This window comes from Aeromonas sp. R1-2, from assembly GCF_040908505.1.
GTDB classification, from domain to species: Bacteria; Pseudomonadota; Gammaproteobacteria; order Enterobacterales; family Aeromonadaceae; genus Aeromonas; species Aeromonas veronii.
Genome location: NZ_JBFODU010000032.1, coordinates 1 through 55,253 on the forward strand (window position 1 = coordinate 1; position 55,253 = coordinate 55,253).

The window sequence follows — 55,253 nt, forward strand, 5'->3', positions numbered from 1 at the left end:
CCCAAGCGCCGTCCTATGCCCCACACCTCGTCCACCGGGGTGATAGCCATCAGCCGGGCACGGCGCAGCTCGTCACGCAAGTCCACGACGCCGCCCGTGGCAGGCCACTTCTTGGCTGCATAGTTGGCCAGCTTGGCGAGGGTCTTGGTGGGGCCGATCCCGACCCCGACCGTGAGGCCGGTCCACTGCCACACTCGCTGCCGGATCTGTTGCCCATAGGCGGTGAGGTCCCCGGCAAACGACTCCGACAACGCCATGAACGCTTCATCGATGGAGTAGACCTCAAGCTCAGGGGCCATGGTCTCCAACGTGCTCATCACCCGGCCAGACATATCGCCATAGAGCGCGTAGTTGGAGCTGAATGCCACACCGCCATGCGCCTCGAACTGCTCGCGGATCTTGAAGTAGGGCCCGGCCATCTTGATGCCCATCGCCTTGGCTTCGGGGCTGCGCGACACCACGCACCCATCGTTGTTGGAGAGCACCACGATCGGGCGGCCACGCAGCTCAGGGCGAAACAGCCGCTCACAGCTGGCGTAGAAGTTGTTTACATCAACGAGCGCTATAGCCATCACGCTGCCTCAGATTGCCAATCACATGGGTGACCACTCCGAACAACTCCAGGGAGAGGCTCATGCAAGGGTCGATAGGCGCGAACGCCGGATTGGCTGGCAGCAGCCGCAGCCTCGGCTTGAGCTGCAAGGTCTTTACCGTGAAGCCGCCATCGAGTAGTGCAATCACCACATCACCATGGCGCGGGGTGAGGCTCTTATCGACCACCAGCAAGTCACCGGGAAAGATGCCGACCCCGGTCATGCTCTCCCCCTCGGCACGCAGATAGAAGGTTGCTGCAGGGTGGGCCACGCAGTGGGTGTTGAGGTCCAACTTCCCTTCCAGATAGTCGCTGGCTGGGCTGGGAAAGCCACAAGAGGCGCGGTGCAAGAACAGCGGGATGGTCACCTCGGCGGGTGATGGGTCTGGGGTTAACAGCTTCATGGCAACAACACCTGTATTTATATACAGGCATTATAGCGCGCCACCTTTGAACCAGCGCAAGTCTTGCAAACCAAGAGTGGCGTACCTTGGTCTCACTAGACTCAAAAATGCTTTTCAATAGTACAAAATACGTACGTTTTATCTAAATAAATCAGGCTGCAATCAATACATGGCAAGTAGTTTGTTGGCTGACAACATCTTCAGCATGTCGATGCACTGCTTTGCAATGCGCATCCCTATTGCTCATGGGAACGATAGCAGTAATGGCTTGACGGACAGTATGCAGGAGGATCAGCGTTTTGAGCTTAGTGCTGCTGGATATCCTGTGGCTGCAAGCGGTAGTTGAGTGGTTGGTCTGGGATATGTTTGGGATTTCGGCAGCCTTAGGTGGTGTTGGATGAGCTACCAAAGGCTGCCTGACTTTTGAACGGTACGGTATTTCAGAGGTGATCTTGCCTATTATTTTAAACAAGAAGAAAATTCTATAACGTCTCCTAACGAGCCAGAGAATAAAATTTTCTCTACACGCTGTTCATCTTCATAATAAAATTCTACGAGTTCGTATGTAGAAATATCTTCATTTTCAAAAACAACAACCCCTCTATTTAGAGTTCCTTTGATTAACCACGCTTGATAAATCCAATCTGCTGATAATCCGATCATGCGAAACCGAGCATTTAATGCGTCAAGTATTTTTGAATTTTCCATGATTTACTCCATTATCATAGGCAACTGTATATAAATAGAAGGCTGATGTCATTTTTAACTATTTATTCAAAGAAATGCCCATCATTAAATTGATGGACGCTACGATAGATATAAATAGTGAACTGTATTAAGTCTTGTTTTTAGACTTTAATAAAATCGGTTTCATCATCTTGGCTACAGCTGCAAACACAGGGACAACAACCGAATTACCGAATTGCCGATATGCTTGCGTATCGGAGACTGGTATTCTGAAGTTGTATTCTCTCGGCTGTTCAAACCCCATCAATCTGGCACATTCCCTAGGCGTAAGACGGCGTGGGCGCTTTTGCTGGTTTTGTTCATTATTGAAGTCTACCTCTGCCAGCTGCATGTCCCAGCCACGATCAATCAGGATTTCTGAGCCATCCTTGTGATAGCGGGCAGATAGCGTTCTAGCAACGGTTGCAGGATTCTCAGGATTGACGAGCCCGTAGCCAAAGCCATTACCTTTTGCTTGGTGCTTCTTGGCGTATTGATAAAGATACGACCACAGCTTGGGTGTCAGGATGTATTTAGGATCAAGCTGCTCAACTGGTTCAAGCAAGTCAGCAAAAGTAACTCTCTTTGCAGGAAATAACCTGGATATCTCCTTTAGTGAAAAACCTTCGTGCAGATTCAAATCCTTCCTGAAACCCACGAGAACAATACGTTCTCGGTGTTGTGGAATAAAATGTTTTCCATCGATAATTTTGGGATCATTTGAACCATTTACATCAAGGTCCGCGATCCAATAACCCAGTTCTGTCAGAGCCTCTTTGATTACTCTGAAGGTATTTCCCTTATCATGACTTTTAAGGTTCTTGACGTTTTCCAAGACAAACGCAGTTGGCCGCTTGGCATCGATGATCCTAGCGACATCAAAGAACAGGGTCCCTTGGGCCTCGCATTCGAAACCGTGGGCGCGACCAAGCGAGTTCTTTTTGGATACTCCGGCTAAGGAAAATGGCTGGCATGGGAAACCAGCCAGCAGAACATCATGATCTGGGATCTCCTTGTCAATATGAGCATAAACAAAGTCACGGTTTTCATTGTCCGGCATAGTGATTTCACGGATATCCGAGTTGAACTTGTGATGTTTCTTGTCGCAATACCAGTTGGCCTTGTAGGTCCTGACTGCTTGTTCGTTCCACTCGCTGGTAAATACACACTGGCCGCCAATATCCTCGAATCCTTTGCGGATGCCACCAATGCCGGCAAATAGATCGATAAACTTGAAATCGTATCTTCCGTGATGCTCGGGTGGTGAAGGCAACAGTCCTTTAAGCATTTCGGTTTCGTGATGAGTCAGTGGCTTTTGTTCAACTTTTCCATTAAGCCAGCGATTGAGTGCCTCGCGGGTCCACTCGCTGTCGCCCATTTCACGCAGCTTCTCCGCGATTTGTTTCTGATCATAGATTTCAAGGACCATCTCCATCAGATGACGGTCTTCTTTGAGGCTAGGATTTTGATAGTTCTGGATTTCATCCAGAGAGCTGAGTTGCAATGCACCGTTCATGGTTGAATCCAGTCTTTAAAAATTGTGCGGAGTCTATCACTCATTTGACCCAGAGGCACAATGTCCCTGTAAGGAAAAACAGTGCTTTTGTCGTAGAAGTCCCCATTCCATAGTCAGAGTCGATATACCACTGGGGGGTCTGAGACCTTTTGCTTCCTTGGCTCTCAAGAGGTTTTTGCTTGTGAGTAGATTCCGCAATTGACAGCTATAGCCACTGTACTCCTGAATTTCCCCACCCTTCGATTTAAACAACAAGGCAAGACGAAGCAGGTTTAAGGGGTTGTTTTAACTAAAAAATAGGCCACATCACGGTTTCTGATGAGACATATCAATTCTAAATCTTTAGAATGTGTCGCATGGATTTGTGTCGATAAGCAGAGATGGACGTTTGTGTAGAGTGATTTCAATAGGAACTATCCCTGCAATAGGATAAAGAATGGTTTACACGGTTCACGACGGTTTGATTCTCGCTGACAGGCTCCCTGTGGAGCCCCTTCAGCTGTTCAAACTTGGTAAATTCACCGTTCTGATGGATGGCAACGAAATCGATTTGGTCGTCTCGCGCCGTCCTGCTGAGTTGAGTTTTAGATTCAACCCCGATGTCTCCCCATGCTTTACTCTGCATTTCAGGGATGCCTTGCTTGATGCTTGCCAAGTGAAAACCGTAGCGCAACACGGTTATTTCATAGCTGACAACAAACGGGTCCATTTTGTCAGCGACCGTCTGCGGCAACATGTGATTGCCGCGGTCAACGAGCTGCATTTGCCTCGCTTGCTCAGGCTGCTGCGAGAATTGCGCAGGGAAGGCCTGATCAGCGAAATTCCGGTTGCCCTCGTTGACCGCTTCAGGGCCAAGAAGCAAAAGGCCTGCACTCACGGCAAGCTATTCGTACGCGAGCTCTACCCTTACCAGCAATATGGTGTTGAGTGGTTGGTGTTTTGTGCTAGCAACGGCATAGGGACTCTGCTCGCTGACGACATGGGCCTAGGTAAGACCGCGCAGGTTATTGCCTTGTGCTGCGATCTTCTGCAGAACAATCCGGATGGCCGCATTCTGATCGTCGTCCCCAACCCCCTGCTGGACAACTGGGTCAGAGAATTCCGTTTTTTTGCCCCAGAGCTACACCCATATTTGCACTACGGACCATACAGGGAGGGTTTGAGCACGGCGCTGGAAAAGTACAACATCATTGTGACTCCCTTCACCACCCTGACTTCCGACATTGCGATGCTGGAGGAGCTGTCTTTTGAGCTCGTTCTCTACGATGAAGCCAGCATGCTGAAGAATCCCCGCTCCGGAAGATCGCTGGCCGCAAGACGGCTTAATACCTTTGCATCCGTGGCTATGACCGGCACGCCAGTTGAAAACAGTCTGATGGATGCATGGGCACTTTGTGATCTTGTTTTCCCCAACTATCTGGGCGACGAGCAGGACTTCCGGTCACGGTATGTTCATCGGGACATTGCCGACACAATCGAAACTAATCTTGATGAGCTTGAGCAGAGTCTGCGGCAGATCACCCTAAGACGCATGAAGAAGGATGTCTTGGCGCAACTGCCAGAAAAGATCGATATCCACACAGCGATTACTGCAGGTGAGCGGGAACGCAAGAATTACGATGCCCTCATCAATGAAATACAACAGGATGCGGCCAAAGGTGGTAGCGGCATCCTGCAGTTGATCAACAAGCTCCAGCAGTACACGGCGCACCCAGCGCTGCTCGATGCAGCAATACCCCGCGATGTAAAATCACTGGCAGCCTATAGTGCCAAGTTTGAACTGCTGCTAATGACACTGGATGACATCGCTGCATCGGGTGAAAAAGTGATCATATTTGCCACGTTCCAGAAGGCAATTGACTTGATCCACTCGGCCATCCGCGAAAAATACGGTGTGACAGCCGGTGTCATCGACGGGCGCACGCCCAATGAAGAACGGCAGCCCCTTATTGACGTTTTCTCAGCTTCTGCCGGCTTTTCAGTATTGTTGCTACACCCGAAGACTGCTGGCATGGGGCTGAACATCACTGCAGCCACGCATGTCATTCACTATTGCCGGCAATGGAACCCTGCTCTTGAAGCGCAGGCAACAGCCCGCGCTTGGCGGAACGGACAGCAATCTGTGGTCAGTGTGCACTATCTGTATTACGCGGACACCATCGAAGAAATGATCGATGAACGGCTACGACTGAAGCAAACCTTAAGCGAGCAGGTCGTGACCGTCACCGGACACAAGGAAACCGATAAACAGCTGATGCTGGACTACCTGGAATCACTCACGAAATGACAAGCATGGACCTCCAAGAAGACGACTTCCGCCCCTCCGCAGCTAGGCTGGTAGAAAGCCTGCGGGACACCGGTTACAGCGAAAAGGCGGCCTTTGCCGACATAGTCGACAACTCGATCGCCGCAAATGCCACCAAGATTTCCATCGAACTGCAATACCTGATGGGAGAATTCAGGGTCATCATTACCGATAACGGCGAAGGCATGACGGATGCCGAGCTGAAAAATGCTATGCGCTATGGCTCCGACAAGCGTCCTAACCCGAAATCGCTTGGCAAGTTCGGCATGGGCCTGAAAACTGCCTCGACGGCCTTCTGCCGTCGCCTCGTAGTCCTCTCGCGCAAGGAGGGCGACAACGTTGGTCGCAGTTGGGATCTGGACACCATTTGCAAGAAAGACAAGTGGGAGCTGGAAACGCCGGACCACGATGACTATTACGAGGACTTCGAGTCACTTGAAGCGTTTGCCGGCGATGCCGGTACCATGATCATTTGGGAAAAGATCGACCGGCTGGTCAAGCAAGGCAGCGATAAGCAAGTCGTCAAGCAGATCAAAGCACTGGGCAAGGAGCTGGAGGATGAGCTGAGTGCCGTTTTCTTCAAGTTTCTTGCAGCCGGTGAGGTAGCGATCTCTATCAAGATTATCGACGAGCCTGACATCCAACTGAAAGGGTGGGACCCATTGTGCTCTGGCCTAGTCACTGCCAGCGATGCTCGCCCGCAATTGCTGAAAGAAAAAGCGGTCCATGTGTTGCTCGACGACAAACAGCATGGATTTACCATCAAGGGCAGTTTGATTCCCTCGCAGAATGATCTTACTGCCGAAGAGCAGGCCGCTGTTCGATACGGTTTGGACAACCAAGGTTTTTATATCTACCGAGAAGGCCGGCTGATTTGGCACGACGGCTGGCCCCATCGCATGTACCAGAAAGAAAGCAAGATTACTCGGCTACGGGTGGTACTTGATTTTACCCACGAACTAGACGACGTCTTCAGCATCGATTTCCGCAAGAGCCGCGTCATCATCCCAATCGATGTGCGCAGAGAGCTGCAAAGCCTGATCGCACCATGGCGGCAGGCGCTTCTCAGTGCACAATCAAAACGCACGGACAGCAACGGTTCGGATACAGGTACCCCGCGACATGGTCCAGCGAACAATGCAATCGGCAAGCAGGATAGCCATACCAAGAATGCCGATATCAAGGTGGACGGAGAGTCGGTGACCATCCGTAACCGGAATCAGACCAAGCCCGTGCTGCTCCCTGGTATCCGCGTCTATGGAGACAAAACAGTCCGCGTTCATGAAGAGGACTCACTTACGGGGGACAGCCTGTGGGAACCTTCGTGTGATACGGCAGGCAATACCTGCGTCACGCTGGGCAGGTCTCACCCCTACTTCGCAAAGATGTATAACGTCTGCAAGGACAACGACGAGGCCGTCAAGGCGCTGGATATGCTGCTGTGGAGCTTGGCAAACGCAGAGCACGGTGAATACTCTGAAGCCAACCAGCACACCCTGAAAGGATTCCGGCACAAAGTCAGCGATACCCTGCGCTATCTGAGTCTTGAACTACCAGATCCGGAGGAGGACGTCGAATGAGTTACCAATACGACCTTGCCGACTTCAAACGCTACCTGCACGATAGGAACAGGGCTTACCGCGTTGATGGCCTGATTTTCTGGCAGAACAGGATCCCGCTCCCGATAGACCTGTTCAACCGGATTTTCGATGAGTCAGACCAGATTGTGACCGACTATATCTACCAGCTTGCTGCCAGCACCTTGGCATTCAACAAGGCGGGGGCATTCGAGGAAAAACTGGGGCATCCGGTGAGCGACCTGCCGACGGACAAGCTCGAACAACATTACGCTGTGTTGTCAAGCTGGGTGGTGGCTGAGCTGCCCGATAGCTGCAGAATTGTCCGCATGACTTACGAAGCTGCGGAAATACTTGGAGTTCCGGAGTTCGAGTTTTCCCGTGACCGAGTAACCGCTGCGTTGCTCCATCAGGGGAAAAAGTATGCCCGCCTGTTTATACCAAGTCCTGTCAGGGAGTTGATAGAGCGGTTTGCGGGGTGTAATGCCATCGGACAGGACAATACCGACATGTTCGGCAACATCATCGCCGACCGGTACAACATCTACCGTTCAGGCTTTAGCGATGCGCTGGCCATAATCTTTAACGCCCTTCTGGATTTCCGCCTGTTGTTTTCCGGCAGCGGTAACCGGCTGCAGAAGATCAGCGTGATTACGTCGATCCCGACAGACCTTGACGTCCGCTTTGCCACTACCACCGATGGCTCGTTGTGGGAGCCCGGCTATGAAGATGACCATTACGTCACCATCAATAACAAGCATCCCCTGATTAGGAAGTTGTCGCAGGAGGTGTCTCCTGCTCTGGCTGAGTTGCTATTCTTCCTTGCCGAGTTCGAGAACTCACAGTTTTCCGACCAGAACAAGAAGTTCATCGAGAACATGCGGCAGGCCCTTTCTAGGGAACTCTGGATAAAACACGACTAGAAAAACAGATTCGGGATAATGTCACATGCTTACCAATTTTGCTTTGCTGAGAGCTTGGTTTCCAACAGAAGATGATGCCGAATGGGATTTCGATGAAATCACATTTGATGAGGAAACAAAGAATAGTTTTTCATCATTGAAGCAGTATGATCGGAAGATCAATTTTTTCGGGCACTCAGTCAAAGTCATGAACAATGAAAATAACCATTGCTACATGCCGAGTCAGAGTTTTCTCTATGCGCTAAAGCTAAGGCCCGCCTTGATTCTTCTCAATAAATACAAGAAGGTTTATGACGAGTTACGCAGCGTTAAAATTTCTGGAAAGAAAATTACCCAGAAACAAATTGTAGACATTATCCAGAATAGAAAAAGCAACGTTGCACCGCTAGACAAGCTTGATCCACATAGCCAGCAGACTTTCTTTGACTTGCTTGATCCCAAAGATGAGGACGCAGGTAGGAAATTCATAAACGGAGAATCTTTCAGGATTGATGGGTTCGACTCCGCCATCCTCAAAATGATACCGGTTCCAGACACTAATGCTTCCGAATTGGCAAAATTGCTTTTGGGTATCAGCGCAGAAGAGAACATTGCAGCGTTCAATCTGCTTTATCAGAAATACAGCCATGCGATCCCTTGGATGTTCCGGACTTCTGACTCGGACGAATTCATGTTCCGCGTGATGTCCATACTTGGCTGGGAAGGCCAGCTGGATGAGTTGCCGGACACCGAACCGGTAAGCTGGGGTGGCATTGCCGATGCATTACTGACTCGTCCGATGCCTGAACCAAGCAATGACCGCTACTTTGGCGCACCTGTCCACTACCTTGCCAGCAGCAAGAAATACATTTTCGTTAGGAAAGGCCTGCTGGATGCGAAAACGCTGAATACCATATCAGCAAGTGTTACTGCATTATGGCCCGGTATGTGTGTCCGACTGCGGGGCGGTATGTACTACGTGGAGTCGGAAAAACGCCGTCGCATGACTGGGCCTGCCATCCTCGGTGGCATAAACTGCATCTTCTACGGTGCCCCCGGTACTGGCAAGAGCCACAGGGTGCACAACGAATGCAATGACAGCTCCGACAAGTTCGTTACCGTTTTCCATCCGGACACCCAGCATGCCGACTTTGTCGGTTCCCTGAAGCCCGTTACCGAAAGTGGCAATGTTGTCTACCGCTTCAGAGCAGGGCCTTTCACCGATGCACTTGTCCATGCCCTGCTAAACCCTGATCGGAAAGTTACTCTGGTCATCGAGGAAATCAACCGCGCCTCTGCAGCGGCAGTTTTCGGTGAGCTGTTCCAATTGCTGGATCGCAACCCTGACGGCGGGAGCACTTACAGCATCCGTGCTGCCGACCCTGACATGCTTGGCTACGTCAACCACGAGCTCAAAGATAACGGCCTTCCCCCGCTGGATGTGCTCCGGATTCCAGCCAACCTGTCGCTGCTTGCCACCATGAACAGCAGTGACCAGGCAGTTATGCCGCTTGATACGGCATTTAAGCGGCGCTGGCGCTTCGAGTACCTGCCAATCGATTTCAGCGTCGCAGGTATTCCGCAGATCACGATCACGCTTGCAACAACCAGCGGTCCCATTACTCTCACTTGGCCGGCACTTGCCAAGTGCATTAATGCTGCACTAGTAGAATGCGATGTGGCTGAAGACCGTCTGCTCGGTCCGTTCTTCCTGAGCGCCAAAGAACTCGAGGATGAAGAAAAGGCCAGATCTGCGCTGGGAGGCAAACTGTTCATTTACCTGTGGGATGACGTACTGAGACACCACGGGCACGACCGCATCTTTTCTTCTGCCTACAAGACCTATGGCAAGTTGTCTGCAGACTTCAGGGCGGGTCAGCCAGTTTTCTCGTTGCCTATTGAAGAGGCACTGGCGAAAGCTGGGTTGAAAGTTGGTACGGCAGCGGAAAGCTTGACCCCAGATAGCGGAACGGCACACGATGCAGCCGGCTGATATCCTATATCTTTCGGACCGCATGCTCGTGAGCAATTCAGATATTCCGGATGGTGTGACGGAAGAGCTGAGGGAGCTTGGGTTGGTTGATCTAGATAGCAAGAAAATAAATTTCTGCGGCCTGCTCAGGGTTGGCTGCAGGCTTATCGTCTTCTTGCCACGCAATAATGCCGGCTCGCTAGAGCCGGCAGATCGTTCGGCGTATTACCTGCTCCGCGCCCTTGTGAGGTTCTACAGAACACGGGATAGTGGCATGCGGGCCAATGATCATGGGACGATGGTCACCGGCGGCGAGTCGCTTTCCCTTGCCGTGGCTCTCATCGAGGACTACTTGGCAAGCGGTCTGTATGTTCGTCGTGCCCGCGTGCGAACGACCAACAATGGCAAAACCAACTGGCCGAGAACCATCGCCCGCAATACAGCGTATCCCAGTGCAGGCGGACCAGTGTATCTGGACCTTTCCACCACGCGGACACATTACAGTACCGACTGCATGACTGCGCGGATACATGCATCAGTAATGCGGGAGGTGCTGTCTGCCTATGGCATGTTGTGGCTGGGCAGAACCAGCGTAGTGGACCGGAAACTGGCAGGCATGCCCGCACCAGTCGGCACACCAGATGCGTGGATAAGGTTCCTCGGCAAAGAGTTGCAGCTGAGCTACTCGGAGAGAGACATTTTCCTGATCCGCAGTCTGATTGCATATCTCAAAAAGGAAAAAGGTACTATTCAGGGACCGTTGCTGGTAGGCGTTAAAAAGTTTCATGGCCTATGGGAAGCTATGCTGGATGAATGCTTAATCGGCAAGCTGACAGTGAATGATCGCTTGCCGGTACCGGCCTATCTCACAGGCGATGGCAAGATGGAGCTGGTTGCTGGCAAGGGGCAACGGACCGACACGGTTCTGCAGGAACCAGGCATGCAACATATCGCTGTCATCGATGCCAAGTATTACGACGCACGTTCACCACAAAGTGCACCGGGCTGGCCGGACTTGGTAAAGCAGTTTTTTTACCTGCAGGCCATCAAGCATCTGTACCCGAGGACGCACATTTCCAACCACTTCATTTTTCCGGGAAATGGGGAGGGAAACCTGAAGACGGCTTTTGTTGCAGAACGGGACAGCAAACCAGCCGACCCTTCTAAGGGTCCGTTGGGGTACGGCCCGATACATTGCCATTACCAAGATCCGCTGGCGTTACTACGTCTGTACGCAACTGGGGAAAAGCTGGCAAACCTAACCAGAGAGATTTTCGACACCGGCGCAGCCGTGCCCAGTGCCACCAGTCCTAGGGTTTCTGACCCCTAATTGCTGCCGAGGTTGCTGCGACACTCGCCATGTCCCTGCAATTGCAGCGGAAAGGCTGGCTCGTGCAGATTGACTGCTGGCGTGCACAGTGCTACCTTCGCCCGGTTAAAAACCGGATAAGGTTATCCCTAGATGAGCAGTCAGAATAAACCCCAGTACATCAAGTCGCTGAGAGACAGACTCGGTATTGGCCGTACAGAACTTGCCAACCTGCTGGGTCTTGGCGCCGCAGGCGAGAGAACGATACGGGGTTGGGAAGAAGAAGAGCATGAGCCTTCGGCAGCCAAGTGGCAAAACATACTCGCTCTGGAAAAAAAGATGGATGAGTATCTTGCCAATGCCCCGTTCAGCCAACGTCAAGAAGATGGGCACGACTTTACCTTTATCGACCTGTTTGCTGGCATTGGCGGCATTCGTCTTCCATTCCAGCAACAAGGTGGTTGTTGCGTGTTTACATCGGAATGGGACAAGTTTTCCCAAAAAACCTACCTAACCAACTTCGGGGCCATGCCGCATGGCGACATTACCAAAATCGCTGCCGCTGACATACCAGATCACGATGTCCTGCTGGCCGGTTTTCCTTGCCAAGCTTTCTCGCAGGCCGGTCTGAAGAAGGGTTTCAGCGATACCCGCGGTACGATGTTTTTTGAGATCCAGCGCATCATGGCAGCAAAGCGTCCCAAGGCGTTCCTGCTTGAAAACGTGAAACAGCTGCAGGGCCATGACAAAGGACGGACGCTTAAAACCATCCTAGATATCCTGCGTGGTACGGACACGCATTCAATCCCTGACGATGTACCCATGAGTGAAGATGCTCGCCAAGCGTTGTCCGAGAAGCTGAATTACTGGGTCGATTATCGTGTACTGAGGGCTGGAGATTTCGGTGCACCGCAAAATCGCGAACGGATTTTTATTGTCGGCTTCGATAAAAATTATTTTTCTGGTGTCGATTTTGACCAAGTTTTTCAGTGGCCGGTGCCTCCAATGACACCTACACGTGTCGGCGATATCTTGGAAAATCTGGACAATTTGGCGCCTGCCGATGATAAGTACACCATTTCCGATACGTTATGGGCCGGACATCAGAAGCGTAAGGCCGAGCACGAAAAAAAAGGAAATGGCTTCGGTTACTCTCTCTTCAATAAAGACAGCCCCTATACCAGTACGATCAGTGCCCGCTACTACAAGGACGGCTCTGAGATTCTTATTGATCAGTCCCATTTGGGAAAAAATCCGCGAAAATTGACGCCTCGTGAATGTGCGCGGCTACAGGGTTTTCCTGATTCATTTATCGTTGATGCCGTATCGCAAGGGCAGATCTATAAGCAGTTCGGTAACTCCGTGTGTATGAATGTGATCCGTGCCATAGCAGAACAGCTTGTCAGAGCCATGAAAGCTGCTGAAAAATGATCAATCCGCATAGCATATCTGTGCTCAGCTGCCGAGTTCCTTGAGTTTGTGGTAGCACATAGAATCTCTAGAAAATGAAAGACCCCAGCAGGCATCAAGCATGTTGGGGTCAAAGGGCGATCGGTTTACGCTGAGTGACGTTAAGTTGGTCGTCGGTATGGCTCTAGCCATGGCGGCGACTTCTCGCATCACCGGTATTCTCGTCTTATGTATCTTCTTAGGGTAATGGGTCGGTTACCACTGTAAAGCCTCGATGAGTACAGATACACTGCAGGTTGGTGAGAAAGTTGCCTAGTACGAGGGGTTGCTCGGTGAGCGGAACTGGCCCCGCTTGGCAACGCCAAAAACAGCGACGCTTGGGGTCGATGCAGATTTCATCTCTTGGTTGACTCATGGTGCGCCAGTCCTCAGCATTGGTGAGGGAGAGCAGTTGCCACTGCACGCCAGACCAACGAACTTGTAAAGTAATGATGCTGGTTTGTGGGCTATGCGGTGTCAGGTGCAGCAGCCAGCGCTGACCACTGCGGGTGGGGCTTATCTTGGCGTTGGCGGCGACTTGTCCCAGCCACTGACGTGAATAGTGGGAAAGCGCTAATTCTTGTCTCATCGTGTCCTCCTAATCTCCAGCGACCGTGACGCTGAAGCATTCCAACCGGCAGTAGGCAATGAAGTTGCACTGCCAGATATCGAACAACTCCCGCGCTTCGGCCAGTCGCAGGGGTCCCCAGCCCAACATGGTGTGTTCCCCATCGAGGAAGTTGAAATCGAGCGCCTTGCAGAGCTCGGCATCCTGGCCGAGCCCTTGGTAGCTAAAGTCGGTGACGTAATCGAACAGCCAGCCATCGAGCCCACGGATCAGGCGGATCTCGACCGGGTGTACGCCGCCTTGCTCGGCGCTGTAGCCGGGATTGCGAAAGTTGAAGGTCAGTTGGGTTAAGCGCTCAAGGTTGAGCTCGGTGTTAGCGACCTCTTGGTTGAGCAGAACCAACAATGCTTGGGTTACGGGCAGGGCAAAGCCGTCCCGGAAAAAGGGAATGGTCATGGTGTTTCCTCATTGAGTTCAAGCAGGGGGGGAGCCCCCTGCTTGTGCTTTGAAGTGATGGGTCAGTCGTTTAACCAATCCCACAGCTTGCTGACGCCATAGGCTGCGACGGCACCCACGGCAAGGGGGGCTAACAATGGGGCTGTGGCAATACCGGTCACCGATACTACAGTTGCAGCTGCGCCACTACCGCCAGCCGTTGTGGCTAGGGTGCTGGCAGCAAGTCCTGCCGTTGCACTGGTGGCCGCCTTGCCTAACGTGTGACGAGCGACTTCGGCAGCCACCACCGTTGCTACAGCGGTTTGCAGCAACCTAGGGGGGCGCACAAGCCCTTCGATGCACCAGGTAACAAACTGCTCGCCACTGGCAAATGGTTGGCCTTGCTCACCTTCATTGAGTCGGGCGTAAGCCCGCGTCAGGCTTTCCTCTCGACTGAACAGGCGTTGGGCATGGGGCTTGACCTCAATAGCGCAGTGCTGACTGAATTGCGCCAACGAGGTCAACGTCAGTTGGCCTGAGTGCTCTCCAAAAGTTAATGGTAGACAGTGAATGACCTGGTCATGGCCAACAAAGAGGCCATGATGATGGCCTTCAGGCTGCGGTGTTACCAAGTGATCGCCGATAATGAAATGTCGTGTCATGGGGTGATGCTCCTCATCAAGGGTTGGAAATGAAAAAGGGCGTCACCATTACGGTGACGCCCTTTGGCTTTGTTTTTCCTGAGCGGGCTACTTGCCGCTCACGGTGATCTTCAGTGGTTGGTAAAACTTGGGTGTGAAGGTGGAGATGGGGAGCCGGGTAACTTGGTTATGTGCAAAGACCTCGGTCGCCTGAATAATGGCGATGGACTTGGCTTGCTCAACCTGTCCGCAATCAACTTCCGTAAAACCACCACCATAGCGTGTGGCGGAGCTCCCGCCGAAGGGTTCAACCTCCAGCGTTGACTCGGCCAGCGCTTTGCCCTTTTTGTCATTAAACTGCAGCGTGATATACAACCGCCCAAACTCATCGGCTCCCCCACTATCTAAAGAGAAGTGATACGCGCAGACGCCCTGGTTGGCGTAGACGGTGTCGGTGTGCTGGATAGAGAGATAACGTTGTTCTTGGGCACTGCAGGCGATGGCCGAGAATATCAGCGTGGAGGCCAATAAATACCGATGTATGTCTTTCATAGAAATCCTCGTGACAATTACTTTCTCTTAAACCACTTAGTTATTTACGCCCAAGGTATCTGAATATTTCTTTGCCATTGTAAAAGCCAACCAGGTCTTCCTCATTCTTATACTTCTTATTTGGTTGAAATTTGACAACAGTGCCAGGTCGACACATATCTTTCAGTGAAATATTGAATTTTTCATCAGGCGTAATTGTGTAACCAATGGCAATTTTCTGTGGGGAGCCCGCAGTGGCGATCCAGCCCCACATGCCTGCTTCACACTCACCGAATGGCTGACTGCGAACAATGACCATTGAAAGATTACTGATTTCAGTTGCGATACATTTTCTATTTAACTTCAAATGGGCGTTACACCAAAATGGTTTCCCTGTTTTGTCCTGCACTAGTGCAGGCAGAAAGCCTGTGAACGGCTCTGCTGCCCGTAGTGATAGACTTCCAGACATAAGCGTTAGTAGTAAGCAGAATGTCAGCTTTTTCATTTTTTATCTCACCGAATAACTATTATTAAATAGAGGCGTATGGCTATCACGAGGAATGGTAAACCACACTACTTTTCAGTTGCTCTGAGATCTGAGTATGCGTTGTACGCTGGAGATACTGATCCCCGTGCGCTTGGCAATTTCAGATCTGGGTAATCCTTTGGCAACCAGTGCAAGAACTTCATTACCTTTTGCCATTGCAGTAGGCTTACGCCCCTTATAAGCACCTCGGCGCTTGGCTAACTCAATACCTTCAGCTTGCCGCTCCAACATCAATTCTCGTTCAAAGGTTGCGATAGCACCGATCATGGTGAGCATTAACTTGCCGGTAGGCGTTGAGGTATCAATCCCCAGATTTAATATCCGCAATGCAACTTGCTTGTGTTGTAGAAATTCTGATATCTCCAATAGGTGACGAGTATTACGAGCCAGACGGTCCAGCTTGGTAACCATCACCACATCCCCCTCCTTCACATAATCCAAGAGGAGAGCAAGTTGTGGCCTATCATCACTGGCACCGCTAACCTTCTCTTGGAAAACCTTATTGCATTCGGCCAGCGCTCGAAGTTGAACTTCAAGGCTCTGACCTCCCGTACTAACACGTGCGTAACCTACCAGTGCCATGGTCTCCTCCCGGTCAATAGGGCAAGGTACACTGACCCCCATGGTCAAAAGTCTCGAAGAGACCTTCTTGACCTGAAAATGGAGGGAAATAGATGAAATGAGTGCCGATTTCGTGAGTGTCACTAGGGCTTGATCTATTGACTCCAAACTAGCGATGGAGAGAAATAACGGGACGCTTTGTGATAAACGTCCCGTCGTGATGGGTAGCAGAATATTGTGCTACTGATTGATTTGATTGGATGTAACAAGATGCCAACGTAAGTTATTGGCTTTGTGGCTCAGGCGTAGGTGGTGAAGAGGCCGCGTTTTTACCCAGTTTACTGGTCAGGGGCGAGGAACGAGGGCTGAGGCGTTTTGGTGCTGTTACGGTTGCCAAAGGCTGTGAGGTGGAAGATGACGCTATTATTTCTGGCTCAGGATAAAACTCCTCCAGCAGCATCGGCACCTCTTCATCAATATCCTCAAACTGGCCGTTACGCAGCAGCTCGCGAGCAGCTTGCTCCATCTGGTCGATGGCAAGGCCTGCCTCTTGGTCACGCAGGGCCGCCTCCTGTGCGAGCCTGACTGCCTCGGTCAGGTTGGTCTCTTCCCGCAATGTTAAATCCACGTAGTAGACTGGTGTGCGGTAGGACTGGGTGGTGCTCTTGGCCCGCAACCGCAGGGTGAGCGGCAGATAACGGGTATGGCCACCGCTCACAGCCTCCAGATACTTGAGCCGTGCCGCTAGGGTGCGTACCGAGTTGTAGCCGGTGGTGCGGAAGATAAAGCTGCCCAGCTCATCCCCTTGCCCTTCCACAAACAGGTTCAGTCGCCCGTACAGCTTGCAGCCCTGTTGCCCAGCAAAGGCGCAGCGCTCTGGTCCAGAGCAGCTGACCTCCTCCATGCCTTGCGCCCCCACGCGTCTTGCCACCTCCCCATTCCCGACACAGAGCGGCCTGCCGGTTTGCCGGTCAAAGGCGCTGTATTCCGCTCGCAGGTTCAGGTCGCTGTCGTTGAACAGCACCCGCACCGGAATGGCGCGGATCTTGGTTTGCTCCTGCCCTTGGCCACTTTTCTGCGATGAGTAGTGTTGATGCAGGGGATGGAGTAACCATCCCCCTTTTTGTTGTACCTGGGTGGTGAGGGTGAAGCTGTCGTCCTTCTCCGGCACCCACTTATCCTGTTTTTGCACCAGCTTGCCGATGCAGATCCGCCCGATCACGGGCGGGGTGATCGCCAGTCCTTTGATCATGGTGTTTGCCTCAAGGGTTGAATGGTGAAACGGCGTACGCCGGGCACCGGTTTAACGTAACGGGTGAGCAAGTCGGGATGATCCTGTCCGAGCTTATCGAGATCCGGTGCCAGCCGGTCTTTACTGCGCTTCCAGGTGATCTTGCCGTCGGCAAACAGCCCGGCTGTCGCTTCACCCAAGGTGGCTTGCAGCCGCTGTTTGAGCTGTGACTCCTGCAGCTCGACGGCTTCCTTTTGCTGACGCAAGCGCAGCAGCTCGCCAAACAGCTGGTTGAACTCGGGAGAATCGGAGAGATCCACCGTCTGGCCATCGTCACGCGGAAACAGCCAGCTCAGGGCATTGGCGGCATCGCTGGAGCCGTCAGGCTCGGGCTGCTGGTCTTGTTGCACCATCTGCCAGAACTGCGCCTCCCGCTCGGTGAGATCTAGGATCTTCTCCTCATCGCGCTCGATGCGGTAAATCCGAAAATCCTGGCCGCCGATCAGCACTGCCACTTCGGCCCAGGCATGGCCGGTAACGGCCAGCTGATGCAGTACCTGACACTGGTAGGCCACCGGCACCCCTTCCTCCCACTGGGGGGCGCTGTGATAGCTGGCGGTCTTGATCTCCAGAATGCCAGGCCCATCGGGGTGGCCGACTACCTCCCGATCGAGGTTGGCGAGCATGAAGGGTTGCTCGGGGTGTTGCAGCACCGCATTGACCCGGCGCACACGAAAGCCGGTGCGTTTGGCGTAGACCTGCGCCAAGACCGGCTCTAGCTCAATGCCCCACAGCACCGCTGCCTTGTGGGAGATATCTTCCGGCTCCTTGCGGCCAGTCTTCTCCAACCATAGGCTGAGCGGGCATTTATAGGGGGATAGCCCCACTGCCACGGCGGCATCGGAGGAGCCAATGCCGAGTTTGCGGATAGCGAGCCACTGCTCGCGGGTTAATTGGGTAGTGGAGGCCAGCCGCAGGGCTCGGCCGTATTTGGCTTTTGCTTTCATGACTATTCCTTGTTGACGGCATAAATGGCTACGCCCGGATTGGCTTGTGCCAGTCCGGGTGAGTTCGTTATGCGGTTTGAATGGGAAAGCGGAATTACTGCAGCAGAGTGAGTGCCTGATTCAGGGCTTGGGATTTGAGTTGGGCGCCCTGACCAAACCAGGCGGAATCAAGCCGGTGATCTTGGCTGCGGGCTCGGCGGTGGTGATCCACGTATTCGGTGACCGCATTGACCAACCCCCAGGCGGTATTGCGGTAGCTGGCAAGCTCTGAGCCCATACCCGCGCCCTGATAGAGCTCATGCAGCCGTTGTACCGGCTTGGTGAGAATGATGCTCTCCTCATCCAGCGGTTGCGCCAGCAGGTCGCTGAAAAAGCGCAGCGCTTCTTCAGGGGCCACGGGTCTCTGTGCCAGCGCCTTGGTCTGTGCCTTGAACTCATCCCAATGGGAGAGTCCCAGCCCGAGGGACTCTTTGACCGCTGCCGCGTCGAACTGAGTGGAGTGGGGCACCTTGATGGCTCCGGTAGCGCCGCGCAGTGCCATCTGCAGGGTGTTGTTGCAGACCACTCGCAGCGAGGTGAACTGCGCCGTGGTGCAGAGCGTGCCGTCGCAGCTGGTCGCCAGCAGCAAATAGGACTTTACCAAGTCATTGCCTTTGAGTTTTAGATCTTGGCCGGTCTTAGCGAGTGCCCACAGCTTGCGGCCACCTTTGAGCGAGCCTGCTGTTTCCAGCTCAAAGCCACCGGCTTCCACTAGGTCTTGATAGAAGTGCAGTACCTCATGAGGCTGTACCACGTTGTAGCGACTTGAGACCACCGACAGGGGGGCAAGGGTATCGGAGCGATAAAGTACCTTGCTGTCGCTGTAGGGGCGGATATGTAGTGCATCGGAGGCGACGTTAAACATCACGTCGCTCTGCTCGATGGTCCAATCCATCCCGGCAGCCTGTAGCCAGATATCGAGAGATTGTTGCGGGGGTAAAACATTGCCAAGGCCATGCCAGGGCGTTTGACCGGTGTAGGCCATCGTATCGATCAAGTGAGCCATGAGAAATCTCCAATGAAAAAGGGACTGCACAGAGCAGTCCCTTGGGTAGGTTCATGGAGATAATATATATCTGAAATTAATTGAAATGAGACTCATTTAACCCTGTTGCTTGTAGCTATGGAATGCGCGCTGTGGTACCCCGTGTGGTACCCCAGGCCAAAAACGACCAAGGGGTTGGCATCGTGATGATGCCAACCCCTTGTTTTATATGGCGCTCCCGACTGGAGTCGAACCAGTGGCCTGTCCCTTAGGAGGGGACCGCTCTATCCTGCTGAGCTACGGGAGCTGTGTGGCGGGCATTATACAAGAAGCAACTCCCTTTTAAACCCTTGATTCTTATTCCAATACTGCCAAATCCCCGTTCTGGATGTTAAACGGCGAATATTTGTTCTGGCTGCTGATGATGGCGCCATCGTCGAACACCTGCACCACTTCGAACAGGCCGTCGGCCGGGTTGCGCATCATGCGCGATTTGCCGTAGGGGTCGATAAAGTCGGCGTTGTGCTGGATGCGGAACTGGTCGCCGAGCTTGACACCGTTGCGCCGTCCCAGATTGATGTAGGGGCCGCGTTCGTTCTGGCCGACCACTCTTGCGGTGACCGGGGCACAGGTGAGCTGGGCTACCAGATCCTGAGCCGCCTGTTGCAACTGGTAGTTGACCTCCTGGCCATAACTTGACTGCCAGAACTGGCCGCTGCTGCTGCCCACTTGCTCCCGCTTGCCAAAGGTCCAGGTGGCGCGCCCTTCGTAGACCTTGCGGTTGACCAGACTGCCGTTGATGCCATCGAACAGGTAGAGCTGCATGCGAAAGTTGCGTACGGGATCCTCATACCAGCTGGTCAGCTGGTTGCCCTGCGGCTCGATGGAGAGATCATCGATGCTGCCGAGCACCAGATACTGACTGTCGGTGCGCAGGCTGAGCGCCTTGATCTCTTCGAGGGCACTGCGATCCCCCTGTTGCAGATGCAGCGGATCGATGCGCAGGTTTTCATCCAGCCACTGGCGCACCGCGACCCCTTGCGGCGCGTTGGCGAGGGTTTCGAATAGCCGGCGCGAGAGGTTTTCCGGCATGTCGTCCATGGCGCCGTAGCTGGCTTGGTCCGGATAGCGCATCCGCAGCCTGACCAGTGTCAAATCCTTGGCGAAGTGCTGGGTCTGGCAGATCTGGCGCTCGGCCTGAATGTCGGCCACTAGCGTGATATACATGCGGCCGTTGCGCACCTCTTCCCGCTTGAGCCGGTACTGGCGAATGTCACCGCCGGAGCGGATCTGGATCTGCTCGGATCGCAGGCTGCCATTTTCCAGACGCTGGACGCTGGAAACAGCCGCGCCGCTGGCCAGCAGCGCCTGACGCAGGGCGTCGCGGGTCGCCTGCTCGCGGGCATAGACCTCATCGCCCCCCAGAATGGCGGCGCTGCCCTGCGCTTCGATAAGCTCGGCTCGGGCGCTCAGGCTGGCCAGCAGCAGGGTCAACAGCAGCGGTAATTTCATAGCAGATACCTTGAGTTGGCGGGCAGCCGCGCCATTTTGAGGAAATGGCACCTGCTGGCCGACATGGATCACAACACGTTCCAAGTGGCAGCGCACGTTGGCGCTGACGATGACCATTAAAAAGCAAGAATCATGCCTTATTCCCGGCTCAAGCTTTGTCCGGCGCGTCCGATAATAAGTCAGGTGCAGATACAGGAAAGGTATCCATGAACAAACTCATCACGGCGTTGGCGCTTGCCCTGGCATTGACCGGGTGTGGCTCCGACCCTATCAATCGGGATCAGGGTGACCCCCGCCAGGCGGCGCAGGGGATGGAGCTCAACTGGCTGGTGGCGCGCATGACCGATCAGCTGATGGAGCGCAAATCGCTGACCACCCTGACCGAGCCCATCGCGGTGGCTTCTTTCGTCGATCTCGATACCCTGCAGGATACCAACTGGATGGGGCAGCAGATTGAGGAGAGCTTTATCTACGAGCTCAACCGTCGCGGCGAGGTGGTGGTGGACTTCAAGCTGACCGGCAGTATCAAGGTGACGCCGCAGGGGGACTTCGTGCTGAGCCGCAACTACAAGGAGCTCTCTTCCCGTTTGCCGATCTCCCGCATTCTGGTCGGCACCTTCAGCCGCAACAGCAAGGGAATTCAGGTCAACGCCCGCGTTATCGACATGCGCACCAAGATGGTGGAGACCACGGCCCAGAGCCTGATCCCGCAAAAATATCTGTTCGGTGCCAACAATTCGTTTGGTCGGGCATCGATCAATCGCGGTTATCTGATGCGTGACAGTCAGGCCCGGCCGGGCGGTCATCTGGTCAACCTGACCCCGTGAGGAGCGAGTCATGAAGATCCTGTTTGGTTGCCTGTTGGCACTCTTGCTCACCGGTTGCAGCTACAACCGGGTGGTGGATTACACCCAGGGTGGCAAACCCGATGATTTTCCGGTGCTCAAGGCGGTGGGCTATGCGGTGATCGACATCCAGCCCGGCCCCTCCCAGTCGGAGAAGATGCTGCAAGCCATTCGCGCTTCCAAAATGGATGCATATCGCGAGCTGGCCGAGCAGCTCAATGGTCAGCAGGTGCGCGGCCAGAGCAGCTATCGTGACCTGACCCAGACCTCCAACTCGCTGGATGTGTCGGTCGCCGGTGTGGTGCGTGGTGCCCGGGTGGTTGCCTCTTATCCGCGCGGCAATACCTATGCCACCGAGATGGAGCTCGATACCCGTGCCCTCTACAACATCAACCAGCTGATGGCCGGTCAGTTCTGAGTTGATGGGCTTGCCGTGAAAACCGGCATCAAAACAAAAGGCGAGCAGGGTGCTCGCCTTTTGTCGTTGTGGGCTGGTTAGCTCCCCATCAGCACCGGCGGCACTGCGGTAGGTTTCACATCCTCGCTCGGGTAGCAGCCCAGCACCTTGATATAGCGGGTGATCTTGGTCAGTTCTACCAGTGCGGCCTGCATCGCCGGGGTCTGCAGGTTGGCGGAGACATCGAGGTAGAACATCTCTTCCCACGGGTTGCCCTGCACCGGACGGGACTCCAGTTTGGTCATGTTGATCTCGTGGCTGCGCAGTACCAGCAGCGCCTCGACCAGCGAACCCGGCTTCTGGGAGGTGGACATGATGAGAGTGGTCTTGGCCGGGATCTGCGGCGCCACGTCGATGGGCTTGCGCGCCACCACAATGAAGCGGCTGTAGTTCTCTTTCTGGTTGGCGAGCTGCTCGGCCAGCACGTCCAAGCCATACAGTTCGCCACCGGCGGCGCTGCCGATGGCGGCGGCCTCCGGGCTGGCCAGTTCTTTCACCTTCATCATGGCACTGGAGGAGGAGTCGCAGATTTCGTGGCGCGCCCCTTCCAATTTGCTCAGATAGTGGGAGCACTGCTGGAACACCTGCGGGTGGGCATAGAAGGTTTTGATGCGACTCAGCTCGGTCGGCACGGCGGTGAGGATGCAGTGCTCGATGGGATAGGTGAGCTCGCCGACGATGGAGAGGCTGGTATGCTGCATCACGTCATAGACTTCGTTGATGGAGCCCGAGCTGGTGTTTTCGATGGGCAGCACGCCAAAGGCGGCGCGGCCTGACTCCACCGCATCCAGCACTTCGCGGAAGTTCTGGCAGTTCACCTCGATCACCTGATCCTTGTAGCGCGCCAGATATTTGCGGGCGGCGAGGCTGGAGTAGGAACCGCGCGGCCCCAGATAGGCGACGCTGGTCATCGGCTCCTGCTGCTCCGGGTTGAGCAGGCTCTGCAGATAGGCCTGCTGGGAGAGCACTGAGTCTTCGATGATGGTGTGATAGATGCGGGTGATGTACTGGGCATCCAACCCAAGCACGCGCCCTTTCTGGATCAGGGCGACCAGCAGCTCCTGCTCCCGCTGGTGGTCACGGATGGGGCGCGGGTTGGCTTGCTTGGCACGGGCGACCTCGATGCTGAGGGTCTTGCGTTTCGCCAGCAGGGCAAGCAGCTCCTGATCCAACCGGGTGATGTCTTGTCTGATCTCGTCGAGCGTTGCCATGATTGTTCCCTATCCAAGTAATCGATTGATATTAATGCAAAAAAAAGCCTCCGCTAGGGGAGGCTCGATTCGTCTTTGCTTTCTGTTCACACGACGACAGGCCTTCCCTCAAGCGGGCCGGATAAACGAGAAAGCAAAGAAGAATGGTGCGTGCATAGGTGTGTCCTTGAAGTAACGTCATAACCATTAAGGGATTTGCCGGTCTGATGCAAGTAAAACTTGCCCGCGGGCGGGGATGGGGGCAGGGTATCCGGTTAAGAAAATGGCGTATGAATGATGTTCTATTGACTCTGTTTTGATGACTGAAACCCAGTGGAGGAGGTAAAGACGATGGCGATTATTTTCGATCTGGGACGGGTGGTGGTGAGCTGGGATCCGGTAGGCATAGTGCGTTCCGTGCGTGGTCCGCAAGGGGCCGAACAGTTGGCCGAGCAGCTCTTTAACCACCCGGATTGGCTGGAGGTAGACAGAGGCACCATGTCGCTCCACACCATGGCCCGGGAAGCGCAAGCGCGCACCGGCCTTTCGGCGGCACAGAATCTGGCCATTTTACAGGCCGTTCCCGCCTCCCTGCAGCCAGATCCCGCTATGCTAACCCTGATAGCCGAGCTTCACGGGGCGGGGTACACCCTGTATGCCCTCTCCAACATGGGTCATGCCAGCATCGACTGGCTGGAGCAGCATCAGGATTTTTGGCGCTTCTTTAGCGGCAAGGTGGTCTCGGCGCGGGTGCGGATGATGAAGCCGGAGCCGGATATCTATCGCTATCTGCTGGTGTCGTTCGATCTGAAACCGGCAGAGTGTCTCTTCATCGATGACAGTCCCGCCAACATTGCGGCCGCCGAGGCCCTCGGTATCAGGGGAATCGTCTTTACCGACGCGGCGAGTTGCCGCCAGCAACTGGGTGAGCTGGGCTGTTTGCCCGCCACCGGCAGGGGGTGATGCCCCTCTAGGAGCACTATGGAGCATGGCCGGTTTCGCAATTGGCTCAGTCATTATCCCGAGGCGACCCTGATCATCGCCTGCAAGGATGGCAGCGGTTATCAGCTCTGTGTTGAGGCAGAAGGGGAGTGCCTCTGCCTGACCGACAGCGAGGGAGGGCGCCTGACTTTCACCTCGCTGGATCAGGCGCAGGGTTTCTTGCGAGCCCATCGGGTTCACCAAGCAAGATTACGAATTTATGACGCCCAAAATGAAGATTTAGCAGCAGAATCACAGGAAATAATCATCAAGTTTTAATTTTAACCAGACTCTTTAAGGGTCTATTCAGTTTGTTTGCCGCACAATACTGCACCTGTTCATCATCCGGAGCTGTTTAATGGGTGCCAATGTAGTTGTACTGAATCAGGGATATGATCACTCTTTTCAAGCCAGGGAACAGCTGCTGATTGAGCGACTGGCAAGTTTTGACGAGCTGGTTGTCTCTTTTTCGGGACGGTTGGAATCCTGCTACAGCATCGAGCTGTGCCGCGCTGCCGGTGTGAAAATCCATGCAATTACCCTCGATAATCCGACCCGCAGCCGCAGTGAAGTGGCCCGAGCCCGCCGTTATTGCCAGCGTTATGGCATCGATCACTGGGTCATCAAGAGTGACGAGATCGTCTTTTGCGATCGCCTGCCAAATATTGAAGGGCTGATCGACCCGGTTCGCCGCATTGGTGATTATGTGCAGACTCGTTCTGAGTGGGCTCATCTGCCGTTGCTGGTTCCGGCAGCGGTGGAGGAGCGTGATGATTATCTTGCCCAGTTCGGGTCTCTGCCTGCCAACTCAATCTGGTTTTTTGCCGACAACGGATTGATGCGTCGCGATTATCGTTACGGCTTCAACAAGCGTCAGCTCGGTCGTTGGGGCAAGGGGAGCAATGGTTGCCTCAGCAATCGCTTCACTAATCCACGGCAGCTTGAGCAGCGTTATCTGCGAATGGTGGATCAGGCCGAGCAGATGCTGGCCGACATGGGGCTGGACGAGGCACAGGTCTTTTTCCATACCCTGTGCGACTGCTCCACCACCCTGGCCCGGGTGCGTCTACCCGAACATCAGCGTGCGCAGGCCTTTGATATGCAATCGGATATTTTGTCTGCCCTCAAGGGGAGCAAGTTCGATCTGGTGACCCTGGATATGGCACAGAAAGAGCGGCACGATCTCGCCATCTAGCCTGCGGGCAAGCGATGCCGGTGCCAGAACGTGAGTGCTGTCATAGGCAAGGGGCGACGGGACTGTTTATACTGTCGCCCTTTCACCCGTTACCGAGCTTCGCCCTATGAAACCCTTCTCCCGTCTGCTGATTGCCCTGTGCCTCTCCCCCGTACTGGCGCAGGCTGCCCCTCTTTCTCAGGTGACGCTGCCCGATGGTCGGCAGGTTCAGCTCAACGACGACTTCACCTGGGAGTATTTGGTGATCAAACCGGCCGAGTCCGTACAGGGCGTGGCTGCTGATGGGAAGGCTGGGGCCGTGGTGGCCGTTGCTGCTCCGGTGCTGACCGATCAGGCCAAGGCCAATCCGGAACTGCTTGCCCAGATGGCGCGTGACGGTGTGGTGGTCAAGCTCGACAAGATCGAGGGATCTGACCCGCTGGCGCTGACCTTTATGGTGGGCAATACCGGTACCCGCAATGTAGTCGGGGTGCGTGGCATGGTGACCCTGTTCAGTGCTGACGGGGTGCAGCTGAGCCGTCAGGAGGCCCGCTTCTGGGTTGCCGAGAATCGTCTGCCGGAAACCTATCTGCGCAAGGGGCAAGCCCGTCCGTCGCTGGCCCTCGAGATCCCCCGTCCTGCCGGATTGACCGGTCAGCCGCTGGTGCGAGTCGAGATCGACGAGGTGGTCTTCCGCTGATGTTTACCGGCTGGCGTGAGGCTCACGCCAGCCATTTGTAACTCCTGTCATCATCCGCAATATCTGCTTACATCTGACATGATTTGGCAACAGCTTGCCGCTCGGCAACGCCACGCCGTCCCCGCACAATGACTCCATACCAGCTCGACGAGCTTATCAATGGAGTTAATGAGATGAAAAAGAGCGCTGTTTCCCTTCTGGTTCTGGCCGGTTTTGCTTCTACCTCTGCACTGGCGCAGGATGCCTTCAGCTACGCCAAGGGCGCGGCTACTTGGGCGCACACCAAATCCGACTATCTGAACAACAACCCGCTGTTCCCACGTGATGCCAGCAATCAGGGCACTCGCGATTTTGGCGGTGTGACGCTGGATCTCTCCAAATCGTTCTCCAACAACTTCTACGGTCGTCTGCTCTCCGAGGGCACCTCTGCCCAGCACGGCAATGACAGCATGGGTATCGGCAGCCTGGGTATCGGTGTTTTTACCCCGCTTAGCACCGGCTTGAACCTCTACGGTGAAACCGGTCTGATGGGTTACACCATGGAGCGCGAGCAGGCGTATGACGTCAAGGGCTGGGATCTGGTGAGCCGCAAGAGCAGTGGCAGCATGTACGGTGAAGTGGGTCTGCGCTACGACATCGGCAATGTCGAGCTCTCCACTGCCTACCGCTACGCCAACATGACCGCCGATATGCACGACTTCAAGGTGGGCGGTGCTTACAAGCTCAACCAGAACTGGGCGCTGACTGCCGATTACACCTATCGCAACTGGGATCTGCAAAAAGGTTCCATCTCCAGCCTGGGTGTGAAGTACAGCTTCTAATCCCCCTTCCCGTAGTCCGTAGTGTCTTGTTTTTTACCCATGGCGTTCGCCATGGGTTTTTTCTTTTTCCGGTGATCCCTTTTTTCTCCTTGTGTCGTATCAGTCGCAAATAGTTATACAACTTTCATTTTTTTGTATAACTGCTATAACTGAATCAATGCTTATACAAGGAGCTTCATCATGTACAAGATTAAAGTCGGTATCAGTGCCTGCCTGCTGGGACAAGAGGTACGTTTCGATGGGGGCCACAAGCGCTCCAGCTTCTGCGAACGGGATCTTGGCGCTCACTTTGACTACCACCCCGTCTGTCCCGAGATGGCTATCGGTCTAGGGGCGCCTCGCGCCGCCATCCGGCTGGTCAAGCGTCACGGCGAGATCCGCGCCGAGGCGAGCAACGGCAGCTTCGATGTCACCGAAAAGCTGATTGCCTTCAGCGAGCAGAAGGCACGTCAGCTCGACTTTATCTCCGGCTATATCCTCTGTGCCAAATCCCCCAGCTGCGGTATGGAGCGGGTCAAGGTCTATGGCGCCAACAACGAGGGGAGCGCCAAGGAGGGGATTGGCCTCTTTGCCAAGGCGTTGATGGAGGCCAACCCCCTGCTGCCAGTAGAGGAAGATGGCCGCCTGTGCGACCCCATCCTGCGGGAGAACTTCGTGCTGCGGGTCTTCGCCTACCACGACTGGCAGCAGCTCTGCGCCCGCGGCATCACCGCTTCTGCGCTGATCCGCTTCCACTCCCGCTACAAGTATCTGGTGCTCTCCCATGCCACCACCCACTACCGCATCCTCGGCAAGCTGCTCGGCAATCTGGGCAAGTCCACCAATTTGCAGGAGGTGGCCGACAACTACATCAAGGGATTGATGACGGCGCTGACCCTGCGAGCCAACCGCCGCAGCCACACCAATGTGCTGATGCACCTGCAGGGCTATTTCAAGCGGGTGCTGACCCCGGCCCAGAAGCAGGAGCTTGCCGATACCATCGACAAGTACCGCACCGGCATATTCCCCTTGCTGGTGCCGCTCACCCTGATCCGTCACTACCTGCGCGAGTACCCCAATCCCTACCTCGCCGAGCAGGTTTATCTCAATCCGCACCCCGATACGCTGAAATTGCGTTACGGGCTCTGAATCCGTTCTGTTGCCCCGGCGCATGGTTTGCGCCGGGGGGCTTTACCCCTCTGTTTGATGGACGTTGTCATGTCTGATTTATCGCAAGAAGTTGCTCCTCTCGCTGATGAGGGGATCTACCCCATTCGCGAGGTTTCCCGCCTCACCGGCGTCAACGCCGTGACCCTGCGAGCCTGGCAGCGCCGCTACGGTCTGGTGCAACCGGCTCGCACCGAAAAGGGCCACCGCCTCTATAGCGAGCAGGATATCCGCCAGATCGGCGAGATCCTGAGCTGGCTGGAGCGGGGAGTGAGTATCGGGCAGGTGAAGGGGCTCCTGAGCGAACCCCATTCCGAGCCGGTGAGCGATCACTGGCAGCAGACCCTGGAGCAGTTCAGTCAGGCGTTACTCGCTTTCAACCAGCGCAAGGCGGAGGCCGAGCTTAACGATCTGCTGGCGAGCTACCCGTTCGAGCTGGTGCGCAGCCGGGTACTGCAACCGCTGGTGGAGCGGCTGCTGGGGCTGTGGCGCGAGCGGCCCGATGGCGAGCTGCTGCAACAGGTGTGGCTGGGCTGGCTCCATACCCGCTTCGCCCGCCACCAGATCGAGCAGGAGAAGGGCGTGCCGATCACGCTGGCGAGCTGGGGACAGGTTGGCCCCCTCGATCTGGTCTGGGCCGCCTACGAGCTGATCGGTCAGGGCTATGAGGTGCAACTGCTGGGGGCGGTCGAGCCGCGCCATGCCAGCCTGCTGGAGGGGCGTGCCGTTACCCCCTGGCTGGTGCTGCTGGGTGCCGGGCTCGGCAAGCAGGAGCTGGCCGCCGGGTGGCCCGCAGGCACACGCCTGTTTGGCGAGCTGGGGCGCCTCTACGACGATGAGTGGCTTAAAGCCCATGGCTGGCAGGCGAGCCTTGCCGAGTTGATAGCGGATGCCCCAGATGCTGCTGGCACCAGCGGACGCGGGAGGAAAAAATCATGAAGCTGGTCTGGTTTCGCAATGATCTGCGCCTCGCCGACAACCCCGCGCTGCGGCATGCCTGCGCCGGTGATGAGCCGGTCGCCGCGCTCTTTATCATCTCCCCCACCCAGTGGCGGCAGCACAAAATGGCCCCCATCCGTCAGCGCTTTATGTTGGCGCAGGTGGATGAGTTGGGCCGCGAGCTGGCGGCCCTCGGCATCCCGCTCCATCTGCTGCGAGTGGAGACTTTTACCGAGGTGCCCGCTGTGTTGGCAAACCTCTGCCGCGAGCAGGGGGTGACCCAGCTCTACGCCAATCAGGCTATCGAGATCGATGAACTGCGTCGCGACCATGCCGTCAGCGCCGCGCTGGCAGAGCAGGCGGTGAGTTGTCACTGGTTCAACGGCTGCTGCGTATTGCCGCCGGGGCGGGTACTGACCGGCTCGGGTGAGATGTTCAAGGTGTTCACCCCTTTCAGCCGCGCTTGGCTCAAGTCCCTCGACGAGGAGGGGTTTGTCATTCATCGCGCGCCGACACCGCGTGGCGAGCCTTTGCCGTGGCAGCCGCTGGCTGAGCGGGCGTGGGTTGATGAAGCTCTCGGCGAGCTGACGGTTGATCCGCGTTGGCCAGTGGGGGAGGCAGAAGCTCTGCGCCGTTTGAACATTTTTCTGGAACAGGCAGTGCTCGACTATGGCGAGACCCGTGATTTTCCTGCCATCGCGGGCACGTCCGTGCTCTCCCCCTATCTGGCGGCGGGCATCATCAGTCCTCGTCAGTGTGTGGCGGCGCTTCAGCAGCGGCTTGGCTATCGGCCCCAGTCCAAGGCCCAGCCCGGCTTTGTCTGGCTCAATGAGCTGGTCTGGCGCGAGTTCTATCGCCACCTGCTGGTGCTGATCCCGACCCTCTCCATGAATCACCCCTTCAAACCCGAGACGGCAGCCTTGCCGTGGGGCTGGGACCCGTATGCCTTCGCCGCCTGGAGCGAGGGGCGCACCGGCTACCCCATCGTCGATGCGGCGATGCGCTGTCTCAACGCTACCGGTTGGATGCACAACCGGCTGCGAATGATAGTGGCGAGCTTTCTCACCAAGGATCTCCATATCCACTGGCGGCTCGGGGAGGATTACTTCATGAGTCGGCTCATCGATGGAGATCTGGCGGCCAACAACGGCGGTTGGCAGTGGGCAGCGGGTACCGGCGCCGATGCTGCGCCCTATTTTCGGGTCTTCAACCCCACCACCCAGGGGCAACGATTTGATCCACAAGGGGAGTTTATCCGTACCTGGGTAACTGAACTTGCCGATATTCCCGCCGCTTATGTGCATCAGCCCCACGACTGGCTGCGGCTCAAGGGGCGACAGGATTATCCGGCACCCATGGTGGATCACGCCGTTGCCCGGGTGAGAGCCATCGAGATGTTTCGCTCTCTGGAGAAATAGGATGAACGAGCCGCTGGCCCGCTTTCTTGGCCTCTATCAGCAACTGGACAAACAGCAGTTGCACCGCTTGCCCGAGGTCTATGCCGAACAGGTGGTCTTTACCGATCCGGCCCACCGTATCGAGGGGCTGGCGGCCCTTGGCGACTATTTTGCCGCCCTCTATCAGCGCCTCGCCTACTGCCGTTTCGTCATCACCAGTCAGCAGCAGCAGGGGCCGCAGGCCTGGCTCGGCTGGACTATGACCTTCTCTCACCCCAGATTGCGTGGTGGTGAGCCGGTGACGGTGGAGGGGGCCACCCGCCTCGAATTCGACGAGGCGGGCAAGGTGTGCCAGCACCAGGACTATTTTGACCTGGGCGCCATGCTCTACGAGCAGTTGCCGCTGCTCGGGCCAGTGGTGCGCACTATCAAGATGAGGCTTGGCGCATGAGCGGCCGAGTGCTGATCACAGGGGCGACCTCCGGCATCGGTCGCCAGTTGGCGCTGGATTACCGGCGGGCAGGCTGGCAGGTGTGGGGTTGTGGCCGCGATGGTGAACGGCTGCAGGCGCTGGGGCTGCACGGTATTACGCCGCTGCAGTTCGATGCCCGGGATCTGGCCGCAATGAGCGGGGTGGCTGCTACGCTGCCATTCCTCGATCTGCTGATCCTCAACGCAGGCAACTGCGAGTACATGGATGTCGGCGATGGGTTTGACAGCGAGCTGTTTGCCCGGGTGATTGAGACCAATCTGACCGCCACCGGCCATGCTTTGGCCGCCTTCTTGCCGTTGCTCGGGGCTGGGTCACGGCTGGCCATCGTCAGCTCGTCGGTGAGCTGGCTGCCGCTGCCACGAGCCGAGGCCTATGGCGCCTCCAAGGCGGCCCTCGACTATCTGGCGGATACCTTGCGCCTCGATTTGGCCAGCAAAGGGATCGGGGTGACCCTGATCCGCCCCGGCTTTGTCCAGACGCCGCTCACCGCCAAAAATGATTTTCCCATGCCCTGTCTGGTGACGGTGGAGCAGGCCTCCCGTGCCATCATGGACGGGCTGACCTCTGGTCGTCACCAGATCCACTTTCCCCGCCGTTTCATCTGGTTGCTGCGCCTGCTTGGTGCGCTGCCGGTGGGGCTCTGGCTGCGCCTTGGCCGCGCACTCGTATCGAAAGGAAGCCATTCATGAAGAAAAAGATCGCCATCGTCGGTTCAGGGATCTCGGGGCTCACCGCCGGTTTTCTGCTCCACAAACTCCATGACATCACCCTGTTCGAGGCGGCACCGACTTTGGGGGGGCACACAGCCACTGTCGATGTGAATCAGGCTGGCCGCAGCTATGCCATCGACACCGGCTTTATCGTCTTCAATGATCGCACCTACCCCAACTTCTTGAAGTTGCTGGCACGGATCGGCATGGCGCGGCAACCGGCCGAGATGAGCTTCTCGGTGAAGAGCCCGGAAGGGCTGGAGTATAACGGCCACAACCTCGATACCCTGTTTGCCCAGCGCAGCAATCTGTTGAGCCCCCGTTTCTACAGTTTTGTTGGCGAGATTTTGCGCTTCAACCGGGAGGCACGTGCCTGGCTGGCAGATGGTCAACATCAGGGTGCTGGCCCCGAGCTGACGCTGGGAGACTTTCTGCTGGCGGGGGAGTTTAGCGACTACTTCGCCCGCCACTACATCTTGCCGATGGGGGCGGCAATCTGGTCATCGACTCTGGCCGATATGCGTGCCTTCCCCCTTGGCTTCTTCCTGCGCTTTTTTGCCAACCACGGCCTGCTGGATGTGGCCAATCGCCCCCAGTGGTACGTGATCCCGGGTGGCTCGCGGGAATATATCGGCCCCCTTACCGCCGGATGGCAGTCGCAGATCCGCCTCGCCTGTCCGGTGCAGAGTGTGCGACGGGAAGCGGACGGCGTGGTAATCCAGAGCAGTTACGGCGAGGAGCGGTTTGACGAGGTGATCTTCGCCTGCCACAGCGATCAGGCGCTGGCGCTGCTGGCGGATCCCGGCGAGCGGGAGCAGGCCATCCTCGGCGACATGCCCTATCAGGCCAACGATGTCTGGCTCCACACCGATGCTAGCTGCCTGCCCACCCGCCGCAAGGCATGGGCCAGCTGGAACTATCAGCTCGATGGCAATGACGAGGCGCGGCCGCTGGTGAGCTACAACATGAACATCCTGCAGGGGGTGAACTCGCCGGAGCCCTTCTGCGTCAGCCTCAACCCCAAGGGCAAGGTGGATGAGAGCAAGGTGCTGCGCCGCTTCGTCTACCACCATCCGGTGTTCAATCAGGCTTCCATCGCCGCCCAGCAGCGGCGCGCGGAGATCTGCGGCCAGCAGCACACCCACTTCTGTGGCGCCTACTGGTACAACGGCTTCCACGAGGATGGGGTGCGCAGCGCGCTGGATGTCGCCAGGCGCTTCGGGGCCGAGCTATGAATGGCGCGACCGTTGCCACCGAACATGGGCGTGCCGACGAACTGGCTGGCGTCACCAGCGCCATCTGGCAGGGCTCGGTGCGCCATCGCCGTTTTGCGCCGCGGGCTCACGCCTTCTCCTACAGCCTCTTTATGCTGGGACTGGATCTCGACGAGCTGCCGCAGCTCGATCAGGGACGCTGGTTCGGTGTGGAGCGCTCGGGGCTGCTCTCGTTTCACCGCCATGACTATCTCAAGGGGAGTGAGGGAAGCCTCAAGCAGGCGGTGTGGCAGAAGGTGAGCGAGCTGGGTGGCGATGCCGACTCCGAGGGGCGGGTGCTGCTGCTCGGCAACGTGCGCTGTTTGGGATTCTACTTCAGCCCGGTCAACTTCTACTTCTGCTATCGGCAGGGCGAGGCGCGCTATCTGCTGGCAGAGGTCTCGAACACTCCCTGGAACGAGCGTCACTACTACCTGCTGGATCTGGCGGCGCTGGCGCCCCATGACAAGGATTTTCACGTCTCCCCCTTTATGGGGCTGGCGATGCGCTATCACTGGCGGATCAGGCCGCCCGAGCAGGAGACACTGATCCACATCGAGAGTCATCCCGTATCCGGTGAAGCCAAGCTGTTTGACGCAACCCTGGCGCTCACTCGCGAACCCTTGTCGCGCAAGGGGCTGGTGGCCCTGCTGGCCCGCTGGCCCTGGATGACCATGAAGGTGCTGCTCGGGATCTACTGGCAGGCCCTGCGTCTATTTATCAAACGAACCCCGATTTTTACCCATCCGGAGAGCCGCTAATGGAACTTGCTCAATCAACCCTCTCTGCCTCTTTCATCGACAAGGGGGCAAGACAACTGCTGCTCAATCTGCTGGGTCGCCTCGAACATGGCCAGCTGCTGCTGCGGGATGGCGGTGAGCGCCACAGCTTTGGCATCGCTGGCACCGATCTGCATGCCGAACTGGTGGTGCAGGATCCTGCCTTCTATCGTCGCCTGTTGCTGGGGGGCAGCATTGCCGCCGGGGAAACCTGGGTGGAGGGGCTCTGGACCAGCCCGGATCCGGTGGCGCTGGTGCGGCTGCTGGCCCGCAACCTGACCCTGCTTGACTCCCTCGAGCGGCGCCTCGGCTGGCTCAGTTTCCCCTTCAACAAGGTGCGCCACTGGCTCAACCGCAATACTCTGACCGGTTCGCGCTCCAACATCGCCGCCCACTACGATCTCGGCAATACCCTCTATCAGGGTTTTCTCGACAGCCATATGCAGTACTCGAGCGCCATCTATCCGAGCGCCGAGGCCACTTTGGAAGAGGGGCAGCAGGCCAAGTTGCGCACCATCTGCGAGCGGCTCGAGTTAGGGCCTGACGATCATCTGCTGGAGATCGGCACCGGTTGGGGTGGCCTCGCCGTCTATGCCGCCCGCCACTATGGCTGCCGGGTGACGACCACTACCATCTCCCGGGCCCAGCATGACTATGCCAAGGAGTGGATTGCGCGGGAGGGGCTGGGGGATCGCATCACCTTGCTGCTGGAGGATTACCGCAAGCTGGAGGGCACCTATGACAAGCTGGTCTCCATCGAGATGATCGAGGCGGTAGGCCACGCCTTCCTGCCCGACTATTTCCGCCAGTTGTCGCGGCTGCTCAAACCCGGTGGTCGCCTGCTGATTCAGGCCATCACCATCGCCGATCAGCGCCATGCTCAGTATCTGCGCGGAGTCGATTTCATCCAGCGCTACATCTTCCCCGGCGGCTGCCTGCCGAGCGTCTCCCAGATGGCGGGGTTGCTGGCGCGGGAGACCGACATGCAACTGGTGCGGTTGCACGATCACGGTCACCACTATGCCCGCACTCTGGCTCACTGGTGCGAGCGCTTTCTGGCGCTGGCGCCCGAGCTGCCCAAGCTCGGTTACAGTCAGGATTTCATCCGGCTGTGGCACTTCTACTTCGCCTATTGCGAGGGGGGATTCTGGGAGCGCAGCATCAGTCTGGTGCAGCTGGAGGCCGCCAAGCCGGGGCCCGCTGGCTGGTCGGGTGATGTGCCAGTAAGCGGTCACTGACCATGTGGCAGTGGGCTCACCTGCTGGGATTCAACCTCTACTGGTTGCTGGCGGTGAAGTGGCAGCAGCCGGGCCCGCTGCTGGCAATGTTGCTGCTGCACTTTATCTTCTCACCCAGCCGCCTGCGTGACTGGCGGCTGCTCCCCATTGCGGTTGCTGGCTGTCTGCTGGATGTGCTGCTCTGGCAGCTCGGCCTGTTCCGTTTTCCTTCCGGTTTTCCCCTCTGGCTGGTGCTGCTCTGGCTTGGTTTTGCCCTGACGCTGGCCCACGGTATGCGCTGGCTGCTGCGCTTGCCTCGCTGGCAGCAGGCGCTGTTTGGCGTATTTGGCGGTGCTTCCTCCTATGTGGCGGGGGCCGCCATGGGGGCAGTAAACTTACCCTGGGGCATCTGGATCAGCACGGCGCTGCTGGCAGTGATCTGGATGTGGTGGTTACCCGTACTCCTGTGGGTAATGGTCAAGCTGGAGGGTGAGTCATGACAAACACCTTTTCGACCGACTCGTTGCTTTTTTCCAAATGGACCAAAGAGAGCCAGCATGAGCTGACTGATCGCTTCTATCTGGTGGTTGCCTGCCAGCGGGATGCGCAAGGTCGGCTGGTGCAGGTGGTGATGCAGGATATCAACACCCTGCAGGAACAGGAGATGGACTGGCATGAACTGGAAGACCCCAACCACTGGCATATGGGGTGGAATTAACCCGCTACTGCTGGCGTTTACGCTCTTGGCTGCAACCGCAGTGCAGGCCTCTGCCTCCCCCTGGCAGCAGCTGCGCCCTGTCGGGCAGGGGGAGATGAACTGGCTCTGGTTCAAGCTCTACGATGCCACCCTCTACAGTGAAAGCGGGCGCTATCAGCCCGGTCACTATCCGCAGGCCCTGACCCTCACCTATGCCAGATCCATCGAGCGGGAAGATCTGCTGAGCGCCACTGCCGCCGAGTGGCAGCGACTCGGTCTTGGCTCTGACGCCGAGCGTCAGCGCTGGCTTGGCCAGCTCGCTGCACTCTGGCCCGATGTACAGGCTGGCGACAAGCTCACCTTCTATGTCGACAAGGGCGGGGCAGGCCACTTCTGGTGGCAGGAGAAGTCCCTCGGGACTCTGGCCGATCCGCAATTCTCGGCCGCTTTTCTCGCCATCTGGCTGGCTGACAACAGCCGCGATCCCGCCCTGACCCGCCGTCTGCGTGGCCAACCCTGAACATGGAGTCTCTGATGTCTTTCTATCGTGCATACCGCTGGTTGCTGTTGCTCCCCTTTTTGCTGCTGAGTGGCTGTGGTGCCAGTCTCGATGACTATCGGGGGCAGGGGCCAAACTGGGATCTTGCCCGTTTCTTCAACGGCAAACTGGTAGCTCACGGCCTGGTGACCGACCGCAGCGGCGAAGTGACCAGTCGCTTTCGGGTCGAGATGGTGGGTCGTTGGAAGGATGGCAAGGGAGAGTTGTTCGAGCAGTTCTACTTTGACGATGGCCGCGAGCAGACCCGTACCTGGTATCTGAGCAAGGGTGATGATGGTCATTGGCGCGGTACTGCTTCCGATGTGGTGGGGGGGGCGGTGGGTAAAAGCGAAGGGTTTGCCCTCAACTGGCGTTATCAGCTCGATCTGGCGCTGCCGGATGGCGAGGTGGTGCGGGTGAGCTTCGATGACTGGATGTACCTGCTGGACGAAGATCGTCTGATCAATCGTGCCGAGATCAGCAAGTTCGGTATCCATCTTGGCGAAGTGATCCTCTATATCGAACGTCAGCCCTGACCGTTAACGCAAGATAACGCTCAGTAAAAAGCGCGCCGATGGCGCGCTTTTGTTTACCGAAAAACCAGAGTCATCAGATGATGCGGTTCTCTTCCAGCATCTTGCGACGGGCCTCTTCCTTGGCCATCTTCTTCTTGCGGTTGTCACAGGGTTCCGGGCAATCGCACTCTTTCTCGATGCCGACACTACCCAGACCGCCACAGGAGCCGGAGATGGTCTTCTTCTGGAAGATGTAACCGATAGCCATGGCGGCTATCACCAGCATGAATACCCCAAAGGTGATCAGAAATATCTGCATCTCTACCTCTTACTTCTTGACCAGATAGGGCTTGAAGGCATCGGAGTAAGCCTCTTCAAAGCCGTTGTCGGTCTTGGTGATCACGAAGATCGCCAGGCCGCGCTCGTTGGCATAGGCCAGGCTCTTCTCGGTCCCCATCACCATAAACACGGTGGCCAGCCCGTCTGCGGTCATGCAGGAGGGGTGGATCACGGTGACCGATACCAGACGGTGCTGGATCGGCTTGCCGCTGCGCGGATCTATGGTGTGGGAGAAGCGCTGACCATCCAGTTCATAGTAGTTGCGGTAATCGCCGGAGGTGGCTACCCCGTTGTCACCGGGCACGATCACCTCTTGCACCGTGCCGGTACCTGCGGTGGGCTTCTCGATGGCCACGCGCCAGGGGTGACCCTTGCCGTTGACGCCATTGATCCGCAGCTCGCCGCCAATCTCCACCAGATAGTTACGCGCACCCAGTGACTCCAGATACTCGGCTACCTTGTCCACACCAAAGCCCTTGGCGATGGCAGAGAGATCGACGTAAAGATCCGGAATGTCTTTTTGCAGGGTATCGGCATCCACTGAGGTGATGACGTGCAGGTTGCCCAGACCAGTCTTCTGGCGAGTCTGGGTGATCAGCTCGTCGGAAGGGACCTTGGTCGGCTTCTTGTCCGGGCCAAAGCCCCACAGATTGACCAAGGGGCCAACGGTGACGTCCAGCGCCCCCTGGCTCTCACGGCCAATGTGAATGGCCTCTGTGACGACCCGTGCGGTATCGCGGGAGACCACTACCGGTTTGTTGTCACGGCTCTGGTTGAAGCGCGACAGTTCGGAATCGGGGCGATAGGTCGACATCTGGTCGTTGACCCGCTCCAGCAAGATATCGACCTCAGCTTGAAGCTTGGCCGGATCGCTGATGGCGCTGTCCGCCACCTTGATGGAGTAATAAGTGCCCATGGTGCTGCCGGTGATGTGGATCTCCGGTTTGGATTGGACCGTCTCCTGACCGCACCCAGTCAAGAAAAAGGCTAGCCCGAAGGCTAGCCAGGTCTTTACAACACTGTGCATGGATTAACCACCAAAGTCATCCAACAGGATGTTTTCGTCTTCAACGCCCAAATCTTTGAGCATGTTGATGACGGCAGCGTTCATCACCGGAGGTCCACACATGTAGAACTCGCAATCTTCCGGTGCTTCGTGGTTCTTGAGATAGTTCTCGTAGAGCACGTTGTGGATGAAGCCGGTGTAGCCGTCCCAGTTGTCTTCCGGTTGCGGATCGGACAGGGCGACGTTCCAGGTGAAGTTCTCGTTCTCGGCGGCGAGCATGTCAAAATCTTCGACATAGAACATTTCGCGCTTGGAACGGGCACCGTACCAGAAGCTCATCTTGCGCTTGGACTTCAGGCGACGCAGCTGGTCGAAGATATGGGAACGCATCGGCGCCATACCTGCACCACCACCGATGAATACCATTTCGGCATCGGTATCTTTGGCGAAGAACTCACCGAACGGACCGGAGATAGTCACCTTGTCGCCAGCCTTGAGGCTGAAGATGTAGGAGGACATCTGTCCCGGAGGGGCAGTCCAGTTGCTCGGGGGCGGGGTCGCGATACGCACGTTCAGCATGATGATGCCGAACTCTTCCGGATAGTTGGCCATGGAGTAGGCACGGATGATCGGCTCATCGACCTTGGACTCCAGCTCAAAAATCTTGAAGCGATCCCAGTCACCGCGATACTCCTCGGGAATATCGAAGTTCTTGTAGTGCACGTGGTGAGCCGGGGCTTCAATCTGGATATAACCACCGGCGCGGAACGGCACGCTCTCGCCATCGGGGATCTGCAGCTTGAGCTCCTTGATGAAGGTGGCCTTGTTATCGTTGGAGATAACAGTACATTCCCACTTCTTCACCCCGAAGATCTCTTCCGGCAGTTCGATATCCATGTCGGAGCGAACGGTAACCTGACAGGCCAGACGCTCGCCATGACGGGCTTCGCCCTTGCTGATGTGATCCAGTTCGGTCGGCAGAATGTCGCCGCCACCGGATTTCACCCGTACCTTGCACTGGCCGCAGGAGCCACCGCCGCCACAGGCGGAGGAGACGAAGATACCGCTGCCAGCCAGCACGCCGAGCAGCTTGCCACCGGCCGGGCTGGTCACAGCCTTGGCCGGGTCACCATTGATGCTGATTGTCACGTCGCCCGCGGTCACCAGCTTGGACTTGGCGAACAGAATGACTGCCACCAGTGCCAGCAGGATCACGGTAAACATGACCACACCCAAAATAATTTCCATCTATCGTTCCTTTCTGATTGCAGGAAAGCCGATTACAGGGAGATACCAGAGAAGGACATGAAGCCCAGCGCCATCAGACCGGCGGTGATGAAGGTGATGCCCAGACCGCGCAGGCCTTCCGGAACATCGGAATACTTCATCTTCTCGCGGATACCTGCCAGCGCAACGATCGCCAGCATCCAGCCTGCCCCTGAACCCACACCGTAGACCACAGACTCCATGAAGTTGTAGTCACGCTGCACCATGAAGGAGACGCCACCGAAGATGGCGCAGTTCACGGTGATGAGCGGCAGGAAGATACCCAGCGCGTTGTAGAGTGCCGGGAAGTACTTGTCCAGCGCCATCTCCAGGATCTGTACCAGTGCTGCAATCACACCGATGAAGGTGATGAAGCTCAGGAAGCTCAGATCCAGACCGGATACCAGAGCGCCATCTTTAAGCACGTAGTTGTAGATCAGGTTGTTGGCAGGAACCGCGATGGTCTGCACCACAATAACGGCAATACCCAGACCCATGGAGGTCTTTACCTTCTTGGACACCGCCAAGAAGGTACACATCCCCAGGAAGAAGGAGAGTGCCAGGTTTTCGATGAAGATCGATTTAATCAACAGACTCAGATAGTGTTCCATACCTTAATCCTTCGCCTCCACCTGCTTGGGATCCTTGGTGCGCACGCCCCAAATGATCAGACCAATGATGAAGAATGCACTCGGCGGCAGCAGCAGCAGGCCGTTGGGCACGTACCAGCCACCGTTATTCACCAGCGGCAGCAGCTCGATGCCGAACCAGGTGCCGGAGCCCAGCAGTTCACGCACGGTCGCGACGCTCAGCAGAATGGCACCATAGCCCAGACCGTTGCCGATACCATCCAGGAAGGAGGGCAGCGGGGCACTCTTCATGGCGTACGCTTCGGCGCGGCCCATTACGATACAGTTGGTGATGATCAGACCCACAAAGACCGACAGTTGCTTGGAGATGTCATAGGCGTACGCCTTGAGCACCTGGTCAACCACGATAACCAGTGAGGCGATGATCGCCATCTGCACGATGATCCGGACGCTGTTCGGGATCTGGTTGCGGATCAGGGAGATGAACAGGTTTGAGAAGGCGGTGACCGCCATGACCGCGAGGGTCATTACAAACGCAGTTTTCATCTGGCTGGTAACCGCCAGTGCAGAACAGACACCCAGCACCTGCAAGGCGATGGGGTTGTTGCCCAGCACAGGCGTCAACAGCAACTTCTTCATTTCGCTCTTGTCAGCCATTGTTGATTTCTCCTGCACGAACCTTGGCCAGGAAAGGACCGAAGCCCTTGGGACCCATCCAGAAGTCGAAGGTATGCTGTACGCCGTTACCGGTCAGAGTGGCACCGGAGAGACCATCGATCTCGTGCTCGGAGCCCGCCGGAGCATGGCCCTTGATGACGCGCAGCGCCGGCATGCCATTCTGGTCGAACAGTTTCTTGTCCTTGAACAGCGCCTGCCAGGCCGGGTTTTCGATCTCGCCACCCAGACCCGGGGTTTCACCGTGGTCATAGTAGGTGATGCCCTTGATGGTCTGGCCATCAGCGGCGACGGCGACGAAGGCATACATGGTCGACCACAAACCCTGACCGTAGATGGGCAGGATGATGCTGTCGATCTTGCCTTCGGCATCCTTGGCGAAGAATACCGGGATCTGCTTGGAGATCTGACGCAGGCTGGCCTTGTCGTCAGCGGCGGCAAGACGGATGCTGCGGGCCGGATCTTTGGCTGCTTGCTTGGTGTCGAAGTTGTCGGCATCGCCGTCAACAAAGTCACCGGTCGCCAGATCCACCAGACGGGCTTCGATCTTCTCGCCATACAGTTTGGCCAGGTCGCGCTTGGCCACTTCGCTCACATCCACACCGGCTACGGAGAGAATGTTGCTCTGCTTGTCCAGCGCCTTGTTTTCCTGCTGGGTAGAACGCAGGCCCACAGCGGCAACGGATACCACGATGGAACAGGCCAGACAGAGGCCGGTGACCACGCTGACGGTGCCGAGGGTTGAATCTTTATTAAACGCCACGAGCAATCCTCCGCTTGATGTTTGCCTGAGCGACGAAGTGGTCAAACAGGGGAGCAAACAGGTTCGCAAACAGAATGGCCAGCATCATGCCTTCCGGGAACGCAGGGTTGACCACGCGAACCAGCACGACCATTACGCCGATCAGGGCGCCATACCACCACTTGCCTTTGTTGGTAAAGGCGGCGGAGACAGGGTCGGTCGCCATGAAGGCCATACCGAAGGCGAAGCCACCCAGTACCAGATGCCAGTGCCACGGCATGTTGAACATGGGGTTGGTATCGGAACCGATGACGTTGAACAGCAGGGAGGTGGCGATCATACCGATCATCACGCCGGCGATGATGCGCCAGGAGGCGATGCGCATGTAGACGATCATGGCGGCACCCAGCAGGATCATCAGGGTAGAGACTTCACCGATGGAACCCGGCAGGTTACCCAGGAAAGCGTCCATCCAGCTGATAGCCTGGCCGGTTGCACCGTTGATCAGCGCCATCTGGCCGCCTTGGGCCCACTGGCTCAGGGCAGTCGCGCCGGAGAAGCCGTCAACGGCAACCCATACGGCGTCACCGGAGATCTGGCCCGGGTAGGCGAAGAACAGGAACGCACGACCAGCCAGCGCCGGGTTCAGGAAGTTCTTGCCGGTACCACCGAACACCTCTTTGGCCATCACCACACCGAAGGTGATACCCAGTGCAGCTTGCCACAAGGGCAGCTCGGGCGGCACGATCAGGGCAAACAGGATGGAGGTTACGAAGAAGCCTTCGTTGATCTCGTGTTTGCGTACCATGGCGAACAGCACTTCCCAGAAACCACCGACAAAGAAGACGGTGATGTAGATCGGGAAGAAGTGGGTGGCGCCAATCAGCATTTTGCTGCCGATACCGGCAACAGCCGGATCGAGGGAGGCGCCCAGCATGGTAGCCAGGGCATATTGCCAGCTGCTGGCACCAGCAGCCGAGCCCATGTGGGCAATGGCGGCAATCGCCTGGTTACCAACGTTGTACATGCCCCAGAACATGGCCGGGAACACGGCCAGCCACACCATGATCATCATGCGCTTCAGATCGAGCGCATCACGAACGTGGGAGGCGTTGCGGGTAACGCTACCCGGGGTGTAGAACAGGGTGTACGCCGCTTCGAACAGGGCATAGTACTTGGCGTACTTTCCACCCGGTTCGAAGTGGTGTTCCATATTTTCAAGAAGTTGCTTGAAACTCATCGCTTAACCTTCCAGTTCAATCTTGGTCAGGCACTCACGCAAGATCGGGCCGTACTCTGTCTTGCCGGGGCAGACAAAGGTACAGAGCGCCAAATCTTCCTCATCCAGCTCCAGGCAGCCCAGTGCTTGCGCACCGTCGGTATCGCCGGAGACCATGTCCCGCAGCAGCAGGGTCGGCAGGATGTCGAGTGGCATCACCCGCTCATAGTTGCCGATAGGCACCATGGAACGGTCACTACCGTTGGTAGTGGTGGTGAAGTTGATCAGCTTGCCCTTCATCAGATGAGAGAGGGTGGTACGGGTGATAGAGAACTTGTTGGCGCTGGGGTTGATCCAGCCCAGGAACTCTTTCTCGCGACCTTCACCCAGCACGCAAACCTGATTGTGGTAGCGGCCCAGGTAGTCGTGAACACCTTCGGCTTTGGCACCACTCAGGATAGAACCGGAGATGATACGGTTTTCGTCGGCACGCAGCTCATTGTTGGTGAGCTGGCTGATGCAGGCGCCCAGACGGGTACGCAGCAGACGCGGCTTGAGCACGTTCGGGCCAGCCAGGGCGATCACCTTGTCAGTGAAGATCTGACCGGTGGTGAACAGCTTGCCGAATGCAATCACATCCTGATAGTTGATGTGCCACTGCACCTTGGTGCTGCTGACCGGATCCAGGAAGTGGATATGGGTACCCGGCAGACCGGCAGGGTGCGGACCAACGAAGATCTCTTCCTTGACCTGAGCCAGCGGAGAGTGGGGCAGACTGCCTTCGCCTTTACAGACATAGACTGCGCCGTCGGTCAGGCGGGTCAATACGGCCAGACCATCGAGGAAGGCCTGCGGCTGTTCCTTGATAATCAGCTCGGCATCGGCTGCCAGCGGGTTGGTGTCCATTGCAGTCACAAAGATGGCGCGCGGGGCAGACGCTACCGCGGGGACTTTGCTGAACGGACGGGTACGCAACGCAGTCCACTGACCTGATGCGACCAGGATCTCTTGCACCTTGCTGCGCTCGAGCTTGGCCAGCTCGGCAGAGGCAAAATGCTCAAACGTCACCTGTTCATCGGAACCGTCGAGGTCGATGACCACAGACTGGAGAACACGTTTGGCACCACGGTTGATCTCTGAAACCACACCGGTGGCAGGAGCTGTGAATTTAACGCCCGGATTCTTCTTGTCTTCAAAAAGATCCTGACCTTTGATGACGCGATCACCTACTTTGACGAACATAGTAGGTCGCATCCCCACAAACTCCTCGCCCAGTGTCGCAACACGGGTGATGGCGGGGCCATCGTAGATTACTTGCTCTGGCGCACCCAGCACGGGGATGTCCAGTCCTCTTTTGATTGTAATCATACTTACTTGCACTACCGTTACGGGAGAGGTTGGTTAGCGCCGAGAAATACATCACGACGGGTGGTTGAATGAGTCGATGTTGTGGTTGTGCCAGGTGGGCAGGCTCAACAATTATTCAACATGCAGGCTCACTCAAAAGCGCTTGAGTTTACCACTTAAGGTGCATTTTCTGCCATGCCAAATGGGCAAAATCCCCGTGCCATCACAAAATTAACCTGCAATGAATAAGCCCCCGACACCTTGTAAGTAGTGGTTTTAAAGGTTTTTTTATTTCGATACCTCGATGGGGGTATTTGCCGTTGTCTCCACTATCAGCAAAAAGCCTTGATGTCGAAATATACCCCCTTGGATGTAGCCTTTTCGGGCCAATGGGGGAAATATGTTTAATTTTTGTTGGCAGGTTCTCGAGGAAAATCCTGTGGTACAACCGGTTTCAGGAGAGTGACGGTTTGCCAACACAGCTCGGGGTGCGCGGGGCGTGGCCTTTTTCCTGCCACTCGGTCTCTGTGTAGGTATGCAGTGCCAGTGCATGAACGGCACCGGCCAGCTCGTCGGCCAACACCGAATTGACCTGACGATGGCGTGCCAGCAGCCGCTGCCCTGCAAATTGCTCGCTGACGATCACCACCTTGAAGTGGCTCTCAGATCCCGGTTCCACACGGTGCATGTGGCTCTCGTTGATCACCTCCAGCACGGTGGGGGAGAGGGCGGCGGTCAGCTTGGCTTCAATCAGTTGTTGGATGGTCATCGGATCGGCTTCCAGAGTGAATGTCGCGCCATTCTATCGGCAGTCGCGGGATGGAATAAGCCCCCGTAAGAGGGAAATCACCCGTCAGTTGCTCCCTTGATGCGCATCGAACTGGTGAAATTCCTGCTCCTCGCTAGAATAGCGCCACTTTGCGTCGCCCCTGGCGCCTGTATACACGAATCAAGCCGAGGTTGGACTCTTCCTATGCAAACCCTTCTCGACACTCCCCATTGCCAGCTCACGCTCTACCGCTATCCGCGCCAGAGTCAGGAGACCCTGCAAGCCTGGGATGCGGCTGACGAATACCTGATCAACACCCTGGCGGAGTCTCCCCTCGAGCAGGCGGGCCCCGTCATCATCATGAATGACGGTTTTGGCGCGCTGGCCGCCTATCTGCATCCGCACTTCCCCTGCTGCGTCACCGACTCCTACATCAGTGAGCGGGCGACCCTGGCCAATCTGGCCGAAAACGGACTGGATGCGGGTGGTATCCGCTTGCAGGATGCGCTGGCGCCGCTGCCCGATGCCCCTGCGCTGGTGGTGATCAAGGTCTCCAAATATCAGGCACTGCTGGAGCAGCAACTGCTGGCATTGCGTGCGGTGGTGACACCGGCAACCCGCGTTATCGCTGCCGGCAAGGCGAAGGATATTCATACCTCCACGCTCAAGTTGTTTGAGAAGTATCTGGGGCCTACCCGTACCTCGCTGGCCTGGAAAAAAGCGCGTCTCATTCACTGCGAGCCGCAGGCGGGGCAACCCGCGCTGGCCAACCCCTTCCCGACTGTCTGGCCGCTGGAGGGGAGTGGCATGCTCATCCACAACCATGCCAACGTCTTCTCGCGCACCAGTCTCGATATCGGTGCCCGCTTTATGCTGGACAACCTGCCCATCCACAGTGCCCGCAAGGTGATCGATCTGGGCTGTGGCAACGGGGTGCTGGGTCTGTCGCTGCTCGCCAAAGACAGCGAGGTGGAGGTGACTTTTATCGATGAATCCTATATGGCAGTCGCCTCGGCACAGCTCAGCGTCGAGCACAATCTGCCCGATGCACTGCCGCGCGCCCGCTTTATGGTCAATAACTGTCTCGACGGGGTGGCGGTCGGCTCGGCAGATCGGATCCTCTGCAACCCTCCTTTCCATCAGCTGCAGGCGATCACCGATCATATCGCCTGGCAGATGTTCAGCGATGCGCACCGGGTGTTGCCTCAAGGGGGTGAACTCTGGATAGTAGGCAACCGTCATCTGGACTATCACAACAAACTCAAGCGCTTGTTTGCCAACGCACAAGTCGTTGCGTCGAACAGCAAATTCGTTATTTTGAAAGCCATCAAACGCTAAAGCCAAAGGAAACCATGATGAAAAAGTCACTCTTGCTGCTGGCCGCCCTGATGCTGGGCGGGTGTGCCACTCATTGGCCGGAGACGGCGCTGCTCAATCCGCAGGTGATCCCCGCCAACCAGCAATACTACTCTGGCAATCGCATCACCATGGAAGGGGTGGACAAGCGTGAGGCTGCCTACGTCTTCTCCATCAAACATAAAGAGAAAGCCCCCGTCCTGGTCAACAGTGAGCGTCCGCTCAATCTGCTGATGGCCGAGCGGCTGGCCGAAGGGCTGCGCAGTCAGGGTCTGGAAGTGGGTAACAGTGGCACCACCAACCTGACGCTGGTGATCTCCAACGCCGCAGTCAATGTGGAAGAGAAGACCTTTACCTATGTCACCAAATCCCGCGTCAGCCTGCAGGTGATCGCCGATTTCCAGGGCAACCGTCTGACCAAGCAGTTCAACATGTCCTCCAGCAAGGAGAGCCCGAGCGAGCCAAGCATGGCCGACCTGGAGTCTACACTGAACCTGCAACTGGGTAGCGTGCTGCAGCAGATCATGGCGGATGATGCGCTGCGCGGTTACCTGAAAGGTCAACCGAACGGTGCAGGGGTCTGATGATGAAAAAACTCTGGTTGCTGGCCATGCTGATCTCCCCGCTGGCGTTCGCGGGCCCGAAAGTGAGAATGGAGACCAACCACGGCAATATCGTGGTGGAGCTGGCGTCCAAGCAGGCGCCCCAGACGGTGAAAAACTTCCTGCGTTACGTGGCTGATGGCAGCTATGACGGCAGCATCTTCCACCGGGTGATCCAGGATTTCGTGGTGCAGGGTGGGGGCTACAACCAGCAGTTCCAGCAACTGCCGACTTATGAGCCGGTGGTCAACGAGTCGCGTGGCGGTCTGCCCAACAAGCGTGGCTCCATCGCCATGGCTCGCACCCAGGCGGTCGACAGCGCTACTCGCCAGTTCTACTTCAATCTGGTCGACAACAATAACCTCAACGCCGGTGGCTCTGCGGGTTATACCGTGTTCGGTCAGGTGGTTCAGGGGATGGAGGTGCTGGACAAACTGGCTCAGGTACAGACCGGTTACAGCCCCATTCTGCGCGCCAACGATGTGCCGACCAGTCCCATCATTCTGAAGAAGGTGGTCTTGCTGGCAGAAACCCCGGCAGACAAGAAAGTCGACAAGAAAGCGGGCAAGTAACTCTCGCCGGACGCGGCTCGTCACCTCGCCCTCGTCAGGCCACAATACAAGGCTCATCCCGTTCGGGATGGGCCTTTTCTCTATCCGGGCTTCTTTGACCTATCTCTTTGCTCGCCTTGGCTATCTGCCATCAACCTGCCAAAATGACGCACTTTTCCAAAGTCGTCAGGTAGTTGAACATGATCCGCAAACCAAGCTGGAGAGAGTCCCTCGCCGTCTATCTCGAATTTCGGGTGTTTATTCTCTTTGCCATGGGTTTTTCATCGGGTCTGCCGCTGCTGCTGGTGTTCGGTACTCTCTCATTCTGGTTGCGTGAGGCCGATGTCAGCCTGACCGATATCGGCTATATGAGCTGGGTGGCGCTCGCCTATGGCTTTAAATGGCTGTGGTCGCCGCTGGTGGATCGCATGCCGCTGCCGTTGCTCTCCACGCTGCTGGGGCGTCGCCGCAGCTGGATGTTCTTCTCCCAACTGTTGATTGCCGCCGCGCTGGTCGGCATGGCGTTCTGCGATCCCAAGACCGAGCTGGCCCAGCTGGCGATGTTTGCCCTGCTGGTGGCCTTTGCCTCGGCGACTCAGGATATCGTCATCGACGCCTATCGCATCGAATCTGCTCCCGAGCGGCTACAGGCGGCGATGGCGGCCTCCTACATGACCGGTTACCGACTGGCGATGATCATGGCGGGCGCCGGTGCGCTGGCGCTGGCGGCGTGGTTTGGCAGCAACAGCGGCTATGACTATCGTGGCTGGCAGATTACCTATCTGGTGATGGCGGGTCTGATGTCACTCGGGGTTATCACCACGCTGTTTTGCCACGAGCCGGATATCGATCTGGCCGAGCAGGGCAAACAACAGGCCGAACGCAAGGCGCAGCTCCTGGAAAAAGGGTGGCCAGCTCTGCTGGCGAGTGCGGGGGCCTGGGGCTATGAGGCGGTCTGGTGTCCGTTTGCCGATTTCTTTCGTCGATATGGCAGCTCGGCGCTGCTGATCCTGGCTCTGATCGCCTGCTATCGGGTTGCCGATGTGGTGATGGGGGTGATGTCCAACAGCTTCTATGTGGATATGCAGTTCAGCAAGACCGAGGTTGCGACTATTACCAAGGTGTTTGGCGTCATCATGACGCTAGTGGGGGCTGCGCTAGGGGGCGTGCTGGTGATGCGCTTCGGCACGCTGCGCATCCTGTTCTTGGGGGCGCTGCTCACCGCCAGCACCAACCTGTTGTTTGCCCTGCTCAATCAGGTTGGTCACAACCTGGAACTGCTGACGCTGATCATTTCCCTCGACAACCTCAGTGCCGGTATCGCGACCGCAGCCTTCGTGACCTATCTCTCCAGCCTGACCAATGTGGCATTTTCGGCCACTCAGTACGCCCTGTTCAGCTCGGTAATGTTACTGCTACCCAAGTTGCTGGCCGGTTTTTCCGGGCAGGTTGTGGAGCATATTGGCTACAGTGCCTTCTTTGTCGGAACCAGTTTATTGGGCTTGCCTGTGTTGTTGTTGATTGTGCTGGTAGCCAGAAAGGGGAGTGAGTTGCTCTCAGCGGCTGACAAATAGCAAGCGTTTGCGTAGAATCGGGGGTGATTAGATTCACACTTCCGGATAAAGTTCCCGAGAAGTTGTTTCTCCCCTGATTTTATTTGATTAGAATTCCTCTCGCTCCTTGTGGGCAGGCTACGGAAAACCTCAACTAACGCACAAGAGACCAATAAAATGGCCAAATTTACCAAGACTCTGATCGCTGCCGGTCTGCTGGCTGCTGCCGCTACTCCGGCCTTTGCTGCTGATTACAGCGGTGATATCCACAAGAATGACTACAAGTGGATGCAGTTCAACGTGATGCATACCATTGACCAACGTCCTATCTTCACCAATGACGGTAGCTACAACGATACCTATTTTGAGATGGAGTTCGGTGGTCGTTCCGGTATCTTTGATCTCTATGGTTATGTCGACGTTTTCGATATTTTCGACACCAAGCACAGTGACAAGCATGGTGGTGATAACCTCTACATGAAGTTTGCTCCCCGTGTATCTCTGGATGCGCTGACTGGTCAGGATTTGTCCTTTGGCCCAGTACAAGAAGTTTATCTGTCTACCCTGTTCAACATCGGTGGTTCCCAAGGCTTGAACGAAGCGTTGGTGGGGGTCGGTGCTGATGTGATGGTGCCATGGTTTGGCAAAGTAGGTATGAACCTGTACAAGCGCCACATGAACGAAGCATTTAATGACTTCACAACCGGTGAGGAAGGCCCGACTGGTTGGGACGGCCAGCAGTTCTCCATGAACTGGTTCAAACCCTTCTATACCTTCTCCAACGGTAGTTTCGTCTCTTATCAAGGTTATCTGGATTACACTTGGGGCATGGAAAATACTACCCATTCTGATGGTCTGGGCACCTTCCACGGTATTTACTGGCACTCCGACCGTTACGCTGTTGGCTATGGTCTGAAGTACTTCAATGAAATCTACGGTATTGACAACAACGATTTCAGTAAATCTACTGGTTTCGGTCACTACTTCTCTGTTACCTACAAGTTCTAATAAAACTTGGGGTACAAAAAAACCGGAGTATCTGCTCCGGTTTTTTTATGGCCGCGATTTAGATAGCGTGGCGCGAGTCATTGAGTGCGCCACGGCTGAGTGGACAAATTAGTCGCGGAAGTTCTGGAACTGCATCGGTTGACCCAGTTCGGCGCCACGGACCAGTGCCATGGTCTCTTGCAGATCGTCACGCTTCTTGCCGGTGACACGTACTTCATCACCCTGGATGGCGACCTGTACCTTGATCTTGGAGTCCTTGATCAGCTTGACCAGCTTCTTGGCGATCTCTTTCTCGATCCCCTGCTTGAACTTGACGGTCAGGTGGAAGCGCTTGCCGGAGTGAACGGAGTCACCCACTTCCATGGAGCTGTTTTCGATGTTGCGCTTGAGCAGGGCAGCGCGCAGCATTTCGACCATCTGCTTGAGCTGGAAATCGGCATCGGCTTCCAGTTTTACCTCTTCCTTGTTCAACTCGAAGCTGGCTTCTACCCCACGAAAATCGAAACGGGTGGCCAGTTCACGATTGGCGTTGTCGACTGCGTTCAACACCTCGTTCATTTTGACTTCAGAGACAATATCGAATGACGGCATAGCCGGAGCTCCTCATGTTGCGTTATCGGGGGGCAAATCTACCAGAAAACGGGCAAATTTGCTGATTTTGATAGGGCTGCTCTGCTAGAATCCCCTGCGCACAGGATGGGTGGACCCGTTAGCGTCCACCAGCGAGTTCTTCACTTATCTCCGGTAACAGGTTGAGAGGATTGCAACCCTTACCCTGACAGAGTCACACCATGCCAAGCGGATTAAAAAATTCCCGACAGCCCGTTATGCCACCTGTGATCCCGCAGTGGTCACTGTTGGGTTGTGGCGCCCTCGGCGGCGTTTTTGCCTCCCTGCTGACCCAGAGCGGTCAATCCACCCGAGTCTTGTTGCGCGAACACCATAAGTCCACGCTCCATCCGGGGTTCGATTTCACCTCGCTGGAGGGGCAGGTACAACTGCTCAATATCGAGCGTGGATTTGTCAGCAAACCTGGCAAGATAAAGCGACTGCTGGTGATGACCAAGGCCAGTCAGGTGGTTGCCGCACTGGCGCCGCTGGTGGGCAAACTGGATGCTGGCGTGCCGATCGTGCTGCTGCACAACGGGATGGGCATTGCCGAGCAGGTGGTCGAGATGTTCCCGCACAATCCGGTGATTGCCGGTGTCACCAGCCATGGCGCCATGCAGTGCGGCCATTTTGTCTTCCGTCATACTGGCAAGGGTGAAACCTGGCTTGGCCCGATCAACGACGCAGCCAAGGCCCACGCCGCGCTCGCGGATGAGCTGGCGCTGGCACTGGGTCAGGCTGGCTGGGATGAGCAGGTATTGGCGCGCCAGTGGCAAAAGCTGGCCATCAACTGTGCCATCAATCCCCTGACGGCTCTCTACAAGCTGAAAAATGGCGAGCTGGTTGGCTCCCGTTTTGCCGATGCCCTGCAGCAGATCTGCGTGGAAGTGGCGGATGTGATGTGTGCCGAAGGGATTGCAACCACGGCAGAGGAGTTGCAACGCCGGGTGATGACAGTGGTGGAGCTGACCGCTGACAATTACTCCTCCATGCATCAGGATATGGAGCTGGGACGTGAGACCGAGATCGAGGCCATCACCGGCTTCCTGTTGGCCAAGGCTGCCCAGCATGGCATTGCTGTACCGGTCAATCAGGGTCTCTATCAGGCGATTAAAGAGAAGAGCCAGGCCGTCTGATCTTTTACGAGCAAGCAGCAAGGAGGCGAACGTGAGTGTACTGGTGCTGGTGGCCCCCGGGTCGGAAGAGATAGAGACTGTTGCGATTGTCGATACCCTGGTGCGCGCCAGCATCGAGGTGGTGCTGGCCTCTTGCTGCCCTGCCGGGTCTCGGCAGGTGAAGGCATCGCGCGGGGTACAGCTGGTGGCCGATTGTCATATCGGCGAGCTGACCCATCGGGACTTTGAAGCCATCGTGGTGCCTGGCGGTTTGCCCGGCAGCGAAGTGATCCGCGATACCCCGCTGGCCATCGATCTGCTCAAAGAGCAGGCCGCTCTTGGCCGCTGGCGTGCAGCCATCTGCGCCGCCCCTGTGGTGGTGTTGCAACATCACGCTCTGCTGGGTGATGCCATCGTCACCTGTCATCCCGGCTTTCTGCCCCGACTGTCGACATCGCAGCTGTCACGTGAGCGGGTCGTCAGGGATGAGGCTCATCGCCTTATCACCAGTCAGGGGCCGGGCAGCGCCATCGAGTTTGCGCTTGAACTGGTCCGGGTGCTGCGTGGGGATGAGGTGGCGGCCACTGTCGCTGGCCCTATGGTGCTGCCTTGAGCGCACTCTGTTGCAGAATCCAGCTGGCCATGCTTTGAAAAATGGGCCCCGGTCATCTTGATCGGGGCCCGTTTGTTATCTGCCGTTGTCGGTCGCGCCATCTTGTCCGGCTCAGTAGTCGTACTGTGAGCACTGTTTTTTGTTGTACTCAGTTTTCCAGCGTGACAACTCTTGCTCTGTGCCGAGCTTGTCCCCTTTCTTGATGGCCTGTTCCAGTATCTCAATCCGGTCGTACAGCCAGCGGCACTCTGCCGTCGGGTTGTTCTTGCCGATGCCGGTCAACGGCAGCAAACAGAGTCCCAGCCAAAGATATTTCATCCCGAACTCTCCTTGTCATTGTGGTAGTAAAGGTCTCCTTGGAGTCTACTATTTTAGCCGCAACGAGAGAGATAGAGCTGCGATTATCCTTGGGGTAAGATGATGCCATGTCTGTTTATTTATACAGTGGTATGCGCAAGATCATCCATATCGACATGGACTGCTTTTTTGCCGCGGTGGAGATGCGGGACAATCCGGCCTTGCGGGAGGTGCCGCTTGCCATCGGTGGGTCCTCCGAGCGGCGTGGTGTCATCTCGACCTGCAACTATGTGGCGCGCCGGTTCGGGGTGCGCTCCGCCATGCCGAGCGCGCTGGCGAAAAAACTCTGCCCGCCGTTGGTACTGATCCCCGGGCGAATGGCGGTGTACAAGGATATCTCCCGTCAGCTCAGAGCAATTTTCCTCCGCTATACCGATCAGGTTGAACCGCTGTCGCTGGATGAGGCTTACCTAGACGTGACCCACAGCCGCTGCTGTGGCGGCAGCGCTACCCTGATGGCGCAAGAGATCCGGCAAGCCATCGTCTCCGAACTGGGGTTGACCGCCTCGGCCGGAGTGGCCCCCAACAAGTTTCTCGCCAAGCTCGCCTCGGAGCAGCGCAAACCCGATGGTCTGTTTGTCATTCGTCCCGACGAAGTGGCCGAATTTGTCTGCCAGTTGCCCCTCGGCAAACTGCCCGGGGTGGGGCGCAAGACCGCCGAGCGGCTGGAGGCGCAGGGGCTCTACACCTGTGAGGATGCGCGGGCCTTGTCGGCACAAGAGCTGTGCAGTCGTTTTGGCAAGCTGGGGGAGATGTTGACGACCCGGATCTGGGGGCTGGATGAACAGCCGGTGCAGGCGCACCGGATCCGCAAAACCATCGGGGTGGAGACCACCCTGGCGAGCGATGTTTGTGACGAAGCCGCCTGTTTGACGGTATTGCAGCAACTGCTGCCGGAGCTTGAGCGGCGATTTCAGCTGGCGTGCCCTGCCGAGCAGGTGATGGGGCAGGGAATCAAGCTCAAGTTTGCCGATTTCCACCAGACCACTGTCTATCGCAGTCAGGGTGGCTATCAGCCAGCCTTGTTCGTTCCCCTGCTCAAAGAGGGGTTACAGCGGGCGCAAGGGCGTTCGGTTCGCCTGCTGGGCTTGGTGGTGGGTTTGCCAAAAGAGGGTGAAGTTAATCAACTCTCGCTGGATTTGCTGTGAGGGAGTTAAGTTTTTGTTTATAAAGTCGATAATCTATCCATATCTGTATGACGTAGGAATATTGGCATGAGCGCTCTTTCTGTCCAGGGTCGGATTACCCTGATCGCCGGTTGCTGTCTGTTGGTGACAGCCGCCGCTCTGGTTGCCTCTTCGATTTACAACGCGAACAAGATGCAACAGCAGGTGCGGCAAGCCACCATGCATGAGGCGCAGCAGTCGGCCGAGAACTGGATGAAGGCGATGGGCTCGGAGCAGGCGGCCAAGGTGACCAGCTATCTCGATGAGGCCTATTTCCGCGCCAGTTTGCTGGCGGAGAGCGTGTTGTTCCAGCGCAAGAATGCGGCCGAGAACTTTGTCCATTCGGAGGCGCTGCGCAGCGCCGTCAATCAGCAACTGCACGATGCCGTTGCCTCATCGACCAATCTGCTTGGTGTCTACGCGGTGTTCGAGCCTGATCAGCTGGATGGGGAAGACAGCAACTATCAGGGCTCAACGGCGCTGGGTTCCAACGACAAGGGGCGTTTTTCCAGTTACTGGGCCTATGACAACGGCAAGATTGAGCCGGAAGTGCAGAATGAGGATGTACTGGCCGATGAGAGCCCGACCGAGGCGGGTGGAATCGAAAACGAGTGGTATCGCTGCAGTATTCGCACCCGTGCCCTCTGCCTGCTGGAGCCCTATCTGGACGATGTGGGCGATAAACAGATATTGATGACCTCGGTGACGGTCCCGCTGCTGGAGCAGGAGACCTTGCTGGGGATGGTCGGGGTCGATATCTCGCTGGCCACTTTGCAGAGTCTGGTCAGCACCATGGACAAGGAGCTCTATGAGGGCAAGGGCAGAATATTGCTGGTCAGTCACGAGGGGCGCGTGGCGGGAGCCGATGAGTTCGATGTGACCATGGGGCGCGGGTTGGATCAGAAGTATCAGGGGCTGGCCAGCGAGCTGAAAGGCTGGCTCAGTCAGGGGCAGGAGCTGACTCGCTGGAGCAGCGACGGCGCCCTGTTGCAGACCTTTGTCCCGGTATCCATGCGTGGCACCGACCGTAAATGGGGCATCTACATTGAATTGCCACGGGCCGTAGTACTGGCCTCGGCCCAGCAACTGCAAGATGAGCTGGCCAGTGAGGCCAATCGCAGCGTGGTCTCGCAACTGTCGATCGGGGTGCTGATCTCGCTGGTGGCCCTGAGTTTTATCTGGTTGATGGCGCGCCAGATTGTGGCGCCCATCCGCGCTGTAGTTGCCCGCCTCAAGGATATCGCCAGCGGCGAGGGGGATTTGACCCAGCGTATCGAGATCCAGCGGCAAGACGAGATCGGCGAGCTGGCCAAGTGGTTCAACAGCTTCCTCAACAAGTTGCAATCCACCATCAGTCAGGTGATTGATACCGTCTCCGGTACGCGCAACAGTGCCGAGCGAGCCGCGCAGGTGGCCGAGCGCACCAGCAGCGGCATGCAGGCCCAGTATCAGGAGATCGATCTGGTGGCGACGGCATTTGAAGAGCTGAGCGCCACGGCGTTGCAGGTCTCCGGTAATGCCGGCTCGGCGGTGGCTGCCGCCAACACCACTGATGCCGCGGCGCAAGAGGGCAAATATGTCGTTGCCGACACCCAGGAGGCGATGCGCAAGCTGATGACCATCATCAACGATGCCCAGCCGGTGGTGGAGCGACTCTCCGCCAACAGCGACAACATCAATGACATTCTTATCGTGATCCAGGGAATTGC

General features: G+C 56.6%; 60 protein-coding genes, 1 tRNA gene and 1 other annotated feature (1 of these 62 running past the window's edge). Of the genes, 34 read left to right on the top strand and 27 right to left on the bottom strand.

Annotated elements, in window-relative coordinates; genetic code table 11:
• From AB5Y76_RS12605 to AB5Y76_RS12620, 4 genes are all read right to left on the bottom strand, one after another.
• The coding region (locus AB5Y76_RS12605) for a Y-family DNA polymerase (RefSeq protein WP_368177732.1) at positions 1-572 on the bottom strand (572 nt) is incomplete at its 3' end.
• Positions 553-996: a translesion error-prone DNA polymerase V autoproteolytic subunit gene (umuD, locus tag AB5Y76_RS12610; protein WP_025327594.1), complete on the bottom strand. Its 444-nt coding sequence runs from the start codon at positions 994-996 to the stop codon at positions 553-555. The genes umuD and AB5Y76_RS12605, both read right to left, overlap by 20 nt.
• Before the next feature lie 459 nt (positions 997-1,455).
• Entirely contained in the window at positions 1,456-1,704 is a 249-nt protein-coding gene (locus tag AB5Y76_RS12615; RefSeq protein WP_236341050.1) for a hypothetical protein, read from the bottom strand.
• Positions 1,705-1,831: 127 nt separating this feature from the next.
• Positions 1,832-3,238 (bottom strand): DNA cytosine methyltransferase, encoded by a 1,407-nt coding sequence (locus AB5Y76_RS12620; protein WP_263717424.1) that lies wholly within the window; start codon positions 3,236-3,238, stop codon positions 1,832-1,834.
• 436 nt (positions 3,239-3,674) lie between these two features.
• Here AB5Y76_RS12620 and AB5Y76_RS12625 point away from each other — a divergent pair, with 436 nt between their 5' ends.
• The 6 genes from AB5Y76_RS12625 (at position 3,675) to dcm (ending at position 12,734) form a co-directional block, all read left to right on the top strand.
• Positions 3,675-5,525 carry a DEAD/DEAH box helicase gene (locus tag AB5Y76_RS12625; RefSeq protein WP_263717425.1) on the top strand — a complete coding sequence of 617 codons (1,851 nt, stop codon included), beginning with the start codon at positions 3,675-3,677 and terminating at the stop codon, positions 5,523-5,525.
• A 5-nt stretch (positions 5,526-5,530) separates the two neighbouring features.
• A complete protein-coding gene (locus AB5Y76_RS12630) occupies positions 5,531-7,123 on the top strand; it encodes an ATP-binding protein (RefSeq protein ID WP_263717426.1) in 1,593 nt (530 codons plus the stop codon).
• The gene (locus tag AB5Y76_RS12635) at positions 7,120-8,043 is read left to right on the top strand and encodes a hypothetical protein (protein WP_263717427.1); all 924 of its coding nucleotides are present in this window, start codon (positions 7,120-7,122) and stop codon (positions 8,041-8,043) included. The genes AB5Y76_RS12630 and AB5Y76_RS12635 overlap by 4 nt, the downstream gene beginning before the upstream one ends.
• 25 nt (positions 8,044-8,068) lie before the next feature.
• The gene (locus AB5Y76_RS12640; protein ID WP_263717428.1) at positions 8,069-10,015 is read left to right on the top strand and encodes an AAA family ATPase; all 1,947 of its coding nucleotides are present in this window, start codon (positions 8,069-8,071) and stop codon (positions 10,013-10,015) included.
• Entirely contained in the window at positions 10,002-11,324 is a 1,323-nt protein-coding gene (locus tag AB5Y76_RS12645) for an LlaJI family restriction endonuclease (RefSeq protein WP_263717429.1), read from the top strand. Before AB5Y76_RS12640 ends, AB5Y76_RS12645 begins: the two co-directional genes overlap by 14 nt.
• Before the next feature lie 132 nt (positions 11,325-11,456).
• Complete coding sequence (dcm, locus tag AB5Y76_RS12650; protein ID WP_263717430.1) at positions 11,457-12,734, top strand: DNA (cytosine-5-)-methyltransferase; 1,278 nt, start codon at positions 11,457-11,459, stop codon at positions 12,732-12,734.
• A 217-nt stretch (positions 12,735-12,951) separates the two neighbouring features.
• On the opposite strand, the gene AB5Y76_RS12655 is transcribed toward dcm, so the two are convergent.
• The 11 genes from AB5Y76_RS12655 to AB5Y76_RS12705 all read right to left on the bottom strand — a co-directional run bounded on the left by AB5Y76_RS12655 (position 12,952) and on the right by AB5Y76_RS12705 (position 20,809).
• Positions 12,952-13,341, bottom strand: coding sequence for a hypothetical protein (locus AB5Y76_RS12655; protein ID WP_263717431.1), 390 nt, complete (start codon positions 13,339-13,341; stop codon positions 12,952-12,954).
• A gap of 9 nt (positions 13,342-13,350) precedes the next feature.
• Positions 13,351-13,776, bottom strand: a complete 426-nt coding sequence (locus AB5Y76_RS12660; protein WP_263717432.1) for a DUF2787 domain-containing protein — start codon at positions 13,774-13,776, stop codon at positions 13,351-13,353.
• A 62-nt stretch (positions 13,777-13,838) separates the two neighbouring features.
• A complete protein-coding gene (locus tag AB5Y76_RS12665; RefSeq protein ID WP_263717433.1) occupies positions 13,839-14,417 on the bottom strand; it encodes a lecithin retinol acyltransferase family protein in 579 nt (192 codons plus the stop codon).
• An 87-nt stretch (positions 14,418-14,504) separates the two neighbouring features.
• Positions 14,505-14,948, bottom strand: coding sequence for an IrmA family protein (locus AB5Y76_RS12670; RefSeq protein ID WP_263717434.1), 444 nt, complete (start codon positions 14,946-14,948; stop codon positions 14,505-14,507).
• A gap of 40 nt (positions 14,949-14,988) precedes the next feature.
• Positions 14,989-15,432, bottom strand: coding sequence for a hypothetical protein (locus tag AB5Y76_RS12675; RefSeq protein WP_080722331.1), 444 nt, complete (start codon positions 15,430-15,432; stop codon positions 14,989-14,991).
• 75 nt (positions 15,433-15,507) lie between these two features.
• On the bottom strand, positions 15,508-16,056 hold the full coding sequence (locus tag AB5Y76_RS12680) for a recombinase family protein (protein WP_043124758.1): 549 nt from the start codon (positions 16,054-16,056) through the stop codon (positions 15,508-15,510).
• A gap of 262 nt (positions 16,057-16,318) precedes the next feature.
• Entirely contained in the window at positions 16,319-17,287 is a 969-nt protein-coding gene (locus AB5Y76_RS12685) for a hypothetical protein (protein ID WP_075114250.1), read from the bottom strand.
• Positions 17,284-18,273, bottom strand: coding sequence for a YqaJ viral recombinase family protein (locus tag AB5Y76_RS12690; protein WP_075114251.1), 990 nt, complete (start codon positions 18,271-18,273; stop codon positions 17,284-17,286). Before AB5Y76_RS12690 ends, AB5Y76_RS12685 begins: the two co-directional genes overlap by 4 nt.
• Positions 18,274-18,367: 94 nt before the next feature.
• Positions 18,368-19,318, bottom strand: coding sequence for a DUF932 domain-containing protein (locus AB5Y76_RS12695; RefSeq protein ID WP_263717435.1), 951 nt, complete (start codon positions 19,316-19,318; stop codon positions 18,368-18,370).
• Positions 19,319-19,527: 209 nt separating this feature from the next.
• A tRNA-Arg gene (locus AB5Y76_RS12700) sits at positions 19,528-19,604 on the bottom strand.
• Positions 19,605-19,654: 50 nt separating this feature from the next.
• Positions 19,655-20,809 (bottom strand): flagellar assembly protein FlgT, encoded by a 1,155-nt coding sequence (locus AB5Y76_RS12705; RefSeq protein WP_019446850.1) that lies wholly within the window; start codon positions 20,807-20,809, stop codon positions 19,655-19,657.
• 206 nt (positions 20,810-21,015) lie between these two features.
• Here AB5Y76_RS12705 and AB5Y76_RS12710 point away from each other — a divergent pair, with 206 nt between their 5' ends.
• Positions 21,016-21,636 (top strand): FlgO family outer membrane protein, encoded by a 621-nt coding sequence (locus tag AB5Y76_RS12710; protein WP_263717436.1) that lies wholly within the window; start codon positions 21,016-21,018, stop codon positions 21,634-21,636.
• Between the two features lie 10 nt (positions 21,637-21,646).
• Positions 21,647-22,072 (top strand): LPP20 family lipoprotein, encoded by a 426-nt coding sequence (locus AB5Y76_RS12715; protein ID WP_005349622.1) that lies wholly within the window; start codon positions 21,647-21,649, stop codon positions 22,070-22,072.
• 77 nt (positions 22,073-22,149) lie between these two features.
• Here the strand turns inward: AB5Y76_RS12715 and pheA are convergent, their stop codons facing one another.
• Positions 22,150-23,322 carry a prephenate dehydratase gene (gene pheA / locus AB5Y76_RS12720; protein ID WP_005343631.1) on the bottom strand — a complete coding sequence of 391 codons (1,173 nt, stop codon included), beginning with the start codon at positions 23,320-23,322 and terminating at the stop codon, positions 22,150-22,152.
• Positions 23,323-23,360: 38 nt separating this feature from the next.
• Positions 23,361-23,482, bottom strand: a sequence feature (Phe leader region).
• Between the two features lie 170 nt (positions 23,483-23,652).
• On the opposite strand from pheA, the gene AB5Y76_RS12725 reads away from it, so the two are divergent.
• The 17 genes from AB5Y76_RS12725 (at position 23,653) to AB5Y76_RS12805 (ending at position 36,682) form a co-directional block, all read left to right on the top strand.
• A complete protein-coding gene (locus tag AB5Y76_RS12725) occupies positions 23,653-24,264 on the top strand; it encodes an HAD family phosphatase (RefSeq protein ID WP_201932775.1) in 612 nt (203 codons plus the stop codon).
• 18 nt (positions 24,265-24,282) lie between these two features.
• A complete protein-coding gene (locus tag AB5Y76_RS12730; protein ID WP_005338699.1) occupies positions 24,283-24,561 on the top strand; it encodes a DUF6482 family protein in 279 nt (92 codons plus the stop codon).
• A 79-nt stretch (positions 24,562-24,640) separates the two neighbouring features.
• On the top strand, positions 24,641-25,477 hold the full coding sequence (locus AB5Y76_RS12735) for a hypothetical protein (protein ID WP_257690581.1): 837 nt from the start codon (positions 24,641-24,643) through the stop codon (positions 25,475-25,477).
• A 106-nt stretch (positions 25,478-25,583) separates the two neighbouring features.
• On the top strand, positions 25,584-26,156 hold the full coding sequence (locus tag AB5Y76_RS12740; protein ID WP_263717437.1) for a DUF3157 family protein: 573 nt from the start codon (positions 25,584-25,586) through the stop codon (positions 26,154-26,156).
• Between the two features lie 173 nt (positions 26,157-26,329).
• The gene (locus AB5Y76_RS12745; protein WP_263717438.1) at positions 26,330-26,977 is read left to right on the top strand and encodes an autotransporter; all 648 of its coding nucleotides are present in this window, start codon (positions 26,330-26,332) and stop codon (positions 26,975-26,977) included.
• 180 nt (positions 26,978-27,157) lie between these two features.
• A complete protein-coding gene (locus AB5Y76_RS12750) occupies positions 27,158-28,105 on the top strand; it encodes a DUF523 and DUF1722 domain-containing protein (RefSeq protein ID WP_040096502.1) in 948 nt (315 codons plus the stop codon).
• A 69-nt stretch (positions 28,106-28,174) separates the two neighbouring features.
• Complete coding sequence (locus tag AB5Y76_RS12755; protein ID WP_263717439.1) at positions 28,175-29,062, top strand: MerR family transcriptional regulator; 888 nt, start codon at positions 28,175-28,177, stop codon at positions 29,060-29,062.
• On the top strand, positions 29,059-30,480 hold the full coding sequence (phrB, locus tag AB5Y76_RS12760; RefSeq protein WP_263717440.1) for a deoxyribodipyrimidine photo-lyase: 1,422 nt from the start codon (positions 29,059-29,061) through the stop codon (positions 30,478-30,480). Before AB5Y76_RS12755 ends, phrB begins: the two co-directional genes overlap by 4 nt.
• 1 nt (position 30,481) lies before the next feature.
• Positions 30,482-30,910 carry a nuclear transport factor 2 family protein gene (locus tag AB5Y76_RS12765; RefSeq protein ID WP_263717441.1) on the top strand — a complete coding sequence of 143 codons (429 nt, stop codon included), beginning with the start codon at positions 30,482-30,484 and terminating at the stop codon, positions 30,908-30,910.
• Complete coding sequence (locus tag AB5Y76_RS12770) at positions 30,907-31,641, top strand: SDR family NAD(P)-dependent oxidoreductase (RefSeq protein ID WP_263717442.1); 735 nt, start codon at positions 30,907-30,909, stop codon at positions 31,639-31,641. The genes AB5Y76_RS12765 and AB5Y76_RS12770 overlap by 4 nt, the downstream gene beginning before the upstream one ends.
• Positions 31,638-32,897, top strand: coding sequence for an NAD(P)/FAD-dependent oxidoreductase (locus AB5Y76_RS12775; RefSeq protein ID WP_263717443.1), 1,260 nt, complete (start codon positions 31,638-31,640; stop codon positions 32,895-32,897). The genes AB5Y76_RS12770 and AB5Y76_RS12775 overlap by 4 nt, the downstream gene beginning before the upstream one ends.
• Positions 32,894-33,676, top strand: a complete 783-nt coding sequence (locus AB5Y76_RS12780; protein ID WP_263717444.1) for a DUF1365 domain-containing protein — start codon at positions 32,894-32,896, stop codon at positions 33,674-33,676. The genes AB5Y76_RS12775 and AB5Y76_RS12780 overlap by 4 nt, the downstream gene beginning before the upstream one ends.
• Positions 33,676-34,932: a cyclopropane-fatty-acyl-phospholipid synthase family protein gene (locus AB5Y76_RS12785; protein ID WP_263717445.1), complete on the top strand. Its 1,257-nt coding sequence runs from the start codon at positions 33,676-33,678 to the stop codon at positions 34,930-34,932. Before AB5Y76_RS12780 ends, AB5Y76_RS12785 begins: the two co-directional genes overlap by 1 nt.
• A gap of 2 nt (positions 34,933-34,934) precedes the next feature.
• The gene (locus AB5Y76_RS12790) at positions 34,935-35,411 is read left to right on the top strand and encodes a DUF2878 domain-containing protein (RefSeq protein WP_263717446.1); all 477 of its coding nucleotides are present in this window, start codon (positions 34,935-34,937) and stop codon (positions 35,409-35,411) included.
• Complete coding sequence (locus AB5Y76_RS12795) at positions 35,408-35,629, top strand: TIGR02450 family Trp-rich protein (RefSeq protein WP_019445887.1); 222 nt, start codon at positions 35,408-35,410, stop codon at positions 35,627-35,629. Before AB5Y76_RS12790 ends, AB5Y76_RS12795 begins: the two co-directional genes overlap by 4 nt.
• A complete protein-coding gene (locus AB5Y76_RS12800; protein ID WP_263717447.1) occupies positions 35,586-36,128 on the top strand; it encodes a chalcone isomerase family protein in 543 nt (180 codons plus the stop codon). Before AB5Y76_RS12795 ends, AB5Y76_RS12800 begins: the two co-directional genes overlap by 44 nt.
• 14 nt (positions 36,129-36,142) lie before the next feature.
• On the top strand, positions 36,143-36,682 hold the full coding sequence (locus AB5Y76_RS12805) for a DUF3833 domain-containing protein (RefSeq protein ID WP_263717448.1): 540 nt from the start codon (positions 36,143-36,145) through the stop codon (positions 36,680-36,682).
• Between the two features lie 73 nt (positions 36,683-36,755).
• Here the strand turns inward: AB5Y76_RS12805 and nqrM are convergent, their stop codons facing one another.
• From nqrM to AB5Y76_RS12850, 9 genes are all read right to left on the bottom strand, one after another.
• Positions 36,756-36,980 (bottom strand): (Na+)-NQR maturation NqrM, encoded by a 225-nt coding sequence (nqrM, locus tag AB5Y76_RS12810; RefSeq protein ID WP_005338668.1) that lies wholly within the window; start codon positions 36,978-36,980, stop codon positions 36,756-36,758.
• A gap of 9 nt (positions 36,981-36,989) precedes the next feature.
• Positions 36,990-38,027, bottom strand: coding sequence for an FAD:protein FMN transferase (locus tag AB5Y76_RS12815; RefSeq protein WP_263717449.1), 1,038 nt, complete (start codon positions 38,025-38,027; stop codon positions 36,990-36,992).
• 3 nt (positions 38,028-38,030) lie between these two features.
• Complete coding sequence (nqrF, locus tag AB5Y76_RS12820) at positions 38,031-39,254, bottom strand: NADH:ubiquinone reductase (Na(+)-transporting) subunit F (protein ID WP_005338656.1); 1,224 nt, start codon at positions 39,252-39,254, stop codon at positions 38,031-38,033.
• 32 nt (positions 39,255-39,286) lie between these two features.
• Positions 39,287-39,883, bottom strand: coding sequence for an NADH:ubiquinone reductase (Na(+)-transporting) subunit E (gene nqrE, locus AB5Y76_RS12825; protein WP_005338645.1), 597 nt, complete (start codon positions 39,881-39,883; stop codon positions 39,287-39,289).
• 3 nt (positions 39,884-39,886) lie between these two features.
• Positions 39,887-40,519 (bottom strand): NADH:ubiquinone reductase (Na(+)-transporting) subunit D, encoded by a 633-nt coding sequence (locus AB5Y76_RS12830; RefSeq protein WP_005338644.1) that lies wholly within the window; start codon positions 40,517-40,519, stop codon positions 39,887-39,889.
• Positions 40,512-41,300: a Na(+)-translocating NADH-quinone reductase subunit C gene (locus tag AB5Y76_RS12835; RefSeq protein WP_005358609.1), complete on the bottom strand. Its 789-nt coding sequence runs from the start codon at positions 41,298-41,300 to the stop codon at positions 40,512-40,514. The genes AB5Y76_RS12830 and AB5Y76_RS12835 overlap by 8 nt, the downstream gene beginning before the upstream one ends.
• Entirely contained in the window at positions 41,290-42,519 is a 1,230-nt protein-coding gene (locus AB5Y76_RS12840) for an NADH:ubiquinone reductase (Na(+)-transporting) subunit B (RefSeq protein ID WP_005338642.1), read from the bottom strand. Before AB5Y76_RS12840 ends, AB5Y76_RS12835 begins: the two co-directional genes overlap by 11 nt.
• Before the next feature lie 3 nt (positions 42,520-42,522).
• A complete protein-coding gene (locus AB5Y76_RS12845; protein ID WP_005349684.1) occupies positions 42,523-43,866 on the bottom strand; it encodes a Na(+)-translocating NADH-quinone reductase subunit A in 1,344 nt (447 codons plus the stop codon).
• A 433-nt stretch (positions 43,867-44,299) separates the two neighbouring features.
• A complete protein-coding gene (locus AB5Y76_RS12850; protein WP_042053239.1) occupies positions 44,300-44,614 on the bottom strand; it encodes a BolA family transcriptional regulator in 315 nt (104 codons plus the stop codon).
• Positions 44,615-44,818: 204 nt separating this feature from the next.
• Here AB5Y76_RS12850 and AB5Y76_RS12855 point away from each other — a divergent pair, with 204 nt between their 5' ends.
• The 5 genes from AB5Y76_RS12855 to AB5Y76_RS12875 all read left to right on the top strand — a co-directional run bounded on the left by AB5Y76_RS12855 (position 44,819) and on the right by AB5Y76_RS12875 (position 49,684).
• A complete protein-coding gene (locus AB5Y76_RS12855) occupies positions 44,819-45,952 on the top strand; it encodes a methyltransferase (protein ID WP_368177733.1) in 1,134 nt (377 codons plus the stop codon).
• A 17-nt stretch (positions 45,953-45,969) separates the two neighbouring features.
• Positions 45,970-46,554: a YajG family lipoprotein gene (locus tag AB5Y76_RS12860; RefSeq protein ID WP_005349692.1), complete on the top strand. Its 585-nt coding sequence runs from the start codon at positions 45,970-45,972 to the stop codon at positions 46,552-46,554.
• A gap of 2 nt (positions 46,555-46,556) precedes the next feature.
• Positions 46,557-47,144: a peptidylprolyl isomerase gene (locus tag AB5Y76_RS12865; protein ID WP_368177737.1), complete on the top strand. Its 588-nt coding sequence runs from the start codon at positions 46,557-46,559 to the stop codon at positions 47,142-47,144.
• Between the two features lie 173 nt (positions 47,145-47,317).
• Complete coding sequence (locus AB5Y76_RS12870) at positions 47,318-48,697, top strand: MFS transporter (RefSeq protein WP_368177734.1); 1,380 nt, start codon at positions 47,318-47,320, stop codon at positions 48,695-48,697.
• Positions 48,698-48,853: 156 nt separating this feature from the next.
• Positions 48,854-49,684 carry an outer membrane protein OmpK gene (locus AB5Y76_RS12875; protein ID WP_182939040.1) on the top strand — a complete coding sequence of 277 codons (831 nt, stop codon included), beginning with the start codon at positions 48,854-48,856 and terminating at the stop codon, positions 49,682-49,684.
• Positions 49,685-49,792: 108 nt separating this feature from the next.
• Here AB5Y76_RS12875 and AB5Y76_RS12880 read toward each other — a convergent pair whose 3' ends face one another.
• The gene (locus tag AB5Y76_RS12880; protein ID WP_182939041.1) at positions 49,793-50,275 is read right to left on the bottom strand and encodes a YajQ family cyclic di-GMP-binding protein; all 483 of its coding nucleotides are present in this window, start codon (positions 50,273-50,275) and stop codon (positions 49,793-49,795) included.
• 200 nt (positions 50,276-50,475) lie between these two features.
• Between AB5Y76_RS12880 and AB5Y76_RS12885 the strand changes: the two genes are divergently transcribed.
• Both AB5Y76_RS12885 and AB5Y76_RS12890 read left to right on the top strand, forming a co-directional pair.
• Positions 50,476-51,429 (top strand): ketopantoate reductase family protein, encoded by a 954-nt coding sequence (locus AB5Y76_RS12885; RefSeq protein WP_368177735.1) that lies wholly within the window; start codon positions 50,476-50,478, stop codon positions 51,427-51,429.
• Positions 51,430-51,460: 31 nt separating this feature from the next.
• A complete protein-coding gene (locus AB5Y76_RS12890) occupies positions 51,461-52,021 on the top strand; it encodes a DJ-1 family glyoxalase III (RefSeq protein WP_267528743.1) in 561 nt (186 codons plus the stop codon).
• A 111-nt stretch (positions 52,022-52,132) separates the two neighbouring features.
• Here the strand turns inward: AB5Y76_RS12890 and AB5Y76_RS12895 are convergent, their stop codons facing one another.
• Positions 52,133-52,339, bottom strand: a complete 207-nt coding sequence (locus AB5Y76_RS12895; RefSeq protein ID WP_040068504.1) for a hypothetical protein — start codon at positions 52,337-52,339, stop codon at positions 52,133-52,135.
• Positions 52,340-52,470: 131 nt separating this feature from the next.
• Between AB5Y76_RS12895 and dinB the strand changes: the two genes are divergently transcribed.
• Both dinB and AB5Y76_RS12905 read left to right on the top strand, forming a co-directional pair.
• Positions 52,471-53,526 carry a DNA polymerase IV gene (dinB, locus tag AB5Y76_RS12900; RefSeq protein ID WP_139437403.1) on the top strand — a complete coding sequence of 352 codons (1,056 nt, stop codon included), beginning with the start codon at positions 52,471-52,473 and terminating at the stop codon, positions 53,524-53,526.
• Positions 53,527-53,592: 66 nt separating this feature from the next.
• Positions 53,593-55,253, top strand: partial view of a methyl-accepting chemotaxis protein gene (locus AB5Y76_RS12905; protein ID WP_040068500.1) — the 5' portion only. It continues 481 nt past the right edge of the window; only the first 1,661 of its 2,142 coding nucleotides appear in the window; it begins with the start codon at positions 53,593-53,595; its stop codon lies beyond the right edge, outside the window.

Excerpts from the sequence above, each read along its gene's own strand:
- AB5Y76_RS12670 (WP_263717434.1), bottom strand. The coding sequence starts at position 14,948 with ATGAAAGACATACATCGGTATTTATTGGCCTCCACGCTGATATTCTCG.
- AB5Y76_RS12640 (WP_263717428.1), top strand. The coding sequence starts at position 8,069 with ATGCTTACCAATTTTGCTTTGCTGAGAGCTTGGTTTCCAACAGAAGAT.
- AB5Y76_RS12645 (WP_263717429.1), top strand. The coding sequence starts at position 10,002 with ATGCAGCCGGCTGATATCCTATATCTTTCGGACCGCATGCTCGTGAGC.
- AB5Y76_RS12735 (WP_257690581.1), top strand. The coding sequence starts at position 24,641 with ATGGGTGCCAATGTAGTTGTACTGAATCAGGGATATGATCACTCTTTT.
- AB5Y76_RS12815 (WP_263717449.1), bottom strand. The coding sequence starts at position 38,027 with ATGCACAGTGTTGTAAAGACCTGGCTAGCCTTCGGGCTAGCCTTTTTC.
- AB5Y76_RS12745 (WP_263717438.1), top strand. The coding sequence starts at position 26,330 with ATGAAAAAGAGCGCTGTTTCCCTTCTGGTTCTGGCCGGTTTTGCTTCT.
- AB5Y76_RS12740 (WP_263717437.1), top strand. The coding sequence starts at position 25,584 with ATGAAACCCTTCTCCCGTCTGCTGATTGCCCTGTGCCTCTCCCCCGTA.
- AB5Y76_RS12885 (WP_368177735.1), top strand. The coding sequence starts at position 50,476 with ATGCCAAGCGGATTAAAAAATTCCCGACAGCCCGTTATGCCACCTGTG.
- nqrE (WP_005338645.1), bottom strand. The coding sequence starts at position 39,883 with ATGGAACACTATCTGAGTCTGTTGATTAAATCGATCTTCATCGAAAAC.
- AB5Y76_RS12615 (WP_236341050.1), bottom strand. The coding sequence starts at position 1,704 with ATGGAAAATTCAAAAATACTTGACGCATTAAATGCTCGGTTTCGCATG.
- phrB (WP_263717440.1), top strand. The coding sequence starts at position 29,059 with ATGAAGCTGGTCTGGTTTCGCAATGATCTGCGCCTCGCCGACAACCCC.
- AB5Y76_RS12785 (WP_263717445.1), top strand. The coding sequence starts at position 33,676 with ATGGAACTTGCTCAATCAACCCTCTCTGCCTCTTTCATCGACAAGGGG.
- AB5Y76_RS12775 (WP_263717443.1), top strand. The coding sequence starts at position 31,638 with ATGAAGAAAAAGATCGCCATCGTCGGTTCAGGGATCTCGGGGCTCACC.
- nqrF (WP_005338656.1), bottom strand. The coding sequence starts at position 39,254 with ATGGAAATTATTTTGGGTGTGGTCATGTTTACCGTGATCCTGCTGGCA.
- AB5Y76_RS12675 (WP_080722331.1), bottom strand. The coding sequence starts at position 15,432 with ATGAAAAAGCTGACATTCTGCTTACTACTAACGCTTATGTCTGGAAGT.
- AB5Y76_RS12765 (WP_263717441.1), top strand. The coding sequence starts at position 30,482 with ATGAACGAGCCGCTGGCCCGCTTTCTTGGCCTCTATCAGCAACTGGAC.
- AB5Y76_RS12625 (WP_263717425.1), top strand. The coding sequence starts at position 3,675 with ATGGTTTACACGGTTCACGACGGTTTGATTCTCGCTGACAGGCTCCCT.
- AB5Y76_RS12795 (WP_019445887.1), top strand. The coding sequence starts at position 35,408 with ATGACAAACACCTTTTCGACCGACTCGTTGCTTTTTTCCAAATGGACC.
- AB5Y76_RS12875 (WP_182939040.1), top strand. The coding sequence starts at position 48,854 with ATGGCCAAATTTACCAAGACTCTGATCGCTGCCGGTCTGCTGGCTGCT.
- AB5Y76_RS12855 (WP_368177733.1), top strand. The coding sequence starts at position 44,819 with ATGCAAACCCTTCTCGACACTCCCCATTGCCAGCTCACGCTCTACCGC.
- AB5Y76_RS12880 (WP_182939041.1), bottom strand. The coding sequence starts at position 50,275 with ATGCCGTCATTCGATATTGTCTCTGAAGTCAAAATGAACGAGGTGTTG.
- AB5Y76_RS12690 (WP_075114251.1), bottom strand. The coding sequence starts at position 18,273 with ATGAAAGCAAAAGCCAAATACGGCCGAGCCCTGCGGCTGGCCTCCACT.
- AB5Y76_RS12635 (WP_263717427.1), top strand. The coding sequence starts at position 7,120 with ATGAGTTACCAATACGACCTTGCCGACTTCAAACGCTACCTGCACGAT.
- AB5Y76_RS12755 (WP_263717439.1), top strand. The coding sequence starts at position 28,175 with ATGTCTGATTTATCGCAAGAAGTTGCTCCTCTCGCTGATGAGGGGATC.
- AB5Y76_RS12865 (WP_368177737.1), top strand. The coding sequence starts at position 46,557 with ATGAAAAAACTCTGGTTGCTGGCCATGCTGATCTCCCCGCTGGCGTTC.
- AB5Y76_RS12665 (WP_263717433.1), bottom strand. The coding sequence starts at position 14,417 with ATGACACGACATTTCATTATCGGCGATCACTTGGTAACACCGCAGCCT.
- AB5Y76_RS12840 (WP_005338642.1), bottom strand. The coding sequence starts at position 42,519 with ATGAGTTTCAAGCAACTTCTTGAAAATATGGAACACCACTTCGAACCG.
- AB5Y76_RS12800 (WP_263717447.1), top strand. The coding sequence starts at position 35,586 with ATGAACTGGAAGACCCCAACCACTGGCATATGGGGTGGAATTAACCCG.
- dinB (WP_139437403.1), top strand. The coding sequence starts at position 52,471 with ATGCGCAAGATCATCCATATCGACATGGACTGCTTTTTTGCCGCGGTG.
- AB5Y76_RS12730 (WP_005338699.1), top strand. The coding sequence starts at position 24,283 with ATGGAGCATGGCCGGTTTCGCAATTGGCTCAGTCATTATCCCGAGGCG.
- nqrM (WP_005338668.1), bottom strand. The coding sequence starts at position 36,980 with ATGCAGATATTTCTGATCACCTTTGGGGTATTCATGCTGGTGATAGCC.
- AB5Y76_RS12660 (WP_263717432.1), bottom strand. The coding sequence starts at position 13,776 with ATGACCATTCCCTTTTTCCGGGACGGCTTTGCCCTGCCCGTAACCCAA.
- AB5Y76_RS12725 (WP_201932775.1), top strand. The coding sequence starts at position 23,653 with ATGGCGATTATTTTCGATCTGGGACGGGTGGTGGTGAGCTGGGATCCG.
- AB5Y76_RS12680 (WP_043124758.1), bottom strand. The coding sequence starts at position 16,056 with ATGGCACTGGTAGGTTACGCACGTGTTAGTACGGGAGGTCAGAGCCTT.
- AB5Y76_RS12790 (WP_263717446.1), top strand. The coding sequence starts at position 34,935 with ATGTGGCAGTGGGCTCACCTGCTGGGATTCAACCTCTACTGGTTGCTG.
- AB5Y76_RS12895 (WP_040068504.1), bottom strand. The coding sequence starts at position 52,339 with ATGAAATATCTTTGGCTGGGACTCTGTTTGCTGCCGTTGACCGGCATC.
- AB5Y76_RS12830 (WP_005338644.1), bottom strand. The coding sequence starts at position 40,519 with ATGGCTGACAAGAGCGAAATGAAGAAGTTGCTGTTGACGCCTGTGCTG.
- AB5Y76_RS12685 (WP_075114250.1), bottom strand. The coding sequence starts at position 17,287 with ATGATCAAAGGACTGGCGATCACCCCGCCCGTGATCGGGCGGATCTGC.
- AB5Y76_RS12620 (WP_263717424.1), bottom strand. The coding sequence starts at position 3,238 with ATGAACGGTGCATTGCAACTCAGCTCTCTGGATGAAATCCAGAACTAT.
- dcm (WP_263717430.1), top strand. The coding sequence starts at position 11,457 with ATGAGCAGTCAGAATAAACCCCAGTACATCAAGTCGCTGAGAGACAGA.
- AB5Y76_RS12705 (WP_019446850.1), bottom strand. The coding sequence starts at position 20,809 with ATGAAATTACCGCTGCTGTTGACCCTGCTGCTGGCCAGCCTGAGCGCC.
- AB5Y76_RS12710 (WP_263717436.1), top strand. The coding sequence starts at position 21,016 with ATGAACAAACTCATCACGGCGTTGGCGCTTGCCCTGGCATTGACCGGG.
- AB5Y76_RS12715 (WP_005349622.1), top strand. The coding sequence starts at position 21,647 with ATGAAGATCCTGTTTGGTTGCCTGTTGGCACTCTTGCTCACCGGTTGC.
- AB5Y76_RS12845 (WP_005349684.1), bottom strand. The coding sequence starts at position 43,866 with ATGATTACAATCAAAAGAGGACTGGACATCCCCGTGCTGGGTGCGCCA.
- AB5Y76_RS12850 (WP_042053239.1), bottom strand. The coding sequence starts at position 44,614 with ATGACCATCCAACAACTGATTGAAGCCAAGCTGACCGCCGCCCTCTCC.
- AB5Y76_RS12655 (WP_263717431.1), bottom strand. The coding sequence starts at position 13,341 with ATGAGACAAGAATTAGCGCTTTCCCACTATTCACGTCAGTGGCTGGGA.
- AB5Y76_RS12780 (WP_263717444.1), top strand. The coding sequence starts at position 32,894 with ATGAATGGCGCGACCGTTGCCACCGAACATGGGCGTGCCGACGAACTG.
- pheA (WP_005343631.1), bottom strand. The coding sequence starts at position 23,322 with ATGGCAACGCTCGACGAGATCAGACAAGACATCACCCGGTTGGATCAG.
- AB5Y76_RS12860 (WP_005349692.1), top strand. The coding sequence starts at position 45,970 with ATGAAAAAGTCACTCTTGCTGCTGGCCGCCCTGATGCTGGGCGGGTGT.
- AB5Y76_RS12805 (WP_263717448.1), top strand. The coding sequence starts at position 36,143 with ATGTCTTTCTATCGTGCATACCGCTGGTTGCTGTTGCTCCCCTTTTTG.
- AB5Y76_RS12695 (WP_263717435.1), bottom strand. The coding sequence starts at position 19,318 with ATGGCTCACTTGATCGATACGATGGCCTACACCGGTCAAACGCCCTGG.
- AB5Y76_RS12770 (WP_263717442.1), top strand. The coding sequence starts at position 30,907 with ATGAGCGGCCGAGTGCTGATCACAGGGGCGACCTCCGGCATCGGTCGC.
- umuD (WP_025327594.1), bottom strand. The coding sequence starts at position 996 with ATGAAGCTGTTAACCCCAGACCCATCACCCGCCGAGGTGACCATCCCG.
- AB5Y76_RS12750 (WP_040096502.1), top strand. The coding sequence starts at position 27,158 with ATGTACAAGATTAAAGTCGGTATCAGTGCCTGCCTGCTGGGACAAGAG.
- AB5Y76_RS12630 (WP_263717426.1), top strand. The coding sequence starts at position 5,531 with ATGGACCTCCAAGAAGACGACTTCCGCCCCTCCGCAGCTAGGCTGGTA.